Origin of the sequence: Pseudorhodobacter ferrugineus DSM 5888 (assembly GCF_000420745.1) — a bacterium.
GTDB classification, from domain to species: Bacteria; Pseudomonadota; Alphaproteobacteria; order Rhodobacterales; family Rhodobacteraceae; genus Pseudorhodobacter; species Pseudorhodobacter ferrugineus.
Map to the genome: position 1 here is coordinate 110270 of NZ_ATVN01000008.1, position 53832 is coordinate 164101.

Annotated in this window: 54 protein-coding genes and 1 pseudogene (1 of these 55 running past the window's edge); 25 read left to right on the top strand and 30 right to left on the bottom strand. The window is 58.7% G+C overall.

Going from position 1 to position 53832, the window contains the following annotated elements; all coding sequences use genetic code 11:
- Nucleotides 1-839: the 5' portion of a pyridoxal phosphate-dependent aminotransferase gene (locus tag G560_RS0109155; protein WP_022704017.1), read on the bottom strand. It extends 340 nt beyond the left edge of the window; 839 of the gene's 1179 nt are visible here — the first part of the coding sequence; it begins with the start codon at nt 837-839; the stop codon falls past the left edge of the window.
- Between the two features lie 2 nt (nt 840-841).
- A complete protein-coding gene (locus G560_RS0109160; RefSeq protein ID WP_022704018.1) occupies nt 842-1483 on the bottom strand; it encodes a TetR/AcrR family transcriptional regulator in 642 nt (213 codons plus the stop codon).
- Nucleotides 1484-1571: 88 nt separating this feature from the next.
- Here G560_RS0109160 and G560_RS0109165 point away from each other — a divergent pair, with 88 nt between their 5' ends.
- The 4 genes from G560_RS0109165 (at nt 1572) to G560_RS0109180 (ending at nt 4721) form a co-directional block, all read left to right on the top strand.
- The gene (locus tag G560_RS0109165; RefSeq protein WP_028913914.1) at nt 1572-2357 is read left to right on the top strand and encodes an ABC transporter ATP-binding protein; all 786 of its coding nucleotides are present in this window, start codon (nt 1572-1574) and stop codon (nt 2355-2357) included.
- 61 nt (nt 2358-2418) lie between these two features.
- Complete coding sequence (locus G560_RS0109170; RefSeq protein ID WP_022704020.1) at nt 2419-3177, top strand: transporter substrate-binding domain-containing protein; 759 nt, start codon at nt 2419-2421, stop codon at nt 3175-3177.
- A 3-nt stretch (nt 3178-3180) separates the two neighbouring features.
- Complete coding sequence (locus G560_RS0109175) at nt 3181-3924, top strand: ABC transporter permease (protein WP_022704021.1); 744 nt, start codon at nt 3181-3183, stop codon at nt 3922-3924.
- A 59-nt stretch (nt 3925-3983) separates the two neighbouring features.
- A complete protein-coding gene (locus G560_RS0109180) occupies nt 3984-4721 on the top strand; it encodes an ABC transporter permease (protein WP_420835072.1) in 738 nt (245 codons plus the stop codon).
- 99 nt (nt 4722-4820) lie between these two features.
- Here G560_RS0109180 and G560_RS0109185 read toward each other — a convergent pair whose 3' ends face one another.
- The 3 genes from G560_RS0109185 to G560_RS18905 all read right to left on the bottom strand — a co-directional run bounded on the left by G560_RS0109185 (nt 4821) and on the right by G560_RS18905 (nt 6640).
- Nucleotides 4821-5081, bottom strand: a complete 261-nt coding sequence (locus G560_RS0109185) for a DUF6455 family protein (protein WP_155947208.1) — start codon at nt 5079-5081, stop codon at nt 4821-4823.
- 90 nt (nt 5082-5171) lie between these two features.
- A complete protein-coding gene (locus G560_RS0109190; protein ID WP_022704024.1) occupies nt 5172-6068 on the bottom strand; it encodes a cation diffusion facilitator family transporter in 897 nt (298 codons plus the stop codon).
- Between the two features lie 56 nt (nt 6069-6124).
- Complete coding sequence (locus tag G560_RS18905) at nt 6125-6640, bottom strand: SH3 domain-containing protein (RefSeq protein WP_022704025.1); 516 nt, start codon at nt 6638-6640, stop codon at nt 6125-6127.
- 142 nt (nt 6641-6782) lie between these two features.
- Between G560_RS18905 and G560_RS0109200 the strand changes: the two genes are divergently transcribed.
- Complete coding sequence (locus G560_RS0109200) at nt 6783-7769, top strand: 2-hydroxyacid dehydrogenase (RefSeq protein WP_022704026.1); 987 nt, start codon at nt 6783-6785, stop codon at nt 7767-7769.
- Nucleotides 7770-7943: 174 nt separating this feature from the next.
- Here G560_RS0109200 and rlmF read toward each other — a convergent pair whose 3' ends face one another.
- From rlmF to G560_RS0109230, 6 genes are all read right to left on the bottom strand, one after another.
- Nucleotides 7944-8876 carry a 23S rRNA (adenine(1618)-N(6))-methyltransferase RlmF gene (gene rlmF / locus G560_RS0109205; RefSeq protein ID WP_022704027.1) on the bottom strand — a complete coding sequence of 311 codons (933 nt, stop codon included), beginning with the start codon at nt 8874-8876 and terminating at the stop codon, nt 7944-7946.
- Nucleotides 8877-9179: 303 nt separating this feature from the next.
- Nucleotides 9180-10418: an NAD(P)/FAD-dependent oxidoreductase gene (locus tag G560_RS0109210; protein ID WP_022704028.1), complete on the bottom strand. Its 1239-nt coding sequence runs from the start codon at nt 10416-10418 to the stop codon at nt 9180-9182.
- A gap of 15 nt (nt 10419-10433) precedes the next feature.
- Nucleotides 10434-11594: an iron-containing alcohol dehydrogenase gene (locus G560_RS0109215; RefSeq protein ID WP_022704029.1), complete on the bottom strand. Its 1161-nt coding sequence runs from the start codon at nt 11592-11594 to the stop codon at nt 10434-10436.
- Nucleotides 11591-12979, bottom strand: coding sequence for an aldehyde dehydrogenase family protein (locus G560_RS0109220; protein WP_022704030.1), 1389 nt, complete (start codon nt 12977-12979; stop codon nt 11591-11593). Before G560_RS0109220 ends, G560_RS0109215 begins: the two co-directional genes overlap by 4 nt.
- 7 nt (nt 12980-12986) lie before the next feature.
- A complete protein-coding gene (locus G560_RS0109225) occupies nt 12987-13367 on the bottom strand; it encodes a VOC family protein (RefSeq protein ID WP_022704031.1) in 381 nt (126 codons plus the stop codon).
- A complete protein-coding gene (locus G560_RS0109230; protein ID WP_022704032.1) occupies nt 13368-14747 on the bottom strand; it encodes a glutamine synthetase family protein in 1380 nt (459 codons plus the stop codon). It lies immediately after the preceding gene.
- Between the two features lie 219 nt (nt 14748-14966).
- Here G560_RS0109230 and G560_RS20625 point away from each other — a divergent pair.
- Nucleotides 14967-15765, top strand: a pseudogene (locus G560_RS20625) (IS5 family transposase).
- A 13-nt stretch (nt 15766-15778) separates the two neighbouring features.
- Here G560_RS20625 and G560_RS0109245 read toward each other — a convergent pair.
- The 7 genes from G560_RS0109245 to G560_RS0109275 all read right to left on the bottom strand — a co-directional run bounded on the left by G560_RS0109245 (nt 15779) and on the right by G560_RS0109275 (nt 24280).
- Nucleotides 15779-16711 (bottom strand): 2-hydroxyacid dehydrogenase, encoded by a 933-nt coding sequence (locus G560_RS0109245; RefSeq protein ID WP_022704036.1) that lies wholly within the window; start codon nt 16709-16711, stop codon nt 15779-15781.
- A gap of 115 nt (nt 16712-16826) precedes the next feature.
- Complete coding sequence (gene rodA / locus G560_RS0109250) at nt 16827-17966, bottom strand: rod shape-determining protein RodA (protein ID WP_022704037.1); 1140 nt, start codon at nt 17964-17966, stop codon at nt 16827-16829.
- Entirely contained in the window at nt 17963-19903 is a 1941-nt protein-coding gene (gene mrdA, locus G560_RS0109255; RefSeq protein WP_022704038.1) for a penicillin-binding protein 2, read from the bottom strand. Before mrdA ends, rodA begins: the two co-directional genes overlap by 4 nt.
- Nucleotides 19900-20439 (bottom strand): hypothetical protein, encoded by a 540-nt coding sequence (locus tag G560_RS0109260; protein ID WP_022704039.1) that lies wholly within the window; start codon nt 20437-20439, stop codon nt 19900-19902. The genes mrdA and G560_RS0109260 overlap by 4 nt, the downstream gene beginning before the upstream one ends.
- Nucleotides 20439-21350, bottom strand: a complete 912-nt coding sequence (gene mreC / locus G560_RS0109265) for a rod shape-determining protein MreC (RefSeq protein WP_028913917.1) — start codon at nt 21348-21350, stop codon at nt 20439-20441. The genes G560_RS0109260 and mreC overlap by 1 nt, the downstream gene beginning before the upstream one ends.
- 41 nt (nt 21351-21391) lie before the next feature.
- The gene (locus G560_RS0109270; protein ID WP_022704041.1) at nt 21392-22429 is read right to left on the bottom strand and encodes a rod shape-determining protein; all 1038 of its coding nucleotides are present in this window, start codon (nt 22427-22429) and stop codon (nt 21392-21394) included.
- Between the two features lie 273 nt (nt 22430-22702).
- Nucleotides 22703-24280 carry a 2-isopropylmalate synthase gene (locus G560_RS0109275; RefSeq protein ID WP_022704042.1) on the bottom strand — a complete coding sequence of 526 codons (1578 nt, stop codon included), beginning with the start codon at nt 24278-24280 and terminating at the stop codon, nt 22703-22705.
- Between the two features lie 311 nt (nt 24281-24591).
- On the opposite strand from G560_RS0109275, the gene G560_RS0109285 reads away from it, so the two are divergent.
- Nucleotides 24592-25257, top strand: a complete 666-nt coding sequence (locus G560_RS0109285) for an SDR family NAD(P)-dependent oxidoreductase (RefSeq protein WP_028913918.1) — start codon at nt 24592-24594, stop codon at nt 25255-25257.
- Complete coding sequence (locus G560_RS0109290; protein WP_022704045.1) at nt 25251-26780, top strand: cryptochrome/photolyase family protein; 1530 nt, start codon at nt 25251-25253, stop codon at nt 26778-26780. The genes G560_RS0109285 and G560_RS0109290 overlap by 7 nt, the downstream gene beginning before the upstream one ends.
- Before the next feature lie 3 nt (nt 26781-26783).
- Here G560_RS0109290 and G560_RS0109295 read toward each other — a convergent pair whose 3' ends face one another.
- Nucleotides 26784-28199 carry an MORN repeat-containing protein gene (locus tag G560_RS0109295; RefSeq protein ID WP_050525177.1) on the bottom strand — a complete coding sequence of 472 codons (1416 nt, stop codon included), beginning with the start codon at nt 28197-28199 and terminating at the stop codon, nt 26784-26786.
- A gap of 247 nt (nt 28200-28446) precedes the next feature.
- Between G560_RS0109295 and G560_RS0109300 the strand changes: the two genes are divergently transcribed.
- Entirely contained in the window at nt 28447-30105 is a 1659-nt protein-coding gene (locus G560_RS0109300) for an NAD+ synthase (RefSeq protein WP_022704047.1), read from the top strand.
- A 183-nt stretch (nt 30106-30288) separates the two neighbouring features.
- On the opposite strand, the gene G560_RS0109305 is transcribed toward G560_RS0109300, so the two are convergent.
- Nucleotides 30289-31215 carry an MBL fold metallo-hydrolase gene (locus G560_RS0109305; protein WP_022704048.1) on the bottom strand — a complete coding sequence of 309 codons (927 nt, stop codon included), beginning with the start codon at nt 31213-31215 and terminating at the stop codon, nt 30289-30291.
- Nucleotides 31216-31339: 124 nt separating this feature from the next.
- Between G560_RS0109305 and gltX the strand changes: the two genes are divergently transcribed.
- From gltX to proB, 9 genes are all read left to right on the top strand, one after another.
- A complete protein-coding gene (gene gltX / locus G560_RS0109310) occupies nt 31340-32674 on the top strand; it encodes a glutamate--tRNA ligase (protein ID WP_022704049.1) in 1335 nt (444 codons plus the stop codon).
- 538 nt (nt 32675-33212) lie between these two features.
- A complete protein-coding gene (locus tag G560_RS0109320; RefSeq protein WP_155947210.1) occupies nt 33213-34100 on the top strand; it encodes a DUF2059 domain-containing protein in 888 nt (295 codons plus the stop codon).
- A 393-nt stretch (nt 34101-34493) separates the two neighbouring features.
- Nucleotides 34494-34868 (top strand): AAA family ATPase, encoded by a 375-nt coding sequence (locus G560_RS20985; RefSeq protein ID WP_155947212.1) that lies wholly within the window; start codon nt 34494-34496, stop codon nt 34866-34868.
- A 51-nt stretch (nt 34869-34919) separates the two neighbouring features.
- Nucleotides 34920-36149, top strand: coding sequence for an ATP-dependent nuclease (locus tag G560_RS19955; protein WP_050525172.1), 1230 nt, complete (start codon nt 34920-34922; stop codon nt 36147-36149).
- A gap of 206 nt (nt 36150-36355) precedes the next feature.
- Nucleotides 36356-36823 carry a 50S ribosomal protein L21 gene (rplU, locus tag G560_RS18920; protein WP_022704052.1) on the top strand — a complete coding sequence of 156 codons (468 nt, stop codon included), beginning with the start codon at nt 36356-36358 and terminating at the stop codon, nt 36821-36823.
- A 6-nt stretch (nt 36824-36829) separates the two neighbouring features.
- On the top strand, nt 36830-37099 hold the full coding sequence (rpmA, locus tag G560_RS0109335; protein WP_022704053.1) for a 50S ribosomal protein L27: 270 nt from the start codon (nt 36830-36832) through the stop codon (nt 37097-37099).
- Nucleotides 37100-37238: 139 nt separating this feature from the next.
- Nucleotides 37239-37775, top strand: a complete 537-nt coding sequence (locus tag G560_RS0109340) for a GNAT family N-acetyltransferase (protein ID WP_022704054.1) — start codon at nt 37239-37241, stop codon at nt 37773-37775.
- 109 nt (nt 37776-37884) lie between these two features.
- The gene (gene obgE, locus G560_RS0109345; protein ID WP_022704055.1) at nt 37885-38910 is read left to right on the top strand and encodes a GTPase ObgE; all 1026 of its coding nucleotides are present in this window, start codon (nt 37885-37887) and stop codon (nt 38908-38910) included.
- Nucleotides 38898-40046, top strand: coding sequence for a glutamate 5-kinase (gene proB / locus G560_RS0109350; RefSeq protein ID WP_022704056.1), 1149 nt, complete (start codon nt 38898-38900; stop codon nt 40044-40046). Before obgE ends, proB begins: the two co-directional genes overlap by 13 nt.
- Before the next feature lie 75 nt (nt 40047-40121).
- Here the strand turns inward: proB and G560_RS0109355 are convergent, their stop codons facing one another.
- From G560_RS0109355 to G560_RS0109370, 4 genes are read right to left on the bottom strand one after another with little or no spacing between them, the layout of a single operon-like run.
- A complete protein-coding gene (locus G560_RS0109355; protein WP_022704057.1) occupies nt 40122-40766 on the bottom strand; it encodes an ABC-type transport auxiliary lipoprotein family protein in 645 nt (214 codons plus the stop codon).
- 16 nt (nt 40767-40782) lie between these two features.
- Nucleotides 40783-42504, bottom strand: a complete 1722-nt coding sequence (locus G560_RS0109360) for an MlaD family protein (RefSeq protein WP_022704058.1) — start codon at nt 42502-42504, stop codon at nt 40783-40785.
- Between the two features lie 3 nt (nt 42505-42507).
- On the bottom strand, nt 42508-43299 hold the full coding sequence (locus G560_RS0109365) for an ABC transporter ATP-binding protein (protein WP_022704059.1): 792 nt from the start codon (nt 43297-43299) through the stop codon (nt 42508-42510).
- Nucleotides 43296-44456 (bottom strand): MlaE family lipid ABC transporter permease subunit, encoded by a 1161-nt coding sequence (locus tag G560_RS0109370; RefSeq protein WP_081647634.1) that lies wholly within the window; start codon nt 44454-44456, stop codon nt 43296-43298. Before G560_RS0109370 ends, G560_RS0109365 begins: the two co-directional genes overlap by 4 nt.
- A gap of 104 nt (nt 44457-44560) precedes the next feature.
- Here G560_RS0109370 and G560_RS0109375 point away from each other — a divergent pair, with 104 nt between their 5' ends.
- Nucleotides 44561-45823 carry a glutamate-5-semialdehyde dehydrogenase gene (locus G560_RS0109375; RefSeq protein ID WP_022704061.1) on the top strand — a complete coding sequence of 421 codons (1263 nt, stop codon included), beginning with the start codon at nt 44561-44563 and terminating at the stop codon, nt 45821-45823.
- A gap of 58 nt (nt 45824-45881) precedes the next feature.
- Here the strand turns inward: G560_RS0109375 and G560_RS18925 are convergent, their stop codons facing one another.
- The 3 genes from G560_RS18925 to G560_RS0109390 form a co-directional block, all read right to left on the bottom strand.
- Nucleotides 45882-46388, bottom strand: a complete 507-nt coding sequence (locus G560_RS18925) for a GNAT family N-acetyltransferase (protein ID WP_022704062.1) — start codon at nt 46386-46388, stop codon at nt 45882-45884.
- Nucleotides 46385-46645 (bottom strand): hypothetical protein, encoded by a 261-nt coding sequence (locus G560_RS0109385; RefSeq protein WP_022704063.1) that lies wholly within the window; start codon nt 46643-46645, stop codon nt 46385-46387. Before G560_RS0109385 ends, G560_RS18925 begins: the two co-directional genes overlap by 4 nt.
- A gap of 85 nt (nt 46646-46730) precedes the next feature.
- On the bottom strand, nt 46731-47321 hold the full coding sequence (locus G560_RS0109390; RefSeq protein WP_028913925.1) for a histidine phosphotransferase family protein: 591 nt from the start codon (nt 47319-47321) through the stop codon (nt 46731-46733).
- Nucleotides 47322-47341: 20 nt separating this feature from the next.
- On the opposite strand from G560_RS0109390, the gene G560_RS0109395 reads away from it, so the two are divergent.
- From G560_RS0109395 to olsA, 3 genes are all read left to right on the top strand, one after another.
- Nucleotides 47342-47527, top strand: a complete 186-nt coding sequence (locus tag G560_RS0109395) for a DUF3553 domain-containing protein (RefSeq protein ID WP_028913926.1) — start codon at nt 47342-47344, stop codon at nt 47525-47527.
- A 136-nt stretch (nt 47528-47663) separates the two neighbouring features.
- Nucleotides 47664-48461: an L-ornithine N(alpha)-acyltransferase gene (olsB, locus tag G560_RS0109400; RefSeq protein ID WP_022704064.1), complete on the top strand. Its 798-nt coding sequence runs from the start codon at nt 47664-47666 to the stop codon at nt 48459-48461.
- A complete protein-coding gene (gene olsA, locus G560_RS0109405) occupies nt 48445-49260 on the top strand; it encodes a lyso-ornithine lipid O-acyltransferase (protein WP_022704065.1) in 816 nt (271 codons plus the stop codon). Before olsB ends, olsA begins: the two co-directional genes overlap by 17 nt.
- Here the strand turns inward: olsA and G560_RS0109410 are convergent.
- Nucleotides 49252-49872 carry a thiamine phosphate synthase gene (locus tag G560_RS0109410; protein WP_022704066.1) on the bottom strand — a complete coding sequence of 207 codons (621 nt, stop codon included), beginning with the start codon at nt 49870-49872 and terminating at the stop codon, nt 49252-49254. The two genes, olsA and G560_RS0109410, sit on opposite strands and share 9 nt — an antisense overlap.
- A gap of 145 nt (nt 49873-50017) precedes the next feature.
- Between G560_RS0109410 and G560_RS0109415 the strand changes: the two genes are divergently transcribed.
- The 3 genes from G560_RS0109415 to G560_RS21615 all read left to right on the top strand — a co-directional run bounded on the left by G560_RS0109415 (nt 50018) and on the right by G560_RS21615 (nt 53274).
- Nucleotides 50018-50797 (top strand): RNA methyltransferase, encoded by a 780-nt coding sequence (locus G560_RS0109415; protein WP_081647635.1) that lies wholly within the window; start codon nt 50018-50020, stop codon nt 50795-50797.
- A 672-nt stretch (nt 50798-51469) separates the two neighbouring features.
- Nucleotides 51470-52747: a hypothetical protein gene (locus G560_RS0109425; RefSeq protein WP_022704069.1), complete on the top strand. Its 1278-nt coding sequence runs from the start codon at nt 51470-51472 to the stop codon at nt 52745-52747.
- Nucleotides 52748-53148: 401 nt separating this feature from the next.
- Entirely contained in the window at nt 53149-53274 is a 126-nt protein-coding gene (locus tag G560_RS21615; protein ID WP_269430458.1) for a hypothetical protein, read from the top strand.
- A 22-nt stretch (nt 53275-53296) separates the two neighbouring features.
- On the opposite strand, the gene G560_RS21345 is transcribed toward G560_RS21615, so the two are convergent.
- Both G560_RS21345 and G560_RS0109440 read right to left on the bottom strand, forming a co-directional pair.
- The gene (locus G560_RS21345; protein ID WP_211215444.1) at nt 53297-53539 is read right to left on the bottom strand and encodes a hypothetical protein; all 243 of its coding nucleotides are present in this window, start codon (nt 53537-53539) and stop codon (nt 53297-53299) included.
- 79 nt (nt 53540-53618) lie between these two features.
- Nucleotides 53619-53832 (bottom strand): transposase domain-containing protein (locus G560_RS0109440; protein ID WP_022704071.1); only part of this gene is annotated, 214 nt, incomplete at its 5' end.

The following is a 53832-nucleotide window of genomic DNA, read 5'->3' on the forward strand; positions in this document are numbered from 1 at the left end:
GCGGTCATATCGGCAATAAAGGGCTGGTTGCCAAACAGCATGGTTTCCGACAGCGGCAACAACCGTTCAATGAACGCCGCAGGCCCCACGCACCACCCCGACCGAAACCCCGGTGCCGCATGGCTTTTGGAAATGCTGGACGCCACGATCACCCGATCTGCCAAATTGGGCAGGTCAAGCGGTGACGCAAACGCCACCCCGTCAAACACCAAATCCTCATACACCTCATCGCATAAAATCCACAGATCGTGGGCTTTGGCCAACGCACCAATCGCGGCAAAATCATCGCGCGTCAGCACCGCCCCCGTGGGATTATGCGGCGAATTCAACATGATAACGCGGGTCGCAGGCGTAATCCGCTCGGCAATATCCTCGGCCCGAATGCGAAACCCCGCATTGGCCAGCAACGGCACTGGGACCATCCGCGCGCCCGTGGCGGCGATCAACCCTTCATAGGTGGCATACATCGGGTCGCCCAGCAGCACCTCGTCGCCGGCCCCAACCAACCCCATCAACACCGCATAAAGCGTGGTCTGCGTGCCGGGAAAACACATCACTTGGGCTGGCAAAATCTCACGCCCCCGCCGCGCTGAATACCGTGCGGCAAGGGCCACCAACAACGCAGGCTCGCCTTGCCCGTTGGAATATCCCGTCCGCCCCGCCAGCATCGCCGCACTTGCCGCCGCCATCAACTCGGGCGGCGTTGCAACATCGGGTTCGCCAATCGTCAGCTCTATCACAGGCCTGCCCGCCGCCTTCATCGCCCGCGCCCGCGCATGGACCGCCCATTTCGCGCCGCCAAGCCCCGCAAGCCGGTCGGTTATCGCTGCATATCTCATGGCTATATCCCCCGTTCCGGCATTTCTGCCATCAAATCCAAACCCAAAATCGCGCTGACCGACCGCAGGCCAATCCGCACCAATTCACCCGGGCGAAAAGCATCGGGCAGGGCGGATCCTTCCAGCCACAACCCGTCAATCACCGCGTTGCAGGCAATCGCATCGGCCCGCAACTGGCCCGCATCCGCCACGCGGGGCAGGGCCGCAATCAACCCCTGCAACAGGTCGCGGTAGTGCAAATAGCTTGCCTCATGCACCGCGCGCATCTCACTGTCCTCGCGCATCTGGTGCAAGAAACCGGCCCACAGCCCCATCGCGCGGCTGTCCACCACGGGCGGGCGCAGGCTGGCCGCCACAAACACCGCCAAGCGCGCCTGCGGACGGTTCGGGGTACTTGCCAGCACATCCACGCTCGCCTGCGTCATCGCATCCATCACCTGCGCATAAGCCGCGCGCATCAACGCCTCTTTGGTCGTGAAATAATGCCGGATCAGCCCGGGCGTCACCCCCGCGCGTTCGGCAATGGCCCGCACCGTGGCCGTGGCTGGCCCGCCTTCGGAAATCAACGCAATCGCCGCCGCAATCAAGGCGGCGCGGCGACCGTCCTCGCCCAGACGGTTGAATTTGCGGCGCTCACCAATCACGCAAAGCTCCTTGTGTGGAAAATTAATTATACGCTTGCATAATTACGCGTTGGCGGGCTTACTGCAATGGATAAATGATGATGGCCCAATGACAGCACTGGCAAAAAACACCGATACCGCGCAAACCGAAGCGATCCGGATTGAAGGATTGCACAAGTCCTTTGGCAAGCTGGAGGTGCTGAAAGGCGTGAACCTGACCGCGCACCAAGGCGATGTGGTGGCCATTATCGGCGGGTCGGGGTCGGGCAAGTCGACCATGCTGCGTTGTATCAACTTTCTGGAAACTCCGACATCTGGCCGCATCGTGATTGGCGGGCAAGAGGTGGTCTTGCGCCCCGACGGCCAACCCGCCAATCGCAAGCAAATCGAACATCTGCGCCAAAGCCTTGGCATGGTGTTCCAACAGTTCAATCTGTGGAGCCATAAGACAGTGCTGGAAAACCTGATCGAGGTTCCGGTCCATGTGCTGGGTATCCCCAAGGCCCAAGCCATTGAAACCGCGCGCGCCCTTTTGGCCCGTGTGGGGCTCGCCGAAAAGGCCGATGTCTACCCCGCCTTCATGTCCGGTGGCCAACAACAACGCGCCGCCATCGCCCGCGCGCTGGCCATTGAACCGCGCGCCATGCTGTTTGACGAACCCACCTCCGCGCTTGATCCCGAGCTGGTGGGCGAAGTGCTGGGCGTGATCCGCGACCTTGCCGCCGAAGGCCGCACGATGATTTTGGTCACGCATGAGATGAAATTCGCCCGCGAAGTCGCCAGCCACGTCATCTACCTGCACAACGGCGTGATCGAGGAAGAAGGCCCACCCGAGGCGCTGTTCGGCAATCCAAAATCCGAACGCCTGCAACAGTTTCTAAAGACCGTGGGCTAACGCCCGCCCAATACCGGAAAAATCCGGCAAAAACCAAACCACCAACAAAGGGAACACGACCATGAAATTTCTGATCACCACCGTCTCGGCACTGGTCCTTGGCACCGCGGCATTGGCCGAACCGGTCAAGGTTGGCATCGCGTCCGAACCCTATCCACCCTTTGCAGCCCCAGATGCTGCTGGCAACTGGGTCGGCTGGGAAGTGGACATGATCGCCGCCGTCTGTGCCGCCGCCGAACTGGAATGCGTCGTCACCCCGGTGGCATGGGACGGTATGATCCCGTCACTGACCTCGGGCCAGATCGACGCGATCATGGCGTCGATGTCGATCACCGCAGACCGCATGCAAACGATTGATTTCTCGGATAAATACTACAACACACCAACCGTTGTTGTTGCCGCCAAAGGCTCGGGTATCACCGCAACCGACGAGGGGTTGGCGGGCAAGATCATTGGTGTGCAGGTGTCTACCGTGCATCAGGATTACGCGCAAACCCATTTCAAAAGCGCCGAAATCAAGCTCTATCAAACCCAGGACGAAGCGAACCAGGACCTTGTGGCTGGCCGCATTGACGCGACCCAAGCCGACAGTATCGCGCTGGATGATTTCCTGAAATCCGATACAGGGGCGTGCTGCGAAAACGTCGGCGCCGTGGCCGATGACAAGGATATCCTTGGCCTTGGTGTCGGTGTCGGCCTGCGCAAAGGCGACGACGACCTGAAAGCCAAGTTCAATGCAGGCATCGCGAAAATCATCGCCGATGGCACCTATGACAAGGTGACTGCGCCTTACTTTGCCTCGTCGATCTACGGCGGCTGATCCATGTTGGAAACGCTGGTTGATGCGTTTCCAACCCTTGCCCTGTTGGCCTATGAGCCGCCGGGCTGGGGTGCCAACCTCTTGCGCGGTCTGGTCAATTCGATCCAGATTGCGCTTGGGGCCTATGCGGTTGGCCTGATCATCGGCACCGCAGGGGCCTTTGGCAAGCTGAACGGTGGCCCCGTCACCCGCGATTTGCTGGCCATTTATACCACCGTGGTCCGCGCCGTGCCGGAACTGGTGCTGATCCTGATCCTCTATTTCGCCGTGACCGATTTGGTCAATCAAGGCATGGTCGCGATGGGTTACGCCCGCGTCCAAATCTCGGGCGTGGCCGCTGGCATTGCCGTGCTGGGCGTGGTCCAAGGCGCCTATTCGACCGAGGTCATTCGCGGTGCTATCCTCGCCGTGCCCGCAGGCCAGCTTGAGGCTGCGCGCGCCATGGGCATGCCTCCCTTGAAAACCGCTTGGCGCATCACCTTGCCCTTGATGCTGTCAAACGCCATTCCCGGCCTTGCAAACCTGTGGCTGATTGCGACCAAAGACACCGCCCTTTTGGCCATTGTCGGCTTTGCCGAACTGACCTTGCAAACCCGCCAAGCGGCCTCCTCGACCAAGGCGTTCCTGACGTTTTTCTTGGCGGCAGGGGTGCTTTACCTTCTTATCACCCTCGTCTCTGGCGTCATCTTTGGCCGGATTGAAAAATGGGCGCGGCGCGGGCAGCGCGGCAGCGGGGCAGGGTCATGACAGACGCATCCCTAACCGATAGCGCACCGCCGAAATTCTGGCTTACTCATCGCATAATCATGGCTGTGGTCGCAGCGCTTATCGTCGCCCTCTGCGCGTTCACCCTGCGCTGGGACTGGTTGCCTAAATACCTGCCGCTGATCGGCGAAGGCATCTGGCGCACGCTATGGCTGTTGGCCGTGACCACGTTTTTCGGCTTTTTCCTCGCCATTCCACTTGGCTTGGCCCAAGCCGCCGGCCCTTGGTATCTGGCCGCCCCTGCACGCGCCTTTTGCACCATCATTCGCGGCACGCCGCTGCTGTTGCAACTGTGGCTGCTCTACTACGGCCTCGGGTCGCTGTTCCCGCAATTCCCCGCGATCCGCCAGTCCGAGCTGTGGCCCTATCTACGCCAAGCCTGGCCCTATGCCGTGTTCGCGCTGACCATCAGCTTTGCGGGTTATGAAGGCGAGGTCATGCGCGGCGCGTTCAAAGGCGTGCCAGGCGGGCAGTTAGAGGCGGCGCGCGCCATGGGCATGCCACGCCTGACCATCCTCCGCCGGATCTGGTTGCCGTTGGCCATTCAACGCGCATTGCCCACGCTGGGCGGTGAAACCGTATTGCAGCTAAAGGCGACGCCTTTGGTTGCGACGATCACGGTAGTGGATATTTACGCCGTGGCATCCCGCGTGCGCCAGGATACGTTCATTGTGTACGAGCCGCTGTTACTGTTGGCGGTGGTCTATATGGTTATCACAGGGTTGATCGTGCTGGCCTTTCGCTGGTTTGAGAACCGCGTGCCAAGTCGGGTTGCCTGAGCTGCCACGGATTGGGGGCGCTGCCCCCGCCGGATTGGCAGGCCAATCCGGCCCCCAACCTTTCTCGCGATATTTTTTGCCAAAGAAAATGGAGAGACATCACGGTGTTTTGGGCAGGGTTTTTGACAGAAATGTCAGCAAGCGGCCGTTGACGCAAAAGGCGGGCGGTTTTTCGATCCTGTCGGGGCGGTCGGCAAGGAAATCTGCGCATTTTGCCGGATCGGGGCAGGCGGCGCAGTTTTTATCCATTTGGGCCGCGATCTGATCGGGCAGCAGGCCGTTTGCCACAAGGTCGGGCAGCGGCAAGCCCAGTTTTTCGCTAAGTTGGCGCAGCAGCGCGGTAGTATCGTTTCTAATCATCGCACACATCCCGTCCATGTTGCCTAAGGGCAGTTTAGGCGACGCAGGGTTAAGGCTTTGTTAGAATGGGGCGGCCAAAGGCAAAGAAAGTCAGGGCCGGCTTTCCACCTTGCGCGCGACATCTTTGTGGATGATCACATCGGTTTGCGGATAGGCCAGCAGGATCGTGCGGCGCAGACCCGCGCCGATATCATGCGCCTCGCGCAGGGTCAGGTCGCCGTCCAGTTCGATATGCAAATGGACAAAGATTTTGCTGCCTGCCATCCGTGTTTTCAGGTCGTGAAAGCCGTGCACGCCGGGCCATTCGCGCGCCAAGGTTGCGATGCCGTCAATCACGTCAGGGTCGGCCGCGCGGTCCATCAACGCGTCCCAGGCGCTGCGCCCGATTTTCAGCGCACCAATCGCCAGCATTCCCGCCGCCGCCAGTGCCATCACGCTGTCAATCTGGATCAGACCAAAGCGCGACGATGCCCAAAGCGACGCAATCGCCCCGATGTTGGGCAAAAGGTCGCCCAGATAATGCAGCCGGTCGGCCTTGACCACCTTATTGCCTGTGCGTTTTGCCACACGGGTTTGCCAAACAATCAGCGCCAGCGTCAGCACAATCGACAGCCCCATCGCGATGATCCCGCTGCCCTCGGCCGTCAACCGTTCGGGTTGCGCCGTGATCAGGCGGTTTATCGCGGCCCAAGTGATAACACCCGCCGAAATCAGGATAAACAGCGATTGCCCCAACGCGGCAAGGTCTTCGGCAGAGCTGTGGCCGAACACATGGTCATCATCCGGCGGGCGCGCGGCATAGAAAATCGCGGAAATCGCGCCAAGGCTGACCATCAGGTCCATCGCACTGTCGGCAAGCGACGCCGCCACCGAAAGTGCCCCCGTTTCCCCCAGCGCCCACAGCTTCAACGCCACCAACAGCGCCGCCACAACAACCGATGCGGCCCCCGCCGACAGATTAAGCCGTGTTGTCTCTGGCAAGGGCATGTCTGGCCTTTCTCGAGTGGGGATGCATGCAAAGTTACAGGCGCGGTTGTGGCGCTTTAGTCAAAACTCTCGTCGTCGTCCACGCCCCACAGCGATGCTTTTGGGGCCCATCCTTTTTCATCCGCAATGCTGACGCGGCACCAATCAATCTTGCATTCCAACAGTCGCGCGATCACCCCCGCCTCGGCCCGCAGCACCACGGCCCCGTCGGTCACAGGACTTGCCCGCAAATCCAGCATATCTGCCGCCACCAACACCGTCCGCGTGCCCGACAGCAAGGAATAATGCACCCAGCCGCCCGCGCCCTCGGCATCCTCGATGCGCCGCCAATTCTCATATTCCGCCGTAATCCGCAGCGGCATACCTGCACGGGTGAACACCCAGTCAATCCGATGCGTCAGCCCAGGCCCGCGCCGCGCATTGCCCTCATTGGTTTTCAGCGACACATAGCGTGGCAAAGGCAGGTTCGTCACCTCGCCCCGCACCACGCCATCCGCATCCTGCGCCACGCTGGCCCCCGCCAAACAAGCAGTCAGCCCCAATGCCACGCCCCAAACCCAAAATACCCGCATCTACCCGTCCTATTGCGGCCCTTGGACATCGCCCAAAACCGCTTTCATCGCTCATCAATTGCGCACCGGGGCTTGTACCTCGCCCCGCTTCCCGTCACCTTGCCATTAACGAACCGGATTTGAAAGTGAATCGAGGATTTTCATGCCTGCACCTCGCCTAAGTGTTGTTGTCACGCGACGCCTGCCCGAAACGGTCGAAACCCGAATGAAAGAACTGTTCAACGTCGAGTTGCGCGATCCCGACACCCGCATGACCCGCGATGAACTTGCCGCCGCCATGCGCCGCGCCGATGTTCTGGTCCCTTGCGTCACCGATCAGATCGACGCGGGCCTGCTGGCCGCCGCCGGCGACAAGCTGAAACTCATCGCCAATTACGGCGCAGGCATCGACCATATCGACGTGGCCTCGGCCCGCCAACGCGGCATCCTTGTGTCCAACACGCCGGGCGTTGTCACCGATGATACCGCCGATATGACCCTCGCCCTGATCCTCTCGGTCACCCGCAAAATCCCCGAAGGGTTGGCCGAAATGCAGGCCGGTAAATGGCAAGGCTGGGCACCGATGGCCCATCTGGGGGGCCGCATCGGGGGCCGCCGTCTGGGCATCTTGGGCATGGGCCGCATCGGCCAAGCGGTCGCGCGCCGCGCCGCCGCCTTTGGCATGCAAATCCACTACCACAACCGCAAACGCCTGCGCCCCGAGATCGAAGAGGCGCTGGACGCCACCTATTGGGAAAGCCTCGACCAGATGGTCAGCCGGATGGACATCATCTCGATCAACTGCCCCCACACGCCGTCCACCTTTCATTTGATGAACGCGCGCCGCCTGAAACTGATGAAACCTTCGGCGGTCATAGTTAACACCTCGCGCGGCGAGGTCATTGATGAAAACGCCCTGACCCGCGGCTTGCGTGCAGGTGAAATCGCAGGCGCGGGCCTTGATGTGTTTGAACACGGCCACGAGGTGAACCCCCGCCTGCGCGAACTCCCCAACGTGGTGCTGCTGCCGCACATGGGGTCGGCCACTGTCGAGGGGCGTGCGGAAATGGGTGAGAAGGTTATTATAAATATCAAGACCTTCTCCGATGGCCACCGCCCACCGGATCAGGTCGTGCCAGGGATGCTGTAACGTCGCCGCTGTGTGAAACAGGGGCCACTCCCGCCACTCAACGCCTTTTGCCTAGCGGCAAAAAGCGCCTCAAGGTGGGCCGCGCCGCCCCTGCTAGGCGCGGCGGTCAGTTCGGCCACGGCGATGCAGGTTACGCAAAACGTCCGATGTGTCTAAATGGCACTGCGGGCGACATCAGCGTCCCGTATGCGCCCCATTCAGAAACAAACTCCGCCGGTTTTCTTTGACATAAGTCCAGGCAATAAATCGGCTGGTTTTTTGCCCCTGCGCCATTTCGACCACTTTAAACTCCGTAACCCCAGCTTTGCCTAAAATTTTACTAAGCGGCCGCAGGTTATCTTTTTTCGACACCAATGAGGTGAACCACAGGCATTGTTCGGCGAATTCTATGCTTTGTTCAACCATACCAGCGATAAACTTAATCTCGCCTCCCGGACACCAAAGCTCGGCGTTTTGACCGCCAAAATTAAGGTTTGTTGACGGCCCTTTGCCAAGGTTAACCCATTTGCGCGTGGTGCCTTTGTTTGCCTGTTCGATGGACGCATGAAAGGGCGGGTTGCACAGCGTCACATGAAAAAAATCGCGGGAATCGATCACGCCTTTGAACGTATTTTCAGCGTTGTTTTGCCGTCTCAGGCTGATCTTCAAGCTGTTGAATTTGCAAATCTGCTGTGCCGATTTGATCGCGGCGGGGTCCACATCGACGCCGGTAAAGTGCCAGCCATATTCGCTTTGGCCAATAAGCGGGTACACAAGGCTTGCACCAGTGCCAATATCCAAGGCTTTGATACTGCGCCCGCGCGGGATGTCTTGGACGTTGTTGCTGGCCAGCAAGTCCGCCAGATAGTGGATGTAATCGGCACGACCTGGGATCGGTGGGCAGAGGTAATTGGCAGGGATATCCCAGAAATCGACATTGTAATACGTCTTCAGCAGCGCCCTGTTCAGCATACGAACCGCCAATGGATCTTGAAAATCAATCGTCGTCTGCCCGACAGGATTGCGGGTCGTAAAGGCGTCAAGCTCGGGTAAATCCGCCACCAAACGCGGAAAATCATACCCTGCTTTGTGTTGGTTGCGGGGGTGTAACTCGGTTTTGGTGGCCATGAGGAAGCCTTCATTCAAGGGGGCGACGGGGGCGTGCCGAAGTGTTGGCTGATCTTACCTTCCCCTGCATGAATAGTAAAATTGATAGGGGGTTAGACGAGAATGGCACTCAAGGTCTTTTGCTGAAAGTCGGTCCTGCGAAAATTTCCAAAAAAGGCGTAGGCTGTGCATCTGTTGCGCACCTTTCTTAAACCCGTCACCCCCCGCGTACGCATTAAAATTCAGTTAACGAAAAACCAAAAACCATTCTAAATCAACAGATTAAAAAAATGTCCGCGCGCGGTCATTCCCGCGTACACACCCCTAAAACCGCGTTGGCAAACAGGCCTCAATCGCCGCCTGCGGGGCCCGCCCCGCCACCAAATCGGCCACCATTCCGGCCGTTACGGGGGCCAAAGTCAGCCCGACATGGCCGTGCCCATAGGCATGAATAATCTCCGCCCCCCCTCGGCTCGGCCCGATCACAGGCAAGCTATCGGGCATCGAGGGCCGGAACCCCATCCAGTCCCGATCAGGCTGGCCCAAGTCAGGAAAAAACGCCCGCGCGCCCTCAATCAGTTTCTCAATTCGGTGGCGCGCGGGCGGGGCCGTCAGCCCCCCCAATTCCACCGTCCCCGCCACCCTCAATCGCCCCTGCATCGGGCAGAAATAGAACCCCCGAGAGGTCGGGCAGCATGGCCGCGTCAGCCTCGGCGCCTCCATATCCCATTCGACATGATAGCCCCGTTCCGTATCCAGCGGCACCCTATCACCCGCCTGCCGCGCCAGATCTTTGGAATGCGCACCTGCCGCAATTATCACCCGCCGCGCGGTCAAATTCAGCCCTGTCCCAGTCAAACTGACTCCGCTGACCTGCCGTTCCAAACGGTCAACCTTGGCCACAATATGCCCCACCCCGCCCGCAAAGGCGGCCTTGGCCAGCAAGCCCATCATCTGCCCCGGATCAGACATAAACACCGCCTTGGGGAAATAGGCAGCCCCCCCCTGCAGCACAGGCAAGCCCGGCTCCATCGCGGCGGTTTCGGCCTCATCGAGCATCTCAACCGACACGCCAAGATCACGCCGAAAGGCAAGATCGTTTCGTGCCGCCTCGGCTCCCGCGCGGGTCTCATAAAGATAAAGACAGCCCTTGCGCTGCATCAGCCCTTCGCCGCCGATCTTGGCGGCCAGTTCCTCCCACCCCGGCAGTGCGCCTGCCATCAATCCCGCGATTGCGACCGCATTTCGCCGCGCCGCGCCGGGTAAGGATTGCCTCGCAAACCGAACCAACCACGGGGCCAAACTTGGCAACGCGGCCTGACGTATCGAGAGGGGGGAGTTGCGATCAAACAGCAGCGAGGGCAGGGACCGCAAAACATCGGGCGAGCCTACGGGTTGGATGGCATAGTCCGCGATCGTACCTGCATTGCCATAGCTGGCCCCCGAGCCAGGCGGGGCTGGGTCAATGACCACCACCTCGCGCCCCTCAGTGGCCAAGCAGTGGGCGATGGACAAACCAATCACCCCCGCGCCAATCACCGCGATTTCAGCTGTCTGAACCATGCCCCTGCCGCCCGCTTACATGCAGGCTTGAAACAAGGCACGGGTGTTTTCGCGGGTCATTTCAACCGTATTGCCCCCACAAGACGGGTCTTCGAGAGCCATTTCGGTCAGCTCGTCCAGACGTGCCGCCTCAACCCCCATCGCGGCCAAAGTTTCGGGAATGCCCAACATTTCGCGCAGGTCCATCACAGCAGCGCGGAAACCATCAAACCCGCCGCGAATGGCAAGATAGCGGGCGGCAGCCTCGATCTTTTCTTCAATCACGTGGCGGTTGAAATCGAGCACCATCGGCATCACCACAGCGTTGGTCGTGCCGTGATGGGTGTTGTAAACCGCGCCAACGGGGTGCGACAGGCTATGGATCGCGCCAAGCCCTTTTTGGAACGCAACGGCCCCCATCGCGGCTGCAGACATCATATGGGCGCGGGCGTCCAAATTGTTGGGATCAGCGTATACCAGTGGCAGATTTTCAAACACCAACCGCATCCCTTCCAGCGCGATGCCTTGGCCCATCGGGTGATAATGCGGGCTGCAATACGCCTCTAGGCAATGGGCGAGCGCGTCCATACCTGTGCCTGCGGTTATGAATTTCGGCATGCCCATGGTCAGGGCTGGGTCGCAGATCACCACCTTGGCCATCAGGCCAGGGTGCCAGATGATCTTTTTCTTGTGGGTGGCCGAGTTGGTCAGAACACTGGCGGCCCCCACTTCAGAGCCTGTACCAGCCGTTGTGGGCACGGCGATTGTGGGATGGATTTTGCTGGCATCGGCGCGGGTCCACCAATCGCCAACATCCTCCATCTCCCAGACTTCCAGCCCCGGTTTTTGATCGGCCATAAGCGCGATCATTTTGCCTAAGTCAAGCGCCGAGCCGCCACCAAAACCGATGATGCCATCATGCCCGCCTGCTTTGAAAGCTGCAATTCCGGCGGCCAAATTCGCCTCATTCGGGTTGGCATCGACATCAGAGAACATAGCGCGGCCAAAACCACCTGCATCAATAATATCAAGAGCTTGGGCGGCAATCGGCAGACTGGCAAGCGCGCGGTCGGTGACCAGCAAGGGCTTGGTGATGCCGACGGCCTTGCAATGCTGGGCCAGTTCGGAAACGCGGCCCACGCCGAATTTGATGGCGGTGGGGTAGGACCAGTTACGATTGGGGACAGAGTGGGTCATTTCGTTACCTTTTTCAGATGGTAGGATTTGGGGCGGGTAACCGAATGGAACCCAAGGTAGGAAAGCGAACCACCACGGCCCGTGTCTTTGCACCCCGTCCAGCACAGCGCGGGGTCGAGGTAGTCGCAGCGGTTCATAAATACGGTGCCTGTCTCAATCTGGGCGCCGATGGTTTCGGCAGCGTCAACATCTTTTGTCCAAATCGAACATGTCAGGCCATAGGGGCTGTCATTCATAAGGCCAATTGCTTCGGCGTCACCCGAAACTTTCATAATTCCAACAATGGGGCCAAAGCTTTCTTCGGTCATCACCCGCATGGTGTGATCGACGTTGACCAGAATTTGCGGGGCAAGATAGGCACCGCCATCATCGGCGGGGAAAAGCGCCGGGTCGATCAAGGGCTTGGCACCTGCGGCAACAGCCTCGGCCACTTGGGCGCGGACCACTACGGCAAAGCGTTTGTTGGCCATTGGGCCGATGGTGGATGACGCATCAAACGGGTTGCCAAGGATGAGGTTTTTTACCCAAGCCACTGATTTTTCGACAAAAGCGTCATAGAGGCTTTCATGCACATAGATCCGTTCAATCCCGCAGCAACATTGGCCCGCATTGAACATCGCGCCGTCCATCAAGCTGTCCACGGCTGCGTCCAGGTCGGCATCCGCGCGGACATAACCGGGATCCTTGCCGCCCAATTCCAGCCCCATGCCGGTGAAGGTGCCCGCCGCCGCCTTTTCCATCGCGATGCCACCGCCAACCGAGCCTGTGAAGTTGACGAAATTGAAGGCGCGGTTTTGGATCAGGTGTTCGGTGGTGGCATGGTCCAACACGACGTTTTGGAACACATCGGACGGAATACCCGCCGCATGAAAGGCCTGCGCCAAGCGTTCGCCCACCAGCAAGGTTTGGCTGGCATGTTTCAACACAACCGTATTGCCCGCGATCAGAGCAGGGGCCAAAGTATTGATCGTGGTCAGGTATGGGTAATTCCAAGGGGCGATGATGAACACAACGCCCACGGCGTCACGCTTTAGCTGGCGTGAAAAGCCTGCGCTGTCCTCGACGACTTGCGGGGCAAGGGCGGTTGCCGCAATACTGGCCATATAATTTGTGCGGTCATGCACGCCGCCAAACTCGCCGCCATAGCGGGTGGGGCGGCCCATTTGCCATGCCAGTTCTTCGACCAGCATCTCTTTGATTTTGTCCAACTCGGCCACGCCTGCCTTGACCAATGCAATGCGTTCGCTCAGCGGGCGTGCGGCCCACGCTTTTTGGGCGGCGCGGGCACGGGCGGCGGCGGCCACGGCCTCAGGCAGTGTCAAGGGCGTGCGCGTGGCGTAGGTGCTGCCATCAACGGGGGAAATCAGGGCAATAGGTTTGGTCATAGGATCCTCATGGGGTCGGCGTGCCATAGCGGCTGATTTCGATCAGGTTTCCGTCGGGGTCGTTGAAATAGACAGATGTAATCGCCCCGCGCGCGCCTGATTTCTGCACGGGACCTTCGACAATGGCAATCCCTGCTGCGGTAAGGCGGTCTATTACATCAGACAGAGGGCGGTCCGTCAAAAGGCACAGATCGCCCGAGCCGATGCAGGCGCGGTTGCGAACCTCTTGGCCAAGGGTTTGCAGGTTGATTTTCTGATCGCCCACCCGCAGTGCCAAACGACCCGCGCCAAAGGTTATGGGTTCCAAGCCCAAGGCGCGGGCAAAGAATTCCACCGATGCCTGAGGCGAGCGGACCGTCAGAACCAAATGGTCAATCGCGGTGATCATTCAGGCGCGTTCCATCAGGCGGGCAAGTTCGAAATCGGTGACGACGCGGTTGTGTTCCGCCACTTCCCACTTGGCGGCATGGTGATAGTGGTCGATCACATCATCGCCAAAGGCCGCGCGCAACATGGTAGAGCCGTGCATCCGTGCCGCAGCATCGTCCAGCGTACTGGGCAAGGTGCGGGCGTTTTCGGCGGCATACATATCGCCGGTCAGTTCCGGTTCCAGCGGCAGCTTGCGCGTGATGCCGTCAAGGCCCGCGGCCAGTAGTGCCGCCATCGCCATATAGGGGTTCAAATCGGCCCCCCCGATGCGGCATTCGACGCGCACGCCTTTGGTGCCTTCGCCACACACGCGGAAACCGGCGGTGCGGTTATCACGGCTCCACACGGCTTTGGTGGGTGCGAACATGCCGACGGTAAAGCGTTTGTAGCTGTTCACGTTCGGCGCAAGAAAGGCGGTGATATCACCGATATGTTCTAACTGGCCTGCAAGGAAATGTTTCATCGTATCCGACATGCCATGCGGGTCGGACGCATCGGCAAAGGCGGGCTTGCCATCGGTCCAAAAGGATTGATGCACATGGCTGGAGGACCCAGCATGGCGATGGTCGTATTTGGCCATGAAGGTGACAGACCGCCCTTTGGCCCAAGCGATTTCCTTGGTGGCTTGTTTGGTGATCACATGGTTATCGGCCGTGTCCAAAGCGTCGGAATAACGGATGTTGATTTCTTCTTGGCCTGCGTCGGCCTCACCTTTGGAACATTCCACGGGGATGCCCGCGCCATAAAGCCCGTTGCGCAAGGCGCGCATGACCTCTTCTTCCTTGGTGGTCTGGAACAATTGGTAATCTTCGTTATGCGGGGAAATGGCCTGCAAGTCACGGATCTGGCCCGTGCGCTGGTGGCAATCGCGCAAACTGTCGTAGGAGTTTTCGAACAGATAAAACTCCAACTCAGTGGCCATCATCGCATCAAAGCCCATGGCCTTGGCGCGCGCAACTTGCGCCTGCAAAACGGCACGGGGCGAATGGGGGACGGGTTTGTGGGTGTGGTGATCAAGCAAGTCGCATAGCACCAATGCGGAGGCGTCCAACCAAGGGACGCGGCGCAATGTTGCCAGATCGGCCTTCATGACATAGTCGCCATAGCCCGCTTGCCATGAGGTAGACTTATAGCCTTGGACGGTATTCATTTCCATATCCGTCGCGATAAGATAGTTGCAGCAGTGGGTCTCGGCCCATGCACTGTCGAGAAAATTCTGCACATGGAACCGCTTGCCGACCAAGCGGCCCTGCATATCAACGGCGGCGACCAAAACGGTATCAATCTCGCCCTTGGCGGCGGCATCTTTCAAGGCGTCTAAGGTCAGATTTCCTGGCATGTTTCACACTCTCGCTGTCGCGTTGCAGTTCAACTTGGCTGCAGGGGGCACGCAAGGCCATTTCGCAATCCCTGACCAATTGGAAAAAAGCTAACGCGGGGCATTCAGCAAGGCTAGCCCCCAATTTAAGGATTAAGGGTGTATTTGCTAGGGACCGTGGGCAATCAGGATTCCCATCGGGTTTGATTTCTGATTCAAACTTCCCAAATGGAGGTTTGAATGAACGAGCAGCGCTTTATGGTGACGGATCGTGTATGGCAGCGGCTTGAGCCGCATTTGCCGGGAAAAGCCAGCGACGCGGGGACTACGGCAAAGGATAATCGCCTGTTCCTGGAAGCAGTTTTCTGGCGGGTTCGGACGGGTTCGCCATGGCGCGACTTGCCGCCCGCTTTCGGCAACTGGAACAGCCAGTTCCGGCGTTTCCGCCGGTGGGCCAAAGCCCGCGTATTCGAGAGTTTTTTCAACGCCATGAGCGGTGACCCCGACCTTGAGTATGCACTTATCCCCTCTCGGCAGATTGCTGCGCAATCGCCTGCCGGGCAATGGACGGCACCATCGTTCAGGTCCACCAGAAGGCAACCGGCGCAAAAGGGGGACTCAAGCTCAGGCCATCGGACGTTCGCGCGGCGGCCTGACGACCAAAATCGTTGCCTTGGTCGACGCACTTGGCAACCTGGTCCGCTTTTTGTTGCTGCCGGGTCAGGCGCACGACATGAACGGCGTCGCGCCGCTGATCCGAGGTGTCTCCTTCGGCGCACTCATGGCGGATAAAGCGTTCGATGCGAACTGGCTCTTGGAAGACCTTGATGAGCGCGGCGCAAGTGCCGTGATCCCGCCAAAAACGAGCCGCACACATCAGCGCGACTATGACGCCGAAGCTTATAAGTGGCGGCATCTGGTTGAAAACTACTTCGCGAAGATCAAGGAATTCACAGGTATAGCAACACGCTACGACAAAACCGACTGCAGCTACACAGCCACTTGGAACCTTGCAGCAACTTTGATTGCGGCAAGATGATTGTCCGCAGGCCCTAGTAGCCGCGGTCGCGGTCTACCAAATGTAGGAAGGGCTGGCCCGCCTCACCGCGGCGAATGTTATCAACGACAACGCGAGAGGCACTGTTTGGCCGCGTTTCGGCGGCAATATGGGGGGTGACGGTGACACGGGGATGGGACCAGAACGGATGCTCTTGGGGCAGGGGCTCTGTGCGGAAAACATCGAGTGTTGCGTGCCCGATTGCGCCGCTATCAAGCGCTGCGAGCAACGCCAGATCATCAATCAAATGCCCGCGCCCGGGGTTTAGGATGGCCGCGCCCGTCGCAAGAAAAGAGAGCGTTTCCATGTTCAGTATGTTCTCGGTGGCAGGTGTTTTCGGTAACAAAAGCACAACAGTTTTAGCATCGGTCAGCGCGGCCTTTAACCCGTCCGTGCCGTGATGGGTGGTCAGGCCGGGAATTTGCTTTTCCGTCCGGCTCCACCCGCGAACGGGGAAACCAACCTGCTGCAACGCGGTGGCGCAGGCCTGTCCCAACGCGCCCAAACCCATGACTGTCACGGGGCGCTCTGCTGCGATGGGGGAGCAGGTTGGCTCCCAATGACGGGACGGGTTTATGATGTGGCGATCCATTCCCAAATGGTGGCGCAGCGTGTGGCCCAGAACCCATTCCACCATGCCTGCCGTTAGTGCCGGGTCTACCATCCGGCACAAGGGCTGGGTCAGTGTCGGGTTAGCAACAACGCGTTCAACGCCAGCCCAAAGGTTCAGCACGGCTTTGCAACGGCTGAAGGGTGTGAAATCCTCAATTTCGCCACCCGGGGCGAAGATGATGTAAAACACGGCTGCGGGATCGCTGCAATCGGGGGACAGGTCTGCAATAATCCCGGCTTCTGCCAAGGCGGTCCGCAACGGAGCTTCGTAATTCTGCCAGCGCGACTGTCCTGCGGCAAAGTAAATGGTGATCATTGGCAAACCTCGTTTCGTGTTCCACAAAGGATTTAGGTATTGGAACCAAGATGAAAGCAAAAGGAACGTCTTGTATTTCATCTTGGTTCCAATACCTAAATCCCGATATTACCCCCTAGCGCGGACGGTGGATGTGCGCGCTTTGGACCAACCCGAAGGCGGCAAGCAGCACCAGCATTGAAGAGCCGCCATAAGACACCAAGGGCAGCGGCACGCCCACCACCGGGGCCAAGCCCATGACCATCAACATATTGATCGCAAAATAGAAAAAGAACGTGGCTGCGACACCAAGCGTCACAAGGCTGGCAAAACGGTCCTTGTTTTGGATCGCGCTGATAATGCAAAAAGCCAAGACCAGCGTATAGAGCATGAGCAAGGAAAACGCACCAATAAAGCCAAATTCCTCGGCCAAGGTGGTAAAGATGAAATCGGTGTGTTTTTCCGGCAGGAAGTTCAAGCGGCTCTGGGTGCCTTGCATAAACCCTCGGCCGGCCCAACCACCCGATCCAAGCGCGATTTTTGCCTGCGAGATATGGTAGCCTGCGCCCAGTGGGTCGCTTGACGGATCAAGGAACGTGTCGATGCGGCGGTATTGATAGTCTTTCAGCAGTTGCCATTCAGTTCCGCGCGTTGAGAAAACAGCCGCAACCGCCCCGCCCAGCATGGCTGCCACTGCACCGAAATAATACCAACTTACGCCAGCACAAAACATCACCACCGCCCCGCCTATCATCAGCAAAAGCGCAGTCCCCAGATCAGGCTGTACTAACACCAATGCGGTTGGAATGAGGATCAGAATAACGGGTATTAGAACCCAAAGCGGGTGCGAGGTTTTGCGAATATCCAGCCAGTCGTAATAGGCAGCCAGCAGCATAACCAACGTAATCTTAGACAATTCCGAAGGCTGCAAGCGAAGCGGGCCAAGTTCGATCCAGCGCTGCGCACCCATGCCAACTGAGCCGAAAAACTCTACCCCGAGCAGCAGTAAAAGTGACCCGGCATAGGCAAGCCCCGCCATGTTGCGCCAAAACCATATCGGCACAAAGCCAACGAAGAGCATGACCGCAACGCCCACCACAAAGCGTTTGATTTGTGGTTCTGCCCAAACCTCCATCCGGCCGCCCGCAACGGAATAAAGCATTAAAAATCCGACCGATGCGACGGCGGTCAGCAAAATGACCAACGCCCAATTTACATGCAAAATCTTGGACGCACCGGTGGGAACGGTTTTCAGGCGGTATTCGAGAAAGCTCATGCGCGGGTGCTTTCGGGGTTTTTGCCATCTGCATCGCGCAAGATCAGGTTGCGGTGCATCGTGTCGATCCGGTTGCGCTGGGCCGCCGGATAGGCGGAGGCGGGCGGGATGCCATCGCTCATTGCACGCAGCAGAATATCGCGCACAATTGGCCCCGCAACAGATGACCCGCCGCCGCCATGTTCAACCACTACAGCCGCAGCATAACGAGGCGCATCAAACGGCGCAAAGCCCACGAACAGGGCGTGATCGCGTCGGTTCCACGGCAGATCTGCGTTGCTGATCACCCCGCGCGCACGTTCGGCCGCGCTGATATTGCGAACCTGACTGGTGCCCGATTTGCCCGCCATGCGTAGCGCCTTGTCATCAATGCGCGCGGAATACCCAGTGCCGCGCTGGCTGTTGCTGACCGCGTACATGCCTTGGCGTACGGCTGCGAAAAGCTGGGGGTCCAACCCCATTTCTGGGCCTGGATCTTCGGGAACAAGAACGCCGCCAATGCTGTGAATCAAGCGCGGCGATACCGCCTTGCCCGTCGCCAGTCGTGCCGTCATCACGGCAAGCTGCAAGGGGGATGCCAGCACATAACCTTGGCCGATTGAGGCGTTGACCGTATCACCAATCACCCAGTCTTTCTTATAGCGCTCCTGCTTCCAGTTTTTGTCGGGCATCAAGCCATCGGTGATCGCAGACATCGGAATATCGTGGCGCACGCCCAGCCCCAGTTTGCGGCCCATCTCGGCAATTTTGTCGATGCCCACCTTCATCGCGATGTCGTAAAAATAGACATCACAGCTTTCCGCCAATGCGCGGTCAAGCGCCACGCGGCCATGTCCGCCACGGCTCCAGCAGTGGAACTTGCGCCCGCCGACTTCGTAATGGCCGGGGCAATTTACCGAGAAGGCCGTTGTGATCACCCCCGCCTCTAGCGCGGCAAGGGCTGTCACCATCTTAAAGGTTGATCCGGGCGGATAGGCCCCCGCCACGGATTTGTTGGCAAGCGGCGTGTGGTCGTTTTCTGTCAGGGCGTTGTAATCCTTGTGCGAAATCCCGCGCACAAACAGGTTCGGATCGAATGAGGGCGCCGAGACAATGGACAGGATATCGCCGTTATTCACGTCCATAACGACAGCCGCCGCTGATTCCGTGCCCAAACGCGCCTGCACATAGTTTTGTACATCGGCGTCAATAGTCAGTCGCAAATCGGCGCCTGCAATGCCCTCTTGGCGGCCCAATTCGCGCATCACACGGCCAACGGCGTTAACCTCGACGCGGCGATTGCCTGCTTTGCCGCGCAGGTCGTCCTCCATCCACGTTTCCACCCCGATTTTGCCGATCTGAAACTTGGGGGTTTGCAGCAAAGGGTCGGGTTCTTCCAAATTTGCCAAATCCCTTTCACTGACGGGGCCGACATAACCCACCACATGCGCGAAATCGATGTCACGAGGATAGGTCCGACTAAGGCCCACCTCGGGCGAAACGCCGGGTAGGGCGGGAGCGTTGATGGCGACCTTGGACACGTCATCCCAGTTCAAACGGTCTGACACGATTATTGGCAAGGGGCTGCGGCGGCGGGCTTCTTTCAGCGCGCGGTCAAAATCTTCGGGTGAAATCGGCAGGATGCCGGACAGACGGTTCAATACGTCTTCGACATTGCCCGCATCATCGCGGCTTATCACCACGCGGTAGTTCTGTTCGTTGCCAGCGATCAACTTGCCATTGCGGTCATAGATCACACCGCGCGCAGGTGGGATAAGGCGGATCGAAATTCGGTTATCTTCGGCAAGCAGACGAAACTCGTCCGCCTGATCGACCTGCATATGGCGCATACGTGCGCCCAAAACGGCGACCACAGCCGCCATCGACCCGCCCAAGAACAACCCCCGACGGGTGATCTTGCGCGCGCTTTCATCTGTGTCACGGGCGGACCGTCTCATAGCCGTCTCCCCATTGCATCGACTTCACCGGCTGCGGGTTTGCGCAAGTGCAAGATTACGCGCAGCAACCAGACAATCACAGGATACATCACAATTGACCCGACCGTCTGCGCAAATGCAAAGCCGAACCCCGGCTGCGTCATAAAGGCGATGGTAAAGGCAAGGCGGTAAGACAAAAGCATGGCGACCATCACCCCGGCAATCAGCAACCATTCGGCGGCAAAGCCCAATTCCCGCGTCAGCGCCGAACGCGCGCGCAGAAATTCGGTTGCCAGCACCACAAGGGCGGTCCACAACCCTGGGGGACGCATCAGCATCATATCCTCGGCCAGAACCACCACGGCGATCAAACCTGTTGGCAGATGATCAGGGCGTTGTGTGACCCATGCCAGCATAAGGCACAGCAATAGGTCGGGGCCGGGCCAATCGCCTGCAACGCTGCCCAGCGGAAGCATTTTGAAAAACAACAGGGCCAGCGCAATGGCCACAAAGCCAAGGCGATAGAGCCACACATTGTTGCGCGAATCGGTGATCATTATTGCCCCACCACAGCGGGCGCTTCGGTTTGTACCGTTGGTGCTTCGGTGACAGGGACTGCGATCAGGCTGCCTGCATCCGTGATCGGTTCCAACGCGTGGCTGCGCAAAACGCGCAAAAATTCCAGCCGTTCATAGTCGGCTGAAAGCGCCACACGCAGACGGCGGTCATTGCCTTGCACCACGGTGCCCACCAACAAACTCGCCGGAAACACCCCGCCATCGCCCGACGTGACAACCTGATCGCCCGGGCGCACAAGGTCGGGCTTTTCGATAAATTCCAGTGGCGGGCGGGCAGTATTGTCACCCGACAAAAGCCCGCGCTGGCCCGAAGGTTGTGCGACAACCGGAATGCGGCTGTTACTGTCGGTCAGCAAAATCACGCGCGAGGTGCGGTCGCCCACGCCCGAAATCCTGCCCACAAGGCCGATCCCGTCCATCGTGGCCCAGCCATCGCGCAACCCGTCGCGCGCGCCGACATTCAGCAAAACCGACTGTCGAAACGGGCTGCCGCTATCGGCCAGCACAACGCCCGTTACATGGGTCAGCTTTGGGTCCAGCCGCACTTGGTTCAAATCCATCAACCGCGCGTTTTTCTGTTCCAGCTGCAAGGCCGCTTCTTTCCACGCCTTCATCTGCTGCAACTCGCGCCGCAACTCCTGATTTTGGTCATAAAGATTTGCATAGGATTGAAAACTTTCGAACATATCGACGGTCTTTGTCACGGGCACCAGGGCCCATTCAAAGCTGGGCACCATCCGGTCGACCAAAGCAGTCCGGAACCGTTCCACGCGCGGGCTGTCGATGCGCCAAACGAAAAACAGCGCCAATAGCGCAAACACCAACACCCCAACCAAAATCCGGCGCAGAGGGCGGGTGTATTCATCCGGTGATATGCGGTTCTTTGCCACCAAAGCCTCGCGTCAAAGGGCAGGCCGTATCTTGGCCGAAATCAGCTATCGTAGTCGATAACGTGCCGAAGTTGTTTTTCGTACTCCAACGCCTTGCCCGTGCCAAGGGCCACGCAGTTCAAGGATTCGTTAGCGACCGAGATTGAAAGACCCGTCTGCTCGCGCAGCGCAAGGTCCAGATCGCCCAGCAACGCACCGCCACCCGTCAGCATCACGCCACGGTCAACAATGTCGGCCGCCAGATCGGGCGGTGTCGCCTCTAGCGCCTGCATCACCGCGTCGCAGATTTGCTGCACAGGTTCGGCCAGCGCCTCGGCCACTTGGGCTTGGTTGATCTCGGTTTCCTTGGGCACGCCGTTCAGCAAGTCGCGGCCACGGATGGTCATCGACGACCCGCGCCCATCGTCGGGCATACGCGCCGTACCAATGCTGGTTTTGATGCGTTCGGCGGTGGATTCGCCGATCAGCAGGTTCTGGTGGCGGCGCAGATAGTTGATGATCGCCTCATCCATCCGGTCACCACCCACGCGAACGGACCGCGCATAGACGATATCGCCCAGCGACAGAACCGCCACCTCGGTCGTACCGCCGCCAATATCAACCACCATGTTACCGGTAGGATCGGTGATCGGCATGCCTGCACCAATGGCGGCGGCAATCGGTTCGGCAATCAGGCCTGCACGGCGCGCACCTGCCGACAGAACCGACTGACGGATCGCGCGTTTTTCCACCGGGGTTGCGCCATGCGGCACGCAAACGATGATCTTGGGTTTGGAAAAAGTCGTGCGCTTGTGCACCTTGCGGATGAAATGCTTGATCATTTCTTCGGCGGCTTCAAAGTCGGCGATCACCCCGTCGCGCATTGGGCGGATCGCTTCAATGCTGCCCGGGGTACGTCCCAGCATCAGTTTGGCATCTTCACCAACAGCCAGCACAACCTTTTTGCCGTCCTTGGTGTGATAGGCCACAACGGACGGTTCATTCAGCACAATGCCTTTGCCCCGGATGTAGACAAGCGTGTTCGCTGTGCCGAGGTCAATCGCCATATCGGACGAGAAAAGGCTCGAAAAAAACCACATGCTGAAGCAATCCTTATAGGTAACACGCAAAGCACCCGCGACTCAGGTGTATGAGGCAGGCACTGTCTTATAGGGAGAGGCGCAAATAAGGGAAAGGGCCATGGCTGCGGCGATGCGCGTGATCTTGCCTGATGGTCAGTCCTGATGGCCTGCACAGCATGGCCCAAAGTTGCAAAAGTAGAATCGGTTGGCCCTAGAAACGTAGATTGACGGCATTTTTACGCCGCCAATGTTTGATTAGTACAGATTCAGGGCGAACAGAAAAAAGTGCGATCAGGACACGTCCTTGTAGCTGATCCCCTTGGTGTCATAGCCCATTTCCGACTTTTCCCGCCGAACGATCAGGCGGTTCAGGGCGTTCACATATGCCCGAACGGATGCGACAATCGTATCCGTATCGGCAGATTGGCCGGTTGCGATGTTGCCATCCTCCTCCAAACGGACCGAAACGGTGGCCTGCGCATCCGTGCCTTCGGTCACGGCCTGCACCTGATACAGTTGCAAACGCGCCTTGTGCGGGTACAGCATTTTGACCGCGTTAAAGGCGGCATCCACAGGCCCGTCACCCGTGGCATCTGTGGAATGATCGACCCCTTCAATGCTCAGCGTCAGCTCGGCCTCTTGCGGGCCATCGGTGCCGCAGACCACGCGCAGGCGTTTGACCTGCAAGGTGTCATGCGCGGTGTTGGTGGCACTATCTTGAACCAGCGCGATCAGGTCGTCGTCAAACACCTCTTTCTTGCGGTCGGCCAAGGCCTTGAACCGCACAAAGGCATCGTTCAACTGGTTGTCGGCCATGTCATAGCCCAGATCTTTCATCTTGGCCCGCAGCGCCGCGCGGCCCGAATGTTTGCCCAAGGGCAGGGACGTGCCCGACAGCCCCACATCCTCGGGGCGCATCACCTCAAACGTCTCACGGTTTTTCAGCATGCCGTCTTGGTGAATACCGGATTCGTGCGCAAAGGCGTTCTTGCCGACAATCGCCTTGTTATACTGCACAGCAAAGCCCGACACCGTCGCCACCCGGCGGCTGATCGCCATGATCTTGGTCGTATCAACGCCGGTGCGGTACGGCATGATGTCATTGCGGACCTTCAGTGCCATCACCACCTCTTCCAGCGCGGTGTTGCCTGCGCGTTCGCCAAGGCCGTTGATGGTGCATTCAATCTGCCGCGCGCCCGCCTCAACCGCCGCCAGCGAATTGGCGGTCGCCATACCCAGATCGTTATGACAATGGGTCGCAAAGATAATGCTGTCGGCCCCCGGCACCCTTTCCAGCAACATGCGGATCAGGGCCGCACTTTCGCGCGGCGCGGTGTACCCCACGGTATCTGGGATGTTGATGGTCGTCGCCCCCGCCTTGATTGCGATTTCCACGGTCCGGCACAGATAGTCGTGTTCGGTCCGCGTGGCGTCCATCGGCGACCATTGCACGTTATCGCACAGATTGCGGGCATGGGTCACGGTTTCATGGATACGCTCGGCCATCTGGTCCATATCCAGATTTGGAATTGCGCGGTGCAGCGGTGAGGTGCCGATAAACGTGTGGATGCGAGGGCGTTTCGCGTGTTTCACCGCTTCCCAGCAACGATCAATATCCTTGAAATTCGCCCGTGCCAGCCCACAAATCTGCGAGGTTTTGGCCAGCCGCGCAATTTCGGACACTGCCGCGAAATCACCTTCGGATGCGATGGGAAAACCGGCCTCGATGATGTCGACGCCCATCTCGTCCAGCGCCGCCGCAATCTCCAGCTTTTCGTCATGGGTCATGGTGGCGCCGGGGCTTTGTTCGCCATCGCGCAGCGTGGTGTCAAAAATCAGGACGCGGGGTTGCGTGCTTGTATCGCTCATTTGAAAATCTCTCTGAATGTTCCGTTAGCCTTTGCGTGTCGGGCGCTTGTCACCTCTGAGCGGTCGCACCCGAAGGCACGCTCAGCGGAGGCTAAGGAGGAGTAGGGCACGGGAAAACGGGGCGCTGTGCGCCGCAGGGGTCGTCGATATGATGGATTTCCATGCCATTGGGGAACTATAGCCAAGGATTTGCGATTGAAAACCCCAAAATCGCGCGGCTTGCGCAAGTTTCGGGCGGCCAATTTGCTGGAATGCGCCCTTGCTCTGCCAACAGCCTGCTCTAGTTTGCCGTGAAGAACAAGGAGATGGGTATGTCAAAAGCATTGGTTGTTGGCGCGTCGGGGGGCATTGGGCAGGCCTTGGTGCAGGCGTTGCATGTGACGGGGCATCAGGTTGCAACCCTGTCGCGCAGCATGGACGGGCTGGACGTGACCGATGAAGCGAGCATTGCGGCCTGCATGTCCACCCTTCAAGGCCCGTTTGACACGGTGTTCATCGCCACTGGTGCATTGGAAATCGGTGAACATCTGCCGGAAAAAGCCTTGCGGGCCGTAACGTCCGAGGGGTTGCTGGCGCAGTTTCAAACCAATGCGATGGGGCCGATCTTGGTGCTGAAACACCTTGTGCCGCATCTGGCCAAGGATACGCCTGCCAGGATTGGTATTTTGTCGGCGCGGGTCGGGTCGATTGGCGACAATGGCATGGGCGGTTGGTATTCGTACCGCACAGCCAAGGCAGCGTTGAATCAGTTGATCCACACCGCCGCGATTGAACTGGCCCGCAGCCATAAACAAACCGTTTTGGCCGCCTTGCACCCTGGCACCGTCGCCACCGCCTTTACCGCCAAATTCGCAGGCAGCCATGCGACCGTTCCGCCGGCCGAGGCAGCGCAAAACCTGACCGCCGTGTTGGCGGGGCTGACCCCGGCGCAATCGGGCGGGTTTTATGATTATGCGGGCCATTCGATCGAATGGTAAAACGGCTTGTCCTGATCCTTGGTGATCAATTGACCCCCGATATTGCAGCCCTAAAGGCGGCGGATCCCGCCCGCGATATCGTCGTCATGGCCGAGGTGCGGGCCGAAGGCACCTATGCCCCGCACCATCCGCAAAAGATTGCGTTGATCCTGACCGCGATGCGCAAATTCGCAGTGCAGTTGCGCAAAGCAGGCTGGCAAGTCGCCTATTCTAGGCTGGATGATCCTGATAACAGCCACACCATCACCGGCGAATGTTTGCGCCGGGCCACCGAATTTGGCGCAAGCGAAATGCTGGCGACCCGCCCCGGCGAATGGCGGCTGATCGAGGCGCTGGAAGCGTTGCCCCTGAAAACCCATATGCTGGAAGATGACCGCTTTATCGCCAGCCATGCCGAGTTTGACGCGTGGCGCGAGGGGCGCAAACAGCTGCGGATGGAATGGTTTTACCGTGACATGCGCCGTAAAACCGGTCTGCTGATGGAGGGTGACAAACCCGTGGGCGGCCAATGGAACTATGATGCCGAAAACCGCAAACGCGCCAAGCCCGACCTGCTCCGCCCTAAACCACTGCGCTTTGAACCTGATGAGATGACCGAAGAGGTTTCAACGCTCGTCGAGGCGCAATTTCCCAAACATTTCGGTCGCTTGCGCCCGTTTCACTGGGCCACCGACAGGGCAGGGGCGTTGCAAGCGCTGGAGTATTTCACCACCCACAGCCTGCCGCGCTTTGGCGATGAACAAGATGCGATGCTGTCAGATGACAGCCTTTTGTCCCATTCCCTGCTGTCGCCCTATCTGAACATCGGCCTGCTGACCCCGATCGAGGTGTGCCAAGCGGCTGAAACTGCGTGGAAAACTGGCCGCGCCCCCTTGAACGCTGTCGAAGGATTTATCCGACAAATCATCGGCTGGCGTGAATTTGTGCGCGGTATCTATTTCAGCGAAGGCCCGGACTATATGACCCGCAACGCGCTGGGCCATACCCGCGATTTGCCGCCCCTCTATTGGGGTGCTGAAACACGCATGAACTGCCTGTCCCGTGCCGTGGCGCAAACCCGCGATCTGGCCTATGCTCACCATATTCAACGCCTTATGGTCACGGGCACTTTTGGCCTGATGGCGGGCGTCGACCCGGCCCATCTGCACGAATGGTATCTTGCGGTTTATATCGATGCCTTTGAATGGGTCGAGGCACCGAATACCTTGGGGATGAGCCAGTTTGCCGATGGTGGGCTGCTGGGATCGAAACCCTATGCCGCGTCCGGTGCCTATATCAACCGCATGTCGGATTATTGCGAGGGCTGTCAGTACAACGTCAAAGACCGTGTTGGCCCCAAGGCCTGCCCGTTTAACCTGCTGTTTTGGAACTTTGTCCATCGTCACCGTGATTTGCTGTCATCGAACCCGCGCATGGGGCAGATGGTGCGCACATGGGATAAGATGACGCCTGACCATCAAGCACAGGTTTTGACAGAATCGGCGGCGTTCTTGGCCCGCATGGATGGCGGCGAGTCCGTATAGCCGTTAGTTCCCTGCAGGGGCTACGGCAGGGTCCGCCCCCTCTGCCGGCGTATCGGCAACGGCAGCCGGCGCGGGCCCTGTCAAAATCCCGTTTGTCCATTCGCCAGCGGTTTCTTGCCCCGTGGCATAGCGTAAAATGCCTTGGCCTTGGCGTTTGCCCGCAACAAACCCGCCGTCATAGCTGTCGCCATTGGCATAGGTGGCAACGCCGATACCGTCAATCACACCCGCTTTCCATTCCCCGACATAGCGAAAGCCATCGGCCATCACCACCTCGCCTTTGCCTTGGCGCTGTCCTGCCACAAAGCTACCGGTGTAGGTGCTGCCATCGGCATAGGTCGCAACCCCTTCGCCATCGCGCAAGCCTGCTTTCCAGTCGCCTTCATAGCGGTATCCATCCGGATAGCTGATCACGCCCTTGCCCTCGTACTGCGCCCCAACAAAATCGCCCTCGTACACCTGCCCATTGGCATAGGTCGCGCGGCCATTGCCCTCAATCACCCCCGCAACCCATGCGCCGTTATAGCTTGACCCGTCAGGGTATGTGATCTTGCCAATGCCGTTTGGCTGGTCATCCTTGAAAGCACCCGAATATACAGAGCCATCCGGATAGGTGACAGTGCCATTGCCCGCGATGTGACCATCAACCCATTCCCCGTCATAAACATAGCCCTCGGGGCCATTGAACACACCTTTGCCGTGCCGCTTGTCGCCAAGAAAATCGCCGACATAGCGATCACCGCTGCCATAGGCTATACGGCCTTTGCCAACCCGTTCTCCGTTCACAAAGTCGCCTTCGTAAATGTCGCCATTGGGTTGCGTCAGCGTGCCGGTGCCGTTGATCTGGCCATCCGCCCAAGTGCCGGTATAGGTCAATCCGTCCGGCATGGTCAGCGTGCCAACCCCTTGGCGCTGGCCCTTTACCAGATCGCCGTCATAGGTGGCGCCGTCAGGATAGGTCACTTTGCCCTTTCCGTGCTTTTCGCCCGCGACCCAATCCCCGTCATAGCGGTAGCCATCGGCATTCGTGATCACCCCTTTGCCGCTGTGAACCGCATCGACAAAGCTGCCGGTATAGGTGGACCCGTCCGTATAGGTCGCAACCCCTTCGCCTGCCATCCTGCCTGCGGCCCAATCGCCCTCATAAGTGCGGCTATCGGAATAGGTGATCTTGCCCCTTCCTTCGGGTTTGCCGGCAACAAAGTTACCCACATAAACCGATCCGTTCGGAAAGGTGGCCGTGCCAATGCCGCGAATTTCGCCGTCAACCCAATCCCCCGTATAGGAATAGCCATTTGGCAAAGTATAGGTGCCGGTCCCATGCTGGCGACCATCCTTGAACGTGCCCTCATAAACAGACCCGTCATCATATTGCTTGGAAATCACACCGTCTTGGGCAAAGCTAGGAGCCGCAAGCATGGCCACAAGCGCAGCCCAACCCAAAAATGCGTGTGTCACAGCGGTATTCCTTTGGCTCAAATATACAAGCGCCCTGCTCAGGGCAGCCCGATCCTTTTGCCAAAGCCTATCTGCCCGCCACCGCCCTGACAAGTTGGCAAAGCCACGGGTGATTGCGCGCGCATCCTCTTTCCCTCGCGCGTCAGTCTGTTAAACCTTTGCAGACCGCTGGGAAAACGACCTGCGGACCGCAGAAAAGGGACCGCCCATGGCCGCTACATTTCGCCTGACTTTGGCACAGCTTAACCCCACCGTGGGCGCGATTGCCGCGAATGCTGAACAAGCCCGCTTTGCGTGGGAGGCCGGCAAAGCTGCAGGCGCGCAAATGGTGGCGCTGTCCGAAATGTTCATCACGGGATACCAGATACAGGATCTGGTCCAACGCCCGCGGTTCATCGAGGATTCCTTGATGGCGATTGAGGGGCTGGCCAAGGCTTGCGCTGACGGCCCTGCCTTGGGCATCGGCGGGCCGCTGTTTCAGGCTGGGCGTCTTTACAATGCCTATTTCATCCTGGAAAACGGCAAAATTGCAGCTACTGTGCTAAAGCATCATCTTCCCAATGATAGCGTTTTTGATGAAAAACGCTTGTATTCCTCGGCGGATGTGAATGGCCCTTACCGCGTCGGCCCTTTGCGCATTGGATCGCCGATTTGCGAAGACAGCTGGTACGCGGATGTCGCCGAAACCCATGCGGAATCTGGGGCCGAGATTTTGTTGGTCCCCAACGGCTCGCCCTATTACCGCGACAAATTGGCGGTGCGCCAAAACATCATGGTGGCCCGCGTGGTCGAAACTGGCTTGCCATTGGTCTATCTGAATATGGTGGGGGGGCAGGACGATCAGGTGTTTGATGGTGCATCCTTTGTGCTGAACCCCGGTGGAAAACTGGCGGTGCAGATGCCCGCGTTTGAAACCGCGATCACGCATGTGGATTTCACAGAAACCCCCGATGGTTGGCGGGCCGAACAAGGTTCGCGCGTCAAACAGCCCGACGCGTGGGAGGCCGATTATCACGCAATGGTGCTGTCCTTGCGCGACTATTTGGGCAAAACTGGCTTTAAAAAGGTGCTGCTGGGCATGTCTGGCGGTATTGATTCGGCCGTTGTGGCCACCATAGCCGCCGATGCGATTGGCCCCGGAAACGTGCGCTGCGTGATGCTGCCGTCCGAATATACCTCGCAATCCAGCCTTGATGACGCCAAGGATTGCGCGACCCGTATCGGCGCAAGCTATGATTTCGTGCCAATTGCCGAAGGGCGGGCTGCAATTACCAACACACTCGCGCCCCTGTTCGACGGCTTGAAACCCGACCTGACCGAGGAAAACATCCAATCCCGTCTGCGTGGCCTGCTGCTGATGGCCTTGTCGAACAAATTTGGCGAAATGCTGCTGACCACGGGCAATAAATCCGAAGTGGCAGTCGGGTATTCAACCATCTACGGCGATATGGCGGGCGGTTATAATCCGATCAAAGACATGTATAAAACTCGCGTGTTTGAAACCTGCCGCTGGCGCAATGCCAATCACCGGCCTTGGATGATGGGCAACGCGGGCGAGGTGATCCCCCCACGTATCATCGACAAGCCCCCCACCGCCGAACTGCGCCCCGACCAGAAAGACGAAGACAGCCTGCCGCCCTATCCGGTGCTGGATGCCATATTGGAGGGCTTGGTCGACAATGACGTGTCGGTCAGCGATCTGGTTGCCGCGGGCTACGACCGTGACACGGTTAAAAAAGTAGAAAAACTGGTCTATCTATCTGAATACAAACGCTTCCAAGCGGCCCCAGGTACGCGCCTGACCCGCCGCGCGTTCTGGCTCGATCGGCGCTATCCGATTGTGAACCGCTGGCGCGATGACAGCTAGGGAGGCCCTGTTAGCCTCTCCATTTGCCCGAGGTGGATTTGAGCAGAGGTAGGGGCAAAGGGCGTGATCTCGGGGCGCGGATACGCCCTTGGGCGCTGGTTGTGGTCCCATAAGGCTGGCCTGCTTCACGCTAACGCAAACCACCCTCGGGCCAATGGCGGCCTGTCTGCGCAGCTTTGCAAATCAGCCCATCATCAGCTGATAGCTGGCCGGTACATATTGGAATCCGTCACCGCGCGTTTCGACATAGCCCAAAGCCGGGAAGGGCATGTGATAGCCGATAAAGGGCACGCGGTCCGCAGCCAGCATGCCCAAGACCTTGCGCCGCGTTGCCGCCGCCGCCGCCTTGTCCATATCAAAGCGTACTTCCCAATCGGGATGAGCCAGCGACCAGACATAGTGGTTGGCAAGGTCCGCAATCAGCATCAGCTGCGCGCCGTCACTTTCCAGCATATAGCCCATATGGCCCGGTGTATGACCTGCCGCTGCCACTGCCGTAATGCCGCCCGAAACCGCGCCGCCATCATCGACAAAGCTGATCTTGTCGTTTAATGGCCGGACATTTTTGTCAAATCCTTCATTAGCCGCACCCATCCAGTGGTTATGCTCAACCGCACCTGTCACATAGCGGGCATTGGCGAATGTGGGCGTGGTTTCGGTCATCAAGCCACCGATATGGTCGCCGTGCATATGGGTCAAAACAACCGTGTCGATCTGGTCACGGGTGTAGCCCGCGGCCGCCAGTGCCGCCGTGATGCCGGCTGCGTTCAGGCCAGTGTCAAACAAGACCAGCTCGGACCCTGTATTCACCACTGTCGGCGTGAAAAAGAACTGAGCCTTGTCTGTTGGCAAAAACGCCGCTTCGGACACCGCAGTAAAGTCGGCCGGATCAACGTTCAGGCCAAAAATCTCGGTCGGCTTTTCCACGGTACGCGTTCCGGCAAGTAAAGCCGTCACCTCAAACCCGCCTAGTTTGAAGCGGTTGAACTGTGGGGTGGCCGCGCCTTTCATCTCGGCACCAGCATGGGCCATGCCTGTGATTGCGGGGGCAAATGGCAAGGCGGCGGCTGCGAGAAGGGCGTGGCGTCGGGAAATAAAAGGCGTCTTCATCAAGGTTCTCCTGTTTCACGGTTTCCTTAAATTAGAGCTCTGGAAAACCCTGTCCAGTCCCGCGCGCTGATATGGACAATTGCGGGCCCATGTGACAGATCAGCGGTGATCAGGAGAGCCTTATATGACCACGCGTCCCACTATCACCCGTTTCGCCCCGTCACCCACCGGGTTTATCCATGTCGGCAATCTTCGCACAGCCTTGATGAACTGGATGATCGCCCGTAAATCGGGTGGCACGTTTATTCTGCGGTTGGATGACACCGATCAGGAACGCTCCAAACAGGAATATGCGGACGGGTTGATGGAAGACCTGGAATGGCTGGGCCTGACTTGGGACCGCGTGGAAAAGCAATCCTTGCGGATGGATCGCTACCGCGAGGCGGCCGAGGAATTGAAAGCCGCTGGTCGGTTTTACGAGTGTTTCGAGTCGCCCACCGATCTGGACCTGAAGCGCAAAAAATTGCTGAACATGCACAAACCGCCGGTTTATGATCGGGCGTCTTTGCATTTGTCTGCGGCGGAAAAGGAAAAGCTGCGCGAAACCAATCCAGGGTATTGGCGGTTCTTGCTGGATCTCGAGCGGATCGAATGGCCGGACGGAATTTTGGGGCCAGTGTCGATTGATGCGGCCTCGGTGTCCGATCCGGTGCTTATTCGAGGCGATGGGCAGGTACTTTACACCTTTGCCTCGTCGGTTGATGATATTGATATGGGCGTCACCTTTATCGTGCGGGGCGCGGATCATGTGACCAACACTGCCACCCAAATTCAGATCATGAAGGCGATGGGTGGTACCCCGCCTGATTTCGCCCACCATTCCCTTTTGACCGGCCCGCAGGGTGAGGCGCTGTCAAAACGGTTGGGAACGCTTTCCTTGCGCGACCTGCGGGCCCAAGGGGTCGAGCCGCTGGCTTTGCTGTCTTTGATGGCGCGGTTGGGGTCTTCTAAGCCCGTTGAACTGGCGGGCAGCCATCAGGAATTGATGGACGGGTTCGATATCGGCAGCTTTGGGTCGGCGCCCACAAAATTCGATAAAGACGACCTTTTCCCCCTGACCCGTGCCTATGTTCAAGGCCTGCCGTTTGATGCGGTGGCGGATCGGATCGCGGATTTGGGCGTGCCAAAAGACCTGCAAGACGGGTTCTGGCGGGTGGCCAAAGGGAACATTACGGTTTTGAATGAACTTGAAGGCTGGTGGCAGCTTTTCCGTGACGGGGCCGAGCCGTTGATTGATGAAGAAGACCGCGAATTTGTGGCGCAGGCCGTGGCGATGCTGCCCGAAATGCCGTTCGGACCCGATACGTGGAAAGACTGGACCGGGGCGGTAAAAGAGGCAACGGGTCGCAAAGGAAAAGGCCTGTTCATGCCGCTGAGAAAGGCACTGACAGGGCAGGAACATGGGCCGGAAATGACCGATGTGATGCCTTTGCTTCAGGTGGTGCGGGCCAAGGGCTGACCCGAGCAGGGGGCCGTTTTGCCCCCGTTTTTCGGGCTTTTTCCGAAGATGCCCGCACGCGGACATTTGTTTAACCTACTGATTTAAAAGAGTAAGACAATTTTTGTTAACTTGATTTTAAGGTTTGTACGCGGGTGAGGGGCGGGCTGTGTGCTGCGCCGTAAACGCGGCCTGCGAATGTTGCAGGGCTGGGCCCGCTTTATGACACAGCCACCTGTCCGCGCGGTCCATTTCTTGGACATATTCTGTATGTCTGCACGCCTTTGAAGCAGGGTCAAAAAAGGCAGGTCCACTTGAACACGGACGCAAACGGGTAGAAAAACCAAGACCACTTCACGCCTATGTGAAACTTTGTCAGCCAACAAAGTTTGTTCATAATTCAGCCTTGTGATTGGGGGCGGCGTATCGCGCCAAACGGAATAACTTTTATCGGGACCGCGCCCAAAAAGATCGCGCCCAAAAAGTCTGGGGTCAAAACGTCTTTTTTCGCGGGGTTGGCAAACCGGGTTGGACGGTTTAAATTTGAAGAAATCCCTTAATGTCCGGAGATAACATGTGTTTTCGTAAAAGAATGTGGTCTTGGGCTTTGGTGGCCGTCTTGAGCGTTTCAGGGCAAGGTTTTGCCTCTCCTGTAATTTTGGCGCAGAGCCCGTCGGGGGAGGTGGGCGCTGTCGAAACCTTGGTGGAGACGCTTAAAATCGCCGATGTGATCGAGGTCATGCAGCTCGAAGGGCTGAGCTATGGCGCAGAGATGGAGCAAGAGCTGTTTGCGGGGCAAGGCGGGGCCAGTTGGACAGCAGTGGTCGGCCTGATTTATGACAGGCCCACGATGCAATCGCGGTTTGACGATGCTTTTGCCGAGCAGTTGACGGGACGCGAAAAGGATCTGCCTGCGATGCAGGCGTTTTTCGGGGCGGATCTGGGGCAGCGGATTTTGGCGCTGGAAGTTGAGGCGCGGCGGTCCCTGATGGATCAGGCGGTCGAGGATGCGGCCAAGGCGCTGGTTGAGGATATGATGGCCGAGGCCGCGCCGCGGATTGATGGATTGCGGGCGTTTTCGGAAGCTAATGACCTGATCGAGATGAATATATCGGGCGCTTTGAATTCAAATCTCGCATTTTTTCAAGGCATGGACGAGGTCAGCGGGCCGGACCCGGACATGACCCAAGAAGACATGCTGATGACGGTTTGGGGGCAAGAGCCAGAAATCCGCGCCGAGACGGAAGCCTGGATTTACCCTTATCTTTCGCTGGCCTATGGGCCGCTTTCGGATGAGGAATTGGCGGCCTATATTGCCTTTTCGAAAACCGAGCCGGGGCAGGTTTTGAACGCCGCCCTTTTCGGGGCGTTTGAGGTGGTTTTTTCGACGATTTCGCGGGATTTGGGCCGGGCTGCGGCCAAGCAAATGATGGGGCAAGATCTCTGATACGCTGGCTTGTCCACGGGGTGTTCGCGCGCGGACATTTTAGTAACGATCTGTAATTGCAGTGAATTCATGTTTTTGTTTACGGAATATTAACCTGCGTTTTCGGGGGTGCGGTGGGTTGGCACCCACCCTACGCTTAAGGCCTTGGGGGCTGTTCCTTGGGGCGTAAGTGGGGTGAGTATTTTTGCAAAGGTGAAATAGGGGGCTTGTGGGGTGATCTTGCGTGGGGCCTTTTAATTTGTCTGTGTCATGAGCGGCGATATGTGATGGTTGGAGATGGGGCGGACGACAGACCGCCCGTTTTTGAGCGAAATTTCTGCTGATCTAAGGTGTGGCGCGGCTGGCGCGGCTGGATCTGGGGCATGGTCAACCTGAGGCTTAGGGGTGCGGGTTATGATTGAAGAGATCGTTTTGAACTGTGGGCCGACGGAGGCGAGTGCGCCGCTGAGGTTGGCAGGGACGCCAGGGGTCACGATTTTGGTTGGGCCGAACAATTGCGGCAAGAGCGCGTTGTTGGAGGCGATCTATCATCAGCTTGCAGGGCAAGGCGATGGAGCGAGAGCTTCGGCGCTGGCGGGTCTGGGTTTTCCAGAAATGACTGGCGAGATCGTTGAGGAACACCCCCTCTTTCACGGACGTTTGGCCGCTGACCCGATTACAATACCGTCTTATACAACTGCACCAAAAAGCGACGGGTTTCGCCAAATTTGTTCCAATCCTCATGGTCCTTGGGCGAAGGCATTCAGGGGGAGTCTTCTATTTGGCTAAATGGTGCGCAGCGGCTAGCTATGTTGCCCTGCGAGACTAATGCAAACTTGCATGCCCCGGTTGGGCCTCTTGGGAAGCTGTTTGTCGATGATGCGCGTCGGCTATTTTTCCAATCTGCTGTTTTTTGCAGGGATCGGCCAATACCCAGTATTGGATAGTGTTCGTGCCTTTGGAACCCTGTCATTGGCGTTTTCATCGGAAAAGCCTGACCCGGTTACGGAGCGCAATCTTGGCGCTGAAACCTTGACCTATATGACAAAATCAGTGCCGCGCGCCGCGCTGAGTGATGGGTTTAACGCCTATGTCGGGATGCTTGGCGCGCTATATGCCAGTGACTATAAGGCCATTTTGATTGACGAGCCGGAGGCGTTTTTGCACCCGGCGCTGGCGCGGACCTTGGGCAAGCAGATTGCCCAGCAGGCGCGGGACAAGCAGGTTTTTATTGCCACCCATAGCGCCGATTTTCTGATGGGGGCGATTGAGGCTGGCGAAAACGTGCGGATTGTAAGGCTGCAATATCAAGCGGGGGTGGGGCGGGCGTGTCTTTTGGACAAAGACGAATTGCGGGTTTTCATGAATGATCCATTGTTGCGGTCTGCGAATGTGATGTCCGGGTTGTTTTCGAAGGCAGTTGTGGTGGGCGAGTCCGATACGGACCGCGCGTTTTATCAGGAGATAAACACCCGATTGTTAGCTAAGAAAGACCCGCGTGGGATTGAAGGATGTGTGTTCTTGAATGCACAGAATAAGCAGACAGTGCCGCGAATCGTCCGCCTTTTGCGCCGGATGGGCGTGCCTGCTGCGGGCATTGTCGATTTGGATGTTTTGGCCGAGGGGGGAGGCGTTTGGGCCAGCCAGCTTGAAGCGCTTGCAACGCCAGAAGCACAGAAAGCAGCTTTGGAAGCCGCTAGACTTTCAACCTTCAGCGCGCTCAAGGCCGTATCGACAGATGTGGCGAAGAAAAACTACAAGACGGAAGGCGGGTTGAAATTGCTTGATGAAGGGACGCGGGAGGCTGCCGCCAACCTTCTGGATACGCTTGACGCTTATGGACTGTTTGTGGTTCCGGGCGGCGAAGTAGAGCAATGGCTTTCGGGTCTTGGCGTATCACACGCCAAACCTTCTTGGTTGCGGACGATTTTTGAAGCGATGGGTGCGAATTCAACGGATGTGGGCTATGTGCAACCTGCTGTGGGAGATGTTTGGGATTTTATTGGGCAAGCCAATGCTTGGTTCGCAAATCCGCAGCGCAAAGGGATGACAGCCATAGGCTGCCCATAGGAACGGGCGATTTATACGCGGATTTGTCGGTATCCGCCGCTTGACTCCTGTCGCCACTTCCCCGATAAGCCGCTTATCTCGGCAGGTGGTGACACTTGGCCGGATTTATTATTTATATCGCCCCAATGGGGGCGCGCCGTCCGAGGTTAAGGAAACGCCAGTCCATGCTGGGGCCACAGGATGCGGAGACATGAAAAGGAAGACCTATGTACGCGGTCCTTAAGACAGGCGGCAAGCAATACAAGGTTCAAGCCGGGGATATCCTGCGCGTTGAAAAGCTTGATTGCGTGGCTGGTGACAAGATCCAGTTTAACGAAATTCTGATGGTTGGCGGCGAGACGCTGGCCGTTGGCGTACCGCTGGTTGCGGGCGCTGCCGTTCAGGCCGAAGTGATCGAACAGATCAAAGGCCCGAAGGTTATCCACTATGTAAAGCGTCGTCGTAAGCATTCGAGCCAGCGCACCAAAGGCCACCGCCAGCATCTGACGCTGCTGCGTGTGACCGAAGTGTTGGCCGCCGGTGCTGACAAGTCGGGTGTAAAAGCTGCGACCGGTACAGCCGATGCGCGCCGCGCTGCCCATAACGCTGATGCAGCCCCTGCTGCAAAAGCCCCTGCAAAGGCGAAAGCTGCTGCGAAACCAAAGGCAGCAAAAGCTGCCGCGACCGAGGAGTAATCCCCCATGGCACATAAAAAAGCTGGTGGTTCATCCCGTAACGGTCGCGACTCAGCCGGTCGCCGTTTGGGCGTAAAGCTGTTTGGCGGCCAAGCGGCCATTCCGGGCAATATCATCGTGCGCCAGCGTGGCACACGTATGTTCCCGGGGACCGGCGTTGGGATGGGAACGGATCACACGATCTTTGCCAAGGTTGAAGGCAAGGTTGCGTTTAAGAAAGGCCTGAAAGGGCGCATGTTTATTTCGGTTCTTCCCGTGGCGGAAGCTGCTGAGTAAGTCGAACCGTTACACAGCGATGTAACAAGGGGATCGGCTGAGAGGCCGGTCCCTTTTGCCGTTTGTCGGGGAGGGCAGGCGGTGCGTATTGGTTTTTTGGGGGGCGATCCCCATGTGCTTTCGGAGGAGGGCGCTTTTCATGTTAAAAGTGATTGACGGTCAGTTGGTGATTGCGGCGGAGCGGTTAGTACTGCGGCCCGTGCAGGTTTCGGATGTGGGGCTGTTTGCCATGCATGCAGGGGACGCGCGGGTGGCCGAGGGGACGAGTTCTATCCCGCATCCTTTGCCGCCCGGTGCGGCCGAGGCGTTTGTCGCGCGGGCGATGAAGCCGGGGGCGGAAGAGCGGATTTGGGTGATGGACGGGTCTGCGGCAGGGATGCCCGAGGTTTTGGGGGTGATATCCTTGAAGCAGATGGACCGTGACCAATCCGAGATTGGCTATTGGGTGGCGCCCGCGTTTTGGAATACGGGCTATGCGTCGGAGGCGGTGCAAGCGTTGATTGCGGCCAATCCGTTGAAGAACAAAGCGATTTTTGCGCAGGTGTTTCAGGATAACCCCGGGTCGGCACGGGTGCTGACGAATTGCGGTTTCGGCTATCTGGGCGATGCGGAAAGTTTCAGTGTGGCACGCAATGCCCGCGTGCAAACATGGACGTATCTGAAGAAGATGGCCTGAGGTTTGGGTTAAAGGCTGCGCGGTGGTCCTTGCCGCCGCGCTGTGTCTTGAGGTGGGGCGCTTTATCAGGTAACGCAGCACATTGACCCTTTTGCTGAAAGCCTGACCCATGAAATTCCTTGATCTGTGTAAAGTCTATATCCGCTCTGGTGGCGGTGGGTCGGGGTGTGTTTCGTTCCGGCGTGAAAAGTTCATCGAATTTGGTGGACCGGATGGCGGCGATGGCGGCAAGGGCGGGTCTGTCTGGGTGGAGGCCGTGGATGGGCTGAACACGCTGATCGACTTTCGCTATCAGCAGCACTTTTTCGCCAAGTCGGGCCAGCCCGGGATGGGCAGCCAGCGCACGGGTAAAACCGGCGAGGATATTGTGTTGAAAGTGCCTGTTGGCACCGAAGTTCTGGACGAGGATGAGGAAACCATTCTGGCCGATTTGACCCATGTGGGGCAGCGGGTTTTGCTGGCCAAGGGTGGCAATGGTGGCTGGGGGAATTTGCAGTTCAAATCCTCGACCAACCGCGCGCCGGCACGGGCCAATTCGGGGCAAGAGGGCGTGGAGCGCACGATTTGGCTGCGCTTGAAGCTGATTGCGGATGCGGGGCTTGTGGGCTTGCCGAACGCGGGCAAATCGACGTTTTTGGCCAGCGTTTCCAATGCGCGACCCAAGATTGCGGATTATCCGTTTACGACGCTGGTGCCCAACCTTGGGGTTGTGGGCATTGACGGGCATGAATTTGTGATGGCCGATATTCCGGGTTTGATTGAAGGTGCATCGGAAGGTGCGGGCCTTGGCGTGCAGTTTTTGGCGCATGTGGAACGCTGCGCGGTGTTGTTGCATCTGGTCGATGGCACATCTGAAACCGTAGCCGAGGATTATCAGACCATTATCACCGAGCTGGAAGCCTATGCCGAGGAATTGGGCGACAAGCCCCGCATCACGGCGCTGACCAAAATTGATGCGCTGGACGAGGAAACGCTGGAGGCGCGGTTTGCCGAATTGGCAGCGGTGGTCGATGGTGAGGTGTTCGCGATTTCGGGCGTGTCGAACCAAGGGATGCCGGATGTGCTGCGCCGTCTGTATGCGCAGATTCTGGAGGGTCGGGTTGTTGTTGAGGAAGAGGCGCCATGGCAACCGTAACAGGGGCAAGCGTAACGGGGGCAATTGTCACCGCCCCTGACGTTCGGGCTGCCAAACGGCTGGTGATTAAAATCGGGTCGGCGCTTTTGGTCGACCGGGTTCATGGGTTGCGCCATGATTGGCTACGGGCCTTGGCGCTGGATGTGGCCGAGGCCAAGGCGCGGGGCACGGATGTTGTGATCGTGTCATCGGGGTCGATTGCCTTGGGGCGTACGGTGTTGGGGTTGCCCTTTGCCGAATTGCCGCTGGAGCAGTCGCAGGCGGCGGCTGCCGTGGGGCAGATCCGGCTGGCGCGGGCCTATGAAGAGGTGCTGGCGCCACACGGGATAACCACGGGGCAGGTGTTGGTCACGCTGGAAGATACCGATGATCGGCGGCGGTATTTGAACAGTCGTGCCACGATGGAAACCTTGTTGGGGTTTGGCGTGGTGCCGATTGTGAATGAGAATGACACGGTGGCCACAGATGAAATCCGGTTCGGTGATAACGACCGTTTGGCCGCGCAGATTGCGGTGACGGTTGGTGCGGACCAGTTGATTTTGTTGTCGGATGTGGACGGGTTCTATTCGGCCAATCCGAAAGAAGACGCAATGGCCCAGCGGTTTGATGTGGTCGATGTGATTACCCCTGCGATTGAGGCGATGGCGGGGGACCCTGTTTCCGGCATGTCCAAAGGTGGGATGAAGACCAAGGTTTTGGCCGCCAAGACGGCGATGGCGGGCGGCTGCGCGATGGCGATTATGGAAGGGTCTGCGATGCGGCCTTTGCAAGCCTTGGCGAATGGGGCGGCACGGACGTGGTTTGTGCCCGCCGCCGACCCGCAACAAGCCCGCAAACGCTGGATCAATGCGATGAAGCCGCGGGGTGAGGTGCGGCTGGATGCAGGGGCCGTTGCGGCGCTGCGGGCGGGCAAGTCACTGTTGCCTGCGGGGGTTGCGGCTGTGATTGGTAGTTTTGGACGCGGGGACCCTGTGGCGATTGTAGGACCGGAGGGTGACGTGCTGGGCAAGGGTTTGGTGCGCTATACCGCCGTGGAGACCCGCGCGATTGCGGGGCATCGGTCGGGGGAGATCGAGGCGATTTTGGGCTATGTCGGGCGGGCCGCGTTGATACACCGCGACGATATGGTGGTGTGAGGGGAAGCCTTTGCAGGCCGGGGGCGCTGCCCCCGGACCCCCGGAGTATTTTTGCAAAGATGAAATTGGCGTGGTTTAGCGTTTTAGGCTAATGTTGACGGTGCCGAGCGCCCATGTGGTGAGCTCGGTGAGCAGGGTTTGGTTGGCTGTGTTGAAGCCTTCGACCAAGGCGAGGGTTTCGGTCGAGGCCACGTCTGCGGTGCTGGTGAAGGTGCGGGAGGAGATGACGGCTGCGTCGTCTTCGCGGACCATGCGGGCGGTAAGGCGTAGGCGGATGGTGGCGGATTTTCCGTCGGCTGCGGCCTCGGCCTGAAAATCTGTGAGTTCTGTCAGGAGCGCAAAGTCGCCAGATGCGCCCAAGGGGGTGCGGCCGACGTAGCGGAAGGCGCCCGTATCTTCAAAGCTGCGGACCATCAGGGTTTGCAGCATGATCGGCACATCCTCGGCCCATTTTCCATCGGGGAGGTAGGCGGCCTGCAAGGGGTGGGGGCGGATCAGGATGCGGTCATTGGTGAGCGCGCCCGGGGCGGTTGGGATTTCGACGACCAGTTGGCGCGATGTGGTGCTGCGCGCGGTGACGGGGGTGGTGGGGGCCGTGAGGTCGTAGTCATCCAGCGGGGTTGCGGCACCGCTGAGGGCCGAGAGGGCAGAGCAACCGGAGAGCAGCGCTGTCAGGGTAAGCGAGAGCGTGATGGTGCGCAGGGTTGGTTTTGCGGTCATGGGGCAGCACCTTTGGTCAATTGCGTTTGTAGACGGGGGTATCGCCGCCAAGGAAGAAGCGCGCGGGATCGCGTTGGATTTGTTTGGTCAATTGTTCGAGGTTGGTGATCAGGCTGCGGGTTTCGCGGGCCAGCTTGGTGAATTGCGGCAGCGCGGTGGTGGTGAAGTCGCGGATCGGCGGGTCAGAGGCCGCGACGACCTGCGACACCCGTTCAAATGTTTCGCGGGCGGCGTTGGAGGCGGCTTGCAGATCGGCGGTGACACCTGGAATGGCATCCGACACGCCGGCAATGGCCGTGTCCAGCCCGTCGATGGTGCGGCGCAGGTCGGTGACGATGCCGCTGATATCATTGTTGATCACGCGGTCGGCGCCGTTAAAGGTTTTTTCGGCGGCCGTTAGGGTGCGTTCGCCTACCGCCAGCGCCGAATTGATGGCATCAAGGGTGGTATTGGCGCGGGTAAAGCTGTCGGTCACGGCGGCAAGGGATGTGCTGGCATCGGTCATCACGGTGTCAGCCTTGGCGCTGGCCGAGGTGAGGGAGGTGCCGACATCGGTGATGACCTGATTGGCGGTGGCGGTGGCGGCGCGGATATCTGCAACCATCGCGGGCAGGTCTGTTTTGGCGGCAGCAGCGATGGGGGCGAGGGCGGCGCGGGCCTCGGCCACCATAGCGGCGCCGTCGATGGTGACCAGATCGTCAAAGCTGATCGAGGCTTTGTCCATCGAGATCAGGGTTTCATCAAGCTGCACGATCACGGCGTCGGCGGATTTGATGGTGGATTCAAGCTCGATCAAGCGCGCCGTTGCGACCTGACCGGTGTTTTGAAATTCGGCCAGCATGGCGCGGGCATCATCGCTGATTTGGGTAATCTGGGCACGGGTTTCAGTCAGGCCATCGGTCAGTTCGGCTGTGGCGGCCTTTAGGTCACCGTCGATAAAGGTTTCGGCTTTTTTCAGGGTTTCGGTAGTTTGTTCCAGCGTTTTGGTGCCTGTGGCCACGGTGGCTTGGGCCTCTTTTGACAGATCAGAGATGGCGATCAGGGTTTGATCGGCGGTGTTGAACAGCTTTTCGGCCTTGCCAGTCACACCTTCCAGCATGACGTTGAAATTCGAGATTTCAATCGCAAAGCCGGAAACGGCGCTGGCGACAACGGTGAAGTCATCCAGCGATTGCGCGAACCCTTCGGAGGCGGTTTCGAGATTGGCGAGGATGTTGTCAACGCGGCCCACGTTTTCATCGCTGATCAGGCTGCGCACGTCTTTGACCACGGCCAGCACCTCGGCCAGCAGTTCGGGGGCATCTTCGGACAGGCTTTGCAACATCGAACGCCCTGGGGGGATGATGGGGATGTCGCGGTCGCTGCTGTCTTTCAGCAAGGGTTCGCCCACTTCACCCGGACTGATGCCGACAAAGGACACGCCGGTCACACCTTGGCTTTCGATGGTGGCGACAGAGCCTGCGCGCACGGGGGTGTTTTGCGCCACTTCTAGCCGGACAAGGATGGTGCCGTCATTGTCTGGTGAAAGTTTCACCTCGACCACTTGGCCCACGGGCAGGCCTGCAAAGCGGACATCCGAGGCGCGCGAGAGGCCGGAAACCGAGGTGAATTTGACATCGTAATAGGCGAATTGCCGGTCGAGTTCGATGCGGCCAAACCACAGCGCAAAGGCCAGCATTCCGATAAAGCCCAGAATGGTGAACAGGCCGATCAGAACATAGTTTGCCCGTGTTTCCATTGGCTATTCGCCTTTCATTGCAGGTATGGCCGCCATCGCGGCGCGCGCACGGGGGCCGTGGAAATATTCGTGGACCCAAGGGTGATCAACGTCCAAAAGTTCTTGCATTGTGCCGCTGACCAGCACCTTTTTTTCAGCCAGCACAGCAACACGGTCGCAGGTTGCATGCAGGGTATCAAGGTCATGGGTGACGAGAAAGACGGTCAACCCCATGCTTTTGGACAATTGCCGGATCAGAATGTCAAATTCGGCGGCGCCGATGGGGTCAAGTCCGGCGGTGGGTTCATCGAGAAACACAATCTCGGGGTCCAGCGCCAAGGCGCGGGCGAGGCCGGCGCGTTTCCGCATGCCGCCCGATAGTTCGGACGGGAATTTATCGCCTGCAAGGTAGGGCAGGCCCGCGAGCGATATTTTCAGGTCGGCCATTTGCGCGCGCAGGGTTTTGTCGAGACCTTCGACATGGCGCATCGGCACCTCGATATTCTCGCGCACGTTTAGGGACGAAAACAAGGCACCGTCTTGGAACATCACGCCCCAGCGGCGTTCCAGCGCGGTGCGCTGATCGTCGCTGGCGGTCAGGACATTGGTGCCGAGCACGTCAATTTCGCCGGCCTTTGGGGTTTGCAGCCCGCAGATTGACCGCAGCAGCACCGATTTGCCCGTGCCCGAGCCGCCGACCACGCCCAGCACTTCGCCGCGGTAAACATCAAGATCGAGGTCTTCGTGGACGACATGGCTGCCGAACTGGTTGCGCAAGGACCGGATGCGGATGACGATTTCGCGATCTTCGGTCATACGCCCACCTGTGCGAAAAAGATGGAAAATATCGCATCGGTGACGATGACCGCAAAGATGGCGGTGACAACCGAGGCCGAGGTTTTTTGCCCCAAGCTTTCGGCGTTGCTGCCGACTTGCATACCTGCGTGGCACCCGACGATGCCGATGATCAGGGCGAAAAACGGTGCCTTTATCATGCCGACCAACAGATGCCAGATGCCCGTATTTTCGATCAATCGGGTTTGGAACATGCCGGGCGAGATGCCGAGGTCGATCCATGACATCAGCCCGCCGCCGACAAGGCCGGAGATATTGGCGATAAGGCCAAGAATGGGCAGCATCAGCAGCAGCGCAAGGATGCGGGGCACGAACAAAGCGCCTGCCACATCAATGCCAAGGGTGCGCATGGCGTCAATTTCTTCGCGCATTTTCATCGAACCGATGGCGGCGGTGAAGGCCGATGCCGTGCGCCCTGCGACGATAATGGCGGTCAGCAGGATGCCCAATTCGCGCAGGATGGACACGGCGATCAGATCAACTACAAACACCTCGGCCCCGAATTGGCGCAGTTGGGTTGAGCCTTGGAAGGCCAGCACCACACCGATCAGAAAGGACATGAGAGCGACGATGGGCACGGCCTTGACGCCGACCTCGTGGCAGTGATGCACAAGGGCGGTAAAGCGAAAGTCGCCGGGATGGCGGATGGAGCGGACGATACGGTCCAAGAACAGGCCGAAATAGGCGAGGAGTTCGAGGATGAAGCGCCCCGCGCTGGCAACGGTGCGGCCGAGACGGTCAAGCTGGTCGGTCAGCGTGAGGGGGGCAGGCGCAACCCTATCAGGTTTGGGAAGCGCTTTTCGGACCGCGCCGAGGACGGTATTTGCATCATCGGACGGGTTTTCAATGGTGAAGGGCTGATCTTTGGCCTTGGCGGCCTTTTGCGCGGTGATGATCGCCCAAGCGGCGCTGGTATCCAGCCGCGTAACGCCTGATAGGTCGACGGTCACGGGGCCATCCGCCACGGCGCGTGTCAGTTCGCGCACCAAGGGCGTGAGTGTGACAAGCGAAAACGCGCCCTGCAACGCGATTTTTGTGGTGCCATCCGATTGGCTGATTTGGGTTTGCGACGTGACCACGTTTTGAAATGCCTGATGTGAATAAGGGCTGTGTACCATGGCCTTGATAGGGTGCCAATTCAAACCCTGCGCTTGGGCGGCGCTGATTGCATGCCGTGGCAATAAAGACTATTTCTGCGGCAGGTTTGCAAAAGGGTGTTGGTATGGACAGCGTGGATATGAGCGGGATGATGGCCGAGATTGGTGCAGCGGCGCGGGCCGCGGCGGCAGAATTGGCCTGTGCCAGCGCCGAGCGTAAACATGCCGCGCTGATCGGGGCCGCCGAAGCCGTATGGGAAGCGCGGGACGCGATTATCGCTGCCAATGCGCAGGATATGGCATTTGGGGTTTCCAAGGGCCTGACCGACGCAATGCTGGACCGGTTGCGGCTGGATGAAGTGCGCATTCGCGGGATCGTTGACGGGTTGCGCATGATTGCCGAGCAGCGCGACCCTGTGGGCGACATTATTGCGGAATGGGACATGCCAACGGGCTTGCATATTCAGCGCGTGCGCACGCCGTTGGGCGTTGTTGGCGTGATCTATGAGAGCCGTCCGAATGTGACGGCGGATGCGGGGGCGTTGTGCCTGAAGGCCGGAAACGCGGTGATTTTGCGCGGCGGGTCGGAAAGCTTTCATTCGTCAAGCGCTATTCATGCCTGCATGGTCAAGGGGTTGGTACAGGCGGGGTTGCCTGCCGCCGCGATCCAGTTGGTGCCAACACGCGACCGTGCGATGGTGGCCGAAATGCTGCGGGCGGTGGAGTATATTGACGTGATCGTGCCGCGCGGGGGCAAGGGGTTGGTTGGATTGGTGCAACGCGAGGCGCGGGTGCCTGTTTTTGCGCATCTGGAGGGGATTTGCCATGTGTATGCCGATGGCGATGCCGATCTGGCAAAGGCGCGGGCCGTGGTGTTGAACGCCAAGACGCGGCGCACGGGGATTTGCGGGTCGGCGGAGTGTTTGCTGATAGACCGTGCGTTTTGGGCGCGGCACGGGGCTGTTTTGGTGCAAGATCTGCTGGATGCAGGGGTTGAAGTGCGCGGCGAGGGCGAGATTGCGGGGGTTGCAGGCGTTGTGCCTGCCACGGCCGATGATTTTGGACACGAGTTTTTGGACATGATTATTGCCGCCAAGATTGTGGACGGGGTGGACGGTGCGATTGCGCATATTCGGGCGTTCGGGTCGAACCACACGGAAGCGATTTTGACCGAGAATGATGCAGTCGCGGCGCGGTTTTTCCAGCGTTTGGACAGTGCGATTTTGATGCGCAACGCGTCGACTCAATTTGCCGATGGTGGCGAGTTTGGCATGGGCGGCGAGATTGGCATCGCCACAGGCAAGATGCATGCGCGAGGGCCCGTGGGGGCCGAGCAGCTGACCAGTTTCAAGTATCTGGTTACGGGTGACGGGACGTGTCGGGCGTAAGCTTGGCCAGTTGGGCCGTTGTTTTGAGTATTTTTGCAAAGATGAAATTGAGAGCGGTCTAAAGCGGGCGTTCAAAGTAGACGATAAAATGGTCCATTTGCGGCGTGAGATTGTGGTAGGGGCTGCGTTCCTCGAACCCTAACGACCGGTAAAGTTTGATCGCGCCGGTGAGCGGGCGGGCAGTGTCGAGGCGGATGGTGTGGTAGCCTGCGGCGCGGGCGTCGTCCATCAACGCCAGGCTGATTTGGCGGGCGAGGCCCTTGTTTCGGTAATCGGGGTGGACAAAAAGGCGCTGGATTTCGGCGATTCCGGGTTCAAATGCGCGCAGCATGCCGCAGGCGGCGGGCCTATTATTGTTCCATGCGATCAGGAGGTTGCCTGTGGGCGCGGTATGGATTTTGGCGAAGGTGTCGAGCCATGCGTCAACCGTATCGGGATTGTATTTGGCGGTGATGGCGGTGCGCTCATCTGGCATGGCGGCGCAGAGCGCATCGATATAGCCGAGGAAAAGTTGGGCCAAGGCGGGGCGATCATCGGGGAAACGGGCGGGGCGCAGGGTGATCACTTTGAGCCGCGCAGATTTGCAAGGGCTTGGCCGTCTTGCCAACGACGATCTGCGTTTTGCCGTTTGACGAGATAGTCTGCGGGGATGCCCGATGTGCCGCCAATGCTGTGGGCGCCTCCTATCATTGTATTGTTCAGGATCGCGCGGCCAGTGGTTGCGGCGGTATCGGTAGAGGATTGGGTGTTGCCAAGGGCTTGCGTGCGGCGCGTGCCGAGAGCGCCGGTGGCGGTGGTTTTGAGCGCGTTGGCATGGGTCATGGCGGGTCCCTTTGGCAGGCGCAAAAGCGGCTTTTGCCAAGAGCCAATCATGGGGGGGCGGACGGGTCAAGTCACGGATGCGATGTTAGAAAACGAGACGGATTTCGGTTTCTGATATTTCTATCATAAGCCTATGCTTTTGCTTGTATATTTCGCGCGCGAACAAGGCAAAATGCACCTGCGCGGGCGTTAAATCGGGCGTGGGTTGCGACAGGCTGTTCCACAGTTCCGCCTCGACCCGCAGCCGTTCTGCGCGAGCATGCACGCACCATTTGCCATCGGTTTCCGAGACAGTGACGCGGCCACCGTAGGCGAGCGCGGATTCGCAGCACAGGATCGCAAGAAAGATCAGTTTGGCATGCGCGCGCGGTAAGGGGTCGTTATGCTGCCATTCAAATGTAACGCGGCCGCCTTGGCTGGTATCGGCAAGGATCTTGGTTATTTCCGAACGGCCAAGGCGCTGCTCGCTGCCAGACAGGCCAAAGGCCACGCGGAAAAACCGGATGCGGGCGTTGGCGGCGGCAACACTTTCGGCGATGAGCGCCAACTCGGGCGAGGGGGGCCCGCCTTCCATCATCAACAGCTCTACCCCATTGCCGATAGCGCCTATTGGGCTGATAAGGTCATGGCAAATACGAGAACCGAGAAGGGCTGCTAGGTCGGTCTGATCGGTCATTGGGGCCTCGGGGGTAAGAGATGAATTCGATTTTAGAGCCAGGGATGATTGTGCGCCATCCGCAGCAGCCCGACTGGGGCTTGGGGCAGGTGCAATCGCGGATCGGCGACCGGATTACGGTGAATTTTGAACATCAGGGTAAGGTTACGATAGACGGGCGGGTGATTGGGTTGGCGGTGGTTTGGGATATTGGACCCCAAGCCTAGGGGCTGCCGGCGCATTTTACAATCAGGGATTGCACGTGCGGGGCGTGTTGCTAGCTGTGCGCGTTTTCGGTTGCAAGATATTGCATAGGCCCTGTTCAGGACCTAGACGAAGGATGGTCGAAAAAACGAGGGTGTGATGCAAAGGCAAGGCGGTCCGTTTTCGGTAAGGTTGGCGTGTGACGCCCGCGATTTGGCGGCGGCGCAGAGGTTGCGGTATCAGGTCTTTGTAGAGGAGCTGGGCGCTGGTGGTCCGTTGGTGGACCACGCCGCGCGGCTGGAATGTGACGCGTTTGACGATGTGTTTGACCATTTGGTGCTGATAGACGAGCGGCGCGATGCCGCGGCCTTGGACGATGTGGTGGGCGTGTATCGTCTGTTGCCAGGGGCCAAGCTGACAGAGGGGCAACGGTTCTATTCGGAAGATGAGTTTGACCTGACGGCACTGCGCCGGTCGGGAAAGGCATTGTTGGAATTGGGTCGGTCTTGTGTGCATCCTGACTATCGTGGCGGGGGTGCAATGTTGCATTTGTGGAATTCTTTGGCCGAATATGTTTTGGCGCGGGACATCGAAGTGATGTTCGGGGCGGCCAGTTTTCATGGCACGGATGTGCGGGCGTTGGCGCAACCGCTGGCCTATTTGCACCATACGCACCTGGCCCCCGAAGCATTGCGGGTGCGGGCCGTTGGGGGCGGGGCGCAGCGGATGGATTTGGTTGATAAGGCCGCATTGGACCGAAAGGCTGCGATGGCGGGGACGCCTGCTTTGATTAAGGCCTATTTGCGGCTGGGGGGATTTGTCGGCGACGGGGCCTATATTGACCGTGATTTCAATACGGTAGACGTGTGTCTTGTGATGGATACCGCGCTTATGTCGGCGCGGCACAGGCAGTTTTATCAGCGGCAAAACGGGGGGGCGCGTGGTGGATTGGCGTGAGGATAAACTGCCGCCTGCGGCGATTGGGCCGATGGGATGGTTGCGCGTTGTAATGCGAATTATTCCATTTGCTTTGGTTACTTATGGCGGGTTGTTGATGTTGCTATTGGCGCGCGCGGTTGAGGCCCCGCTGTGTGGTATGGCCCGACCTGTGACGCCCTATATAACCCAAGGGGTGTGTAAAGCGGCGCTGTGGATCATGGGGTTGCGGGTGCTGCGTCATGGTGCGGCGATGCGGGAACGCGGGGCTGTTGTGGCCAACCATGCGTCTTGGCTGGATATTTTCGTGCTGAATGCCTGTGATCGGGTCTATTTCGTATCTAAGGCCGAGGTAGCGAACTGGCCGGGGATTGGCTGGTTGGCGCGCGCCACGGGGACGGTTTTCATCGCACGGGATGCGGGCGAGGCCAAATTGCAGCAAGGGGTGTTTGAAGAGCGCTTGCGCGCGGGGCATCGGTTGTTGTTTTTCCCCGAAGGGACCAGTACCGACAGCTTGCGGGTTTTGCCCTTTAAATCAACGCTGTTTGCGGCCTTCTTTACGCATGGGATGGAGCATGTGATGCATATTCAACCCGTGTCAGTGCGCTATGTGCCGCCTGTGGGGGCGGATGCGCGGTTATATGGTTGGTGGGCGGCGATGGATTTTGCACCGCATTTGTTGCGTATTTTGGCGCAGCCACGGCAAGGAGCGGTTGAGGTGCGGTTTCATGCCGCGGTGGCCGTGGATGATTTCAAACGGCGCAAAGAGCTTGCGGTGCATTGTGAAGCTGTGGTTCGTGAGGGGGCGGCTTTAGCCTAGGGGGGCCAGCAGGTTTTTCAGCGCGGTTGAGGCGTTTTCTGTGGCCCAAATCTCGGATCCGATACCGAAAAAGTCGGTGACGGGGCCGAATTTTTCGACCAATTCGATGGTGACTGCGCCTTCGGCGACGACGGGCACCTCGATCATCGCGGACCACCATTCAAAGAGTTCAAAATCAACGCTGGTGCCATCGCCCAAGGTGCTGGTGCCGATCGGGCCGAAGGATATATAATCGGCCCCAGCCTCGGCGGCGTTCATACCGTCGTGGCGAGTGGTGCCGCAATAGGCGCCGATGATCGCGTCTGCGCCCATTTCCGTGCGCAGTTTGCGGATGTTTTTGCGGGTGTCGGTCAGGTGAACACCGTCAAGGCCGTGGCGGTCGGCGAGCAGAACGTGATCTTCGACAACGATGGCCACATCACGGGCATGGGCGATTTCGCGCAAGGCATCGGCCGCGCGGGCCAGGGCCTCTTCATCCCTCGCGGCGAGGCTGAGGCGGAGGCAGGCGATGTCATGGGCATCAAGCACGGATTTCAACACTTCGCCAAAGGGGGCAAGATCAAAAACAGGCGGGGTGATGAGGTAGATTTGCGGACGCTCTGTTTCGGACATGGGATGCTCCTGTGTGTTAGGTGGGCTTTAACGCAGATTGCGCGGCTTGGCTATGTGCGTTGCGGCGATTTTTGGCGGTTGCTTGTCATCGGAGGGGCGGCGGCGTATCACGCGCGGGATTTCCCCGCATGCAGGACTGAAAAAGATGAGCGACGCCCCGATGACAACAGTGCCCGTCGATGAGCAGGTTCCGCCGGTGTTTGTGCTGGTACGCCCGCAGATGGGGGAAAACATTGGCGGGGCGGCACGGGCGATGCTGAATTTCGGGTTAGAGCGGTTGCGCGTGGTCGATCCGCGCGACGGGTGGCCCAGCCCCAAGGCGGTGGCGATGGCATCGGGGGCAGGGCGGTTGCTGGAGACAGCGGGGCCTTACGGCGATGTGCAGGCGGCGATTGGCGATTGTGACTATGTGTTTGCCACAACCGCGCGGGGGCGTGAATTGACCAAGCCGGTGATGACGCCCGAGGCGGCAATGGCGCGGGCGCGAGGCATGATTGCGGCGGGCAAAAAGGTGGGGTTCATGTTTGGCCCTGAACGTGCAGGGTTAGAGAATGAGGACCTTGTGCATGCCAATGCGATTGTGACAGTGCCGGTGAACCCCGATTTCCCGAGCCTGAACCTTGCGCAATGCGTGCTGCTGTTGGGCTATGAGTGGCGGCGGCAAGCGGGTGAGGTGGCGCCCGAGGAGATGGTGTTCAACCGCACCGATTTTGCATCGCGTGTTGAGGTGGAAAAGCTGGGCGATCATTTTGAGGAAAAGCTGACGGCGGCAGGGTTTTTCCATCCGGCCGAGAAAGTGCCGGGGATGAAGTTGAGTATCCGGAATATGTGGGCGCGGTTAGGGTTGACCAAATCGGAAGTGGCGACATTTCACGGGATGCTGCGCCAGATTGCAAGGCATTTGGGCGGGCCGGATCGGGGGTAAGTGAGTTGGCCGCGATTTGCTGGTGGCGGTGCGTTTGACTTGCAGGGCGCTATGGATATTTAAGAACAGAAAAAGGAAAAGGGGGCCCGTTATGGAGCCCCTACTGTAAATGTTGACGAACAAGAGTGCCGCCATTAAGTTTGCTGCTCTTTTCCTTTATTCTCATGAATTTTCGGAGACGGTCCCGGCAATCAGCTCCGAAGAAATATTCGACACAGAAGCGTCGCCTTCCTGTGTCTGTTGGCGGTTTTTCCATCAACTTGCTGTCGCAACCCGTACTGCACCAGCTACGGCATATTTCCCAACCCGCACGCTGCTATCGGTCGATCCGGCGGTGACTTCGATCATGGGCATGTAACGGGTTCGGGATCCGAGCGAACCTTCACCTGTCCAGCCTGCGGCTCGCACAATACCCTAAAATCAAACCGGGCAGTTGCGCAAGAATACTCAAGAACGGCGCGGATCCATCGGCGCCCGTTCCGTTGTGATGCGTGCAGGCGCGAGGACTGCCAGAACTTCGGCATCAGTATGACCCTGATGCCCTCTGTCTACCGCGCCTTTGGTCGGACGGCGAAGTGAGAGCCGAGGCATCAGTGCAAAAGTTGCGGCGGGACCTTTTCAATCGGGGCGAAGGCCCGGCGCCATAAGCGCACGGACAGGACCAAGGATATCTTGCTCAACTTGGTGAATAAGGTGCCGCTAAGCCGGATCGGTGAGATCAATGGCGTCAGCTTTCCGCTGATTTATGCGAAGATCGATTTCATCTACCTGCAATGTCTCGCCATGGCGGCGCACCGCGAGAAGGCTCAACCTGCATCTTTTGCGGGTGGTAAGCCTATCTTCGCTACGGATGCCCAGACCATTCTTCTGAACTGGCCTGTGCGAAGCCGCCGTGGCACGGTGCCGCTCCTGCATATGTGGACGGTCCATAACGGGTCGCAGTTCGTGGTGGCTTCGACCGTTGACTATGATCCTAAGGTGTCGGTTGGGGAGGTCGATAATGCCGTGGAAAAATGCGGCGACTTCCTCAAGCCCAGACCAATGCGACAGAACGCCCGGTTGTGGTCAGAGCGCGAATATCGCGACGCGGTGATGCGCGGTCTGCCCGGTTTCTTCGATCCGGAGGACATGGCATCCGGCGGCCGCCTGAAGTTGCCCAGCAAGGGCGCGCGCGTGCGTGGGGTCGCCTTGATCTATGCGCACATCATGCTGGTCCGAAAAATGATTGGCGCTGACTTTCGTAGTGCCCACTTCTGTCTGGATGCGGAAAGCGGGCTTGCGGCCGCATTCTGCGCCCTATCCGTCGACATGGTGCAGTCGGGGCAGGCGCATATCGCCGAGGTGACCTTCGAGAAGGGCATGACCAATGACGAGAGCAGCACCATGGCCAGACTGGGCGGTGAGGCATTCCACGCCCTGAACCGGGAGCACCGCTCATCCGTCGACCAAATCCAGGAGCGCCATCCGGACCTGAACCGCCGCCAGGCGCTGGTTACACATCTTCTGGAAGCCCGCTTCGCGGATGCCAGCCTGAAGGATCGGGGGCACATGCTCGCGACAACCGGGACCGAATGGCGCTTTCACACCAAAGCGGAGCCAAGGAAGTCGCTACGGCTGAAAACGGATCTGGGCCATTTCGGATTCGACGGTTTGGCAAGGCTGATCTGTGAGGCCTCGATCCATCCGGTGGATGCCTGGTTCAGCCTGGCCCGGCGTCGCGTGACTGGATTTGAACGAGGGCTTCCAACCACCTCAAACCAGCAAAGGATATGGCACGCTTACGGGTTCTACGATCCGGAAATGGTTTCGAAGCTGGTGACCATCTTGCGGTTCTATCACAACTGGATGTTGCGCGGTCAGGATGGCGCCACGCCTGCGATGCGGATCGGTCTGGCAAAGGGGCTCATCTATCCGAGGGACCTTTTTTCTTATGGACTTATTCACAACTGACATGGCCCCGTCCGCTGTAACGTGACGTCGCAGGAAGATTACACGTATATATGTGACGAAAAGGAGGCCAGCATGCTGAGAAACACGACGTTCAACTTGCCAGACTACCTTGTGACGCGGGCCAAGTCGTATGCGGCCACCCATGGGACGACAATGACGGCAATTATTCGAGAGCACCTATAGGCCGTAACCTCGGATGGATCCGCCCCTATCACTGACGATCCGTTGCTGACTTACTCGCAAAGGCGTCTGGCCAGGAATGAAGCCATAGAACTGCTCGGGCTGCGTGACTACGCCGAATTGCTCGTTGCGCTCGGAGAGGCCGACTTGCCGATGCCAATGCCACCACCCCATGAGGTGGGTAACCAAGCCGTAACATTTACCAAACTGTGGAGGCAGTCGTGAATCGCTGCACCGTGATCATTCCAGACGCCGGACCGTTCAACGGCCTCTGGGTGGCCGATCGGTTGGAGCTTCTTCGGGCACTGGCACTGGACATGCGACTTGTCGTGGTCGATGCGGTATAGGCGAGTTGACCAGTGATTTGTCCTATCCAAAGGACCGGGCCGTAAAGGCGCTCATTGACGGGAACCAACCACCGTTTTCCATAGAGAGCACCGAGATTGGCGAACCGGAGCGCGATAAGTGGCGCAATGGGAAGAAACTTAAAAAAATGATGGCGAACTGGCTATGGTCGACTTCATGCCGTCGGACGATGGGCTGCGCCAATATCTGGGTATCGGCGATCCGGTGGCCATCCTGTTTGAAGAGTAAGCGGCGGCCGCGGGCCATTGATTTTTCAGTTGCGTTTGGTTGATCGCGTGAAGCTGAGGTCTGTTGGTAGCTCGTCAGGGACTACGAGACGAGGTCCTTATGAGCCATCTGGCAGCTGGGCGTAGGCCCATGGCATCAACGCGTCGATGTCCTTGTCGAGATGGCCGTTGGCGAGCCTGATGAAGATATCGCGCAGATAGGCATAGGGCTCGACGCCGTTCATCTTACAGGAGCCGATCAGACTGGCGAAGCGGGCCCAATTACGACCGCCCTCATCGTGCCCCGCAAAAAGTGCGTTTCGACGGTTCATC

Coding starts and splice junctions, on each gene's coding strand:
- G560_RS0109340 (WP_022704054.1), top strand. CDS start 37,239: ATGTTAAAAGTGATTGACGGTCAGTTGGTGATTGCGGCGGAGCGGTTA.
- G560_RS0109200 (WP_022704026.1), top strand. CDS start 6,783: ATGCCTGCACCTCGCCTAAGTGTTGTTGTCACGCGACGCCTGCCCGAA.
- G560_RS0109175 (WP_022704021.1), top strand. CDS start 3,181: ATGTTGGAAACGCTGGTTGATGCGTTTCCAACCCTTGCCCTGTTGGCC.
- G560_RS0109260 (WP_022704039.1), bottom strand. CDS start 20,439: ATGATCACCGATTCGCGCAACAATGTGTGGCTCTATCGCCTTGGCTTT.
- rplU (WP_022704052.1), top strand. CDS start 36,356: ATGTACGCGGTCCTTAAGACAGGCGGCAAGCAATACAAGGTTCAAGCC.
- G560_RS0109410 (WP_022704066.1), bottom strand. CDS start 49,872: ATGTCCGAAACAGAGCGTCCGCAAATCTACCTCATCACCCCGCCTGTT.
- G560_RS19955 (WP_050525172.1), top strand. CDS start 34,920: ATGCCCCGGTTGGGCCTCTTGGGAAGCTGTTTGTCGATGATGCGCGTC.
- G560_RS20985 (WP_155947212.1), top strand. CDS start 34,494: ATGATTGAAGAGATCGTTTTGAACTGTGGGCCGACGGAGGCGAGTGCG.
- G560_RS0109165 (WP_028913914.1), top strand. CDS start 1,572: ATGACAGCACTGGCAAAAAACACCGATACCGCGCAAACCGAAGCGATC.
- G560_RS0109320 (WP_155947210.1), top strand. CDS start 33,213: ATGTCCGGAGATAACATGTGTTTTCGTAAAAGAATGTGGTCTTGGGCT.
- G560_RS0109385 (WP_022704063.1), bottom strand. CDS start 46,645: ATGACCCATGCCAACGCGCTCAAAACCACCGCCACCGGCGCTCTCGGC.
- G560_RS0109395 (WP_028913926.1), top strand. CDS start 47,342: ATGAATTCGATTTTAGAGCCAGGGATGATTGTGCGCCATCCGCAGCAG.
- G560_RS0109290 (WP_022704045.1), top strand. CDS start 25,251: ATGGTAAAACGGCTTGTCCTGATCCTTGGTGATCAATTGACCCCCGAT.
- G560_RS0109355 (WP_022704057.1), bottom strand. CDS start 40,766: ATGACCGCAAAACCAACCCTGCGCACCATCACGCTCTCGCTTACCCTG.
- gltX (WP_022704049.1), top strand. CDS start 31,340: ATGACCACGCGTCCCACTATCACCCGTTTCGCCCCGTCACCCACCGGG.
- G560_RS0109180 (WP_420835072.1), top strand. CDS start 3,984: ATGGCTGTGGTCGCAGCGCTTATCGTCGCCCTCTGCGCGTTCACCCTG.
- mrdA (WP_022704038.1), bottom strand. CDS start 19,903: ATGAGACGGTCCGCCCGTGACACAGATGAAAGCGCGCGCAAGATCACC.
- G560_RS0109225 (WP_022704031.1), bottom strand. CDS start 13,367: ATGATCACCGCGATTGACCATTTGGTTCTGACGGTCCGCTCGCCTCAG.
- G560_RS0109210 (WP_022704028.1), bottom strand. CDS start 10,418: ATGGTTCAGACAGCTGAAATCGCGGTGATTGGCGCGGGGGTGATTGGT.
- G560_RS0109415 (WP_081647635.1), top strand. CDS start 50,018: ATGAGCGACGCCCCGATGACAACAGTGCCCGTCGATGAGCAGGTTCCG.
- G560_RS0109220 (WP_022704030.1), bottom strand. CDS start 12,979: ATGACCAAACCTATTGCCCTGATTTCCCCCGTTGATGGCAGCACCTAC.
- G560_RS0109300 (WP_022704047.1), top strand. CDS start 28,447: ATGGCCGCTACATTTCGCCTGACTTTGGCACAGCTTAACCCCACCGTG.
- G560_RS0109215 (WP_022704029.1), bottom strand. CDS start 11,594: ATGACCCACTCTGTCCCCAATCGTAACTGGTCCTACCCCACCGCCATC.
- olsB (WP_022704064.1), top strand. CDS start 47,664: ATGCAAAGGCAAGGCGGTCCGTTTTCGGTAAGGTTGGCGTGTGACGCC.
- G560_RS0109390 (WP_028913925.1), bottom strand. CDS start 47,321: ATGACCGATCAGACCGACCTAGCAGCCCTTCTCGGTTCTCGTATTTGC.
- G560_RS0109170 (WP_022704020.1), top strand. CDS start 2,419: ATGAAATTTCTGATCACCACCGTCTCGGCACTGGTCCTTGGCACCGCG.
- G560_RS21345 (WP_211215444.1), bottom strand. CDS start 53,539: ATGGCCCGCGGCCGCCGCTTACTCTTCAAACAGGATGGCCACCGGATC.
- G560_RS18905 (WP_022704025.1), bottom strand. CDS start 6,640: ATGCGGGTATTTTGGGTTTGGGGCGTGGCATTGGGGCTGACTGCTTGT.
- obgE (WP_022704055.1), top strand. CDS start 37,885: ATGAAATTCCTTGATCTGTGTAAAGTCTATATCCGCTCTGGTGGCGGT.
- G560_RS0109375 (WP_022704061.1), top strand. CDS start 44,561: ATGGACAGCGTGGATATGAGCGGGATGATGGCCGAGATTGGTGCAGCG.
- G560_RS0109285 (WP_028913918.1), top strand. CDS start 24,592: ATGTCAAAAGCATTGGTTGTTGGCGCGTCGGGGGGCATTGGGCAGGCC.
- G560_RS0109370 (WP_081647634.1), bottom strand. CDS start 44,456: ATGGTACACAGCCCTTATTCACATCAGGCATTTCAAAACGTGGTCACG.
- G560_RS0109190 (WP_022704024.1), bottom strand. CDS start 6,068: ATGCCCTTGCCAGAGACAACACGGCTTAATCTGTCGGCGGGGGCCGCA.
- G560_RS0109185 (WP_155947208.1), bottom strand. CDS start 5,081: ATGATTAGAAACGATACTACCGCGCTGCTGCGCCAACTTAGCGAAAAA.
- G560_RS0109365 (WP_022704059.1), bottom strand. CDS start 43,299: ATGACCGAAGATCGCGAAATCGTCATCCGCATCCGGTCCTTGCGCAAC.
- G560_RS0109230 (WP_022704032.1), bottom strand. CDS start 14,747: ATGCCAGGAAATCTGACCTTAGACGCCTTGAAAGATGCCGCCGCCAAG.
- rlmF (WP_022704027.1), bottom strand. CDS start 8,876: ATGGCCACCAAAACCGAGTTACACCCCCGCAACCAACACAAAGCAGGG.
- G560_RS0109295 (WP_050525177.1), bottom strand. CDS start 28,199: ATGCTTGCGGCTCCTAGCTTTGCCCAAGACGGTGTGATTTCCAAGCAA.
- G560_RS0109360 (WP_022704058.1), bottom strand. CDS start 42,504: ATGGAAACACGGGCAAACTATGTTCTGATCGGCCTGTTCACCATTCTG.
- G560_RS0109245 (WP_022704036.1), bottom strand. CDS start 16,711: ATGATCACCATTTACTTTGCCGCAGGACAGTCGCGCTGGCAGAATTAC.
- G560_RS0109270 (WP_022704041.1), bottom strand. CDS start 22,429: ATGTGGTTTTTTTCGAGCCTTTTCTCGTCCGATATGGCGATTGACCTC.
- rodA (WP_022704037.1), bottom strand. CDS start 17,966: ATGAGCTTTCTCGAATACCGCCTGAAAACCGTTCCCACCGGTGCGTCC.
- G560_RS0109275 (WP_022704042.1), bottom strand. CDS start 24,280: ATGAGCGATACAAGCACGCAACCCCGCGTCCTGATTTTTGACACCACG.
- proB (WP_022704056.1), top strand. CDS start 38,898: ATGGCAACCGTAACAGGGGCAAGCGTAACGGGGGCAATTGTCACCGCC.
- rpmA (WP_022704053.1), top strand. CDS start 36,830: ATGGCACATAAAAAAGCTGGTGGTTCATCCCGTAACGGTCGCGACTCA.
- G560_RS0109305 (WP_022704048.1), bottom strand. CDS start 31,215: ATGAAGACGCCTTTTATTTCCCGACGCCACGCCCTTCTCGCAGCCGCC.